The organism is Ruegeria sp. CL6, assembly GCF_056536465.1.
Genome location: NZ_JBQFPR010000009.1, coordinates 1 through 57671, shown reverse-complemented (window position 1 = coordinate 57671; position 57671 = coordinate 1). Strand labels below are relative to the sequence as shown.

Below are 57671 nucleotides of genomic sequence, written 5' to 3'. Positions count from 1 at the left end.
GAGTCGAGAAAGGCTCTTTGGAGACCGACCATAGGCTCGTGACTGTTCTCAATGAGTCAAACCCGCCCCAGATAGGGCAATTTTTCAACAAAACTATGGCGAAAAAATGTCATGCCCTCAAGCCGATGGCATGCTTCAGCCGCTGCGCAACGACCCAAGTGGCGAAATTGGAAACACTTAGTCAGAAATCACCAGATTGCACATGCGACAGAAACCGCAAGGGCGCGACAAAAGCCCTTCAGGACTGATCGCGCCAGCGATTCACAATCGGGTATCTGCGATCCAGCCAAAACGCGCGGCTGGTAAGCCGGGTTCCCGGAGCAGATTGGAAGCGTTTGTATTCACTAATGTAAATCAGATGCTCGACCCTGCGCGCGACATCGCGGTCAAACCCCGCCGCGACGCAGTCTGCAACCGAACCCTCCTGATCCACCAGAATGTCCAGAATCGCGTCCAAGACGGGATAGTCCGGCAAGCTGTCGCTATCTTTCTGATCTTCACGCAGTTCCGCGCTGGGGGGTTTGTCAATCACGGAAGGCCGGATCACCTCACCCGAAGGGCCCGACATCCAGTCACGGTGATTGACGTTACGCCATCGGCATGTCTCGAAAACGCGCGTTTTGTACAAGTCCTTGATCGGGTTATAGCCGCCGTTCATGTCACCGTAGATCGTCGCATACCCTACTGCGACCTCGGACTTGTTTCCGGTGGTCAACAGCATCTCGCCAAATTTGTTCGAGATGGCCATCAAGAGCAATCCGCGTAACCGAGACTGAATATTCTCCTCGGTCAAATCGGCATCCCGACCGGCAAACAGAGGAGCCAGCGTTTCGGTCACGGCTGACCGGCTGTCCGAGATCGGGACAAAATCATAGTGCACACCCAACGCTTTGGCGACGGCCTCGGCGTCGTCCAGCGAACCCTGACTGGTGTATTCCGAAGGCAGCATCACGCACCTGACATTCTCGGCCCCAATCGCGTCTACCGCGATGGCGGCGACCAGCGCAGAATCCACGCCGCCGGACAAACCCAGAACCGCCTTCTTGAACCCTGTTTTTCCCATGTAGTCGCGCAACGACTGGACCATTGCGCGATAGTCCTGCTCCCATTCATCCGGCTGGGGCACGACATCGGCAGACACAATCCGCCAGCCATCATCCCCACGCTCAAGATCGACATGGGTGACTGCTTCATCGAACACGGGCATGCGGAACGCCAGCTCGCCACCCGGGTTCAGACCAAACGTGCCCCCATCAAAGACCTGATCGTCCTGTCCACCCACCATGTTGAGGTAGATCAGCGGCAGACCGGTCTCGACCACCCTTGCGACCATGTGATTCAGGCGCACATCATATTTGTTGCGAAAATAGGGGGACCCGTTTGGGATCAAGAGAAACTCAGCCCCGGTTTCCTCAAGCGTTTCGGCCACGTCCGGGTGCCAGCCGTCTTCGCAGATAGGGCTTCCGATCCGGGTATTTCCCACCGAATAGGGGCCGCCCAGAGGTCCCGAGTCGTATAACCTGACTTCGTCAAAGACGGTCTCATTGGGCAAGTGATGCTTTAACGCCTTGCTGCCGATCCTACCGTTCTTGAGGATGAGATAGGCGTTGTACAGGCCGTCACCTTCGACCCACGGCCCTCCAATTGCGATCGCAGGACCATCAGCACATCGCACGGCCAGTTCCTCGACAGCAGCCATAGCAGCCTGATGAAACGCAGGCTTCATCACCAGATCCTGCGTGTTATAGCCCGTGATGAACATTTCCGGCAGGGCAACCATATCCGCCCCGGCTGCGCGCGCTTGCTCCCACGCGGCGAACGCCTTGGCTGCATTGCCGTCTATGTCCCCTACAATGGGATTCAGTTGCGCCAAAGTGATGCGGAAACGGTCGGCCATGCTGCCCTCTTGCCCTCGTCAGTCCTATTGCATTTATCAGATCGAACCGCGAGGAAAAGGCAAATGCGGCAAAAGCCGTTGCCCTGCCACCAACGGTATCTTAGTTTTGCGCAAAAGGACGATAACCGGGCAGGCTGGAACGACCATGAATTCACTTCGCACCTCTCTCGCCGTCACAGCGATTGCTTTGATGACAACGGCCGTCGCCGCGCAAGATGGGCAAGTGATTGTCGCGGATGACGAGGTCGGCGGCGTGTACGAAGGGACATTCCTCAACGGCCTGCGGCACGGAACAGGAACCTATCGCCTTCCGAACGGCTTTGAATATTCCGGCGAATGGGCCGAAGGGGAAATTCAGGGCAAGGGAATCGCTCGGTACGTCAACGGTTCGGTCTACGAAGGCATGTTCGCCAACGGCCAACCCGAAGGTCAGGGCAAAATCGTGTATCCCGATGGCGGCAGCTATGACGGGGATTGGGCCAATGGCTCGATCAACGGTAACGGCGTGGCGATCTACGCCAATGGCGTGCGTTATGAAGGAGGATTCAAGGACGCGCGCTATCACGGCAAGGGCGTACTGACTGACCCGAGCGGCTATGTCTATGACGGCGATTGGGTGGACGGTACCAAACATGGCAAGGGAAAGATCACATCGGCACAAGGCAGCGTCTACGAAGGCGACATCCAGAACGGCCAGCGGCAGGGACAGGGAACTCTGACCGTGCCGGATGGCATGACGTACACTGGCGCGTGGTCAGAGGACCGCATGACTGGCAAAGGTCGGCTGCTACAGGCAAACGGGGATCTGTACGAAGGCGATCTTGTCGATGGCAGGCGTCAGGGGGTCGGCAAGGCCACATATGCCAACGGCGCCACCTACGAAGGCAACTATGTCGACGACCGTCGCCACGGAAAAGGCCGGTTTCTTGGGACAGACGGCTTTGAATACAACGGCGACTGGGCAGATGGACAGATCGAAGGCTTTGGCGAGCTGACCTACCCGGACGGCTCGACCTACGTCGGAGATTTCAGCGCAGACCTACCGCATGGCAAGGGCATGCACACCTATTCCGACGGCATAATCTACGAAGGTGACTGGATCGCCGGTGTGTTCGAGGGCAGCGGAAAGGCAACATATCCCAATGGTGCCGTGTATTCCGGGCAATTCAAAAACGGCCTCAGCCACGGAACGGGTGTCCTGACATTTGCCAATGGCTATCGGTACGAAGGCGATTGGGCCGAGGGCGCGCGGCAAGGCAAAGGCAAGGCCAGCTTCCCGGATGGAACCGTGTACGAAGGTGATTTTGCAGACGGCAAACGCCACGGTCAGGGAACCATTACGACACCACGGGGCTTTAGCTACACCGGCGGTTGGGCCGAGGGCAAAATCAGCGGAACGGGTGTCGCCACGTATGCGACCGGTGATGTTTACCAAGGCGGATTTCTGGACAACAAGCGCCACGGTGACGGCACAATGCGATATGCCAATGGTCAGGAAGAAACCGGGGTATGGGAAAACGGGGTACTGCCCAGCGAAGGCGCCGCTGAACCTGAGACAGCCCTGCCTGAGGAAAACGTGACCGAAACACCCTCTGACGGTTGACCCGCGTCACCACGGTACCGGCTGTCCCGCCCAGTCGAAAAATCCCCCTGTATCTGCCGGTGAGAGGGCCTCGATCACCGCAAGCAAGTTCTTGGCTGCGTCATTCGGTTCCACGGCCTGGTGGCGCCCCAGATATTTCTGGGTAAAGCGCGTTTTGACGGTTCCCGGATGCAGCGCCACGCATATCGCCTGCGGATGAGTACGCGCCAATTCTATGGCCGAGGTGCGCAGAATTTGGTTCAGGGCCGCCTTGGATGCGCGATAGCTGATCCACCCGCCCAGACGGTTGTCGCCGATTGACCCCACTCGGGCAGAGAGGACCGCGAAGACGCACCGCCTGTCGCGCGGCAACAACTTGTGTGCGTGGCTAAGAACCAGCGCAGGCCCGACCGCGTTCAGTGCAAATTGATCCATCATGGCGGGGGCCGAGACTGACTTGATTGTCTTTTCCGGCTCTGCTCCGTTGATCTCCAGCGCACCAGAGGCGATCAAGATCATGTCGAACGGGCCATTCAGCGTACCCAGCCCACGACTCACGCTGTCGGGGTCCATCAGGTCAAACCCATCCACGGATCGGGACAAGGTCGTTACTGCAGCAGAATGTTGGCGCAGGTGTTGCGACAAAGCGCTGCCAATTCCGCCTGACGCACCGATGACAAGAGCTGACTTCATCATAGGCGATCTAGCTGACAGACCGCGTGGATCAACCGGGTCGAAAAAGAAAGTCTTCCAGCAGCGATACGCAAATTCGTTCTTTTCATTCCCGGCATGGGTTGTATAACCTCAATCCCATGATCAACCGCGCAGATATCCTTGTTGCCGACACCGCCACCCGCGGTGCGTCGCTGCGTGGCCTACTGATCCTAATCCGCCTCTGAGCGTGCCATCCGGCGCGCCCGCTCAGAGGAGGACGCCCGCGCGCCACAGGCTTTAGGACAGAAGAAGAAAGAGATTCCCATGACCAATGTGACCGACCAAGACCGCGTCTTGATCTTTGACACCACCTTGCGCGACGGCGAACAAAGCCCCGGCGCGACCATGACCCACAACGAAAAGCTCGAGATTGCCGAGCTGCTGGACGAGATGGGCGTCGACATCATCGAGGCAGGTTTCCCGATCGCTTCCGAGGGCGACTTCAAAGCCGTCAGCGAAATCGCCGAGCGGTCGAAAAACAGCCGCATCTGTGGTCTGGCCCGCGCCAATTTCGCAGACATCGACCGCTGCTGGGAGGCGGTGAAACACGCCGAGAAGAACCGGATTCACACCTTCATCGGCACTTCTCCCCTGCACCGCGCCATTCCGAACCTGACGATGGACGAAATGGCCGACAAGATTCACGAAACGGTCAGCCATGCGCGCAACCTGTGCGAAAACGTGCAATGGTCGCCGATGGACGCGACGCGGACGGAATGGGACTACCTCTGCCGCGTGATCGAGATTGCGATCAAGGCCGGGGCCACCACGATCAACATCCCTGATACCGTGGGCTATACCGCTCCGGTCGAAAGCGCGGACCTGATCAAACGCCTGATTGAAACGGTGCCGGGCGCGGATGAGGTGGTCTTTGCCACCCATTGCCACAATGACCTCGGCATGGCGACGGCAAACTCTCTGGCTGCTGTCGCAGGTGGGGCGCGTCAGATCGAATGCACCATCAATGGTCTGGGTGAACGCGCGGGCAATACCGCGTTGGAAGAGGTCGTGATGGCCCTGCGGACCCGCAATGACATCATGCCTTGGACGACGGGTATCGACACCACCAAGATCATGCATATCTCGCGTCGGGTGGCGACTGTGGCGGGCTTCCCGGTGCAGTTCAACAAGGCCATCGTCGGCAAAAACGCCTTTGCCCATGAAAGCGGCATCCATCAGGACGGGATGCTGAAGAACCGCGAAAACTTCGAGATCATGCGCCCCGAGGATATCGGCCTGTCCGGGACGTCCCTGCCGCTGGGCAAACACTCGGGCCGTGCCGCCCTGCGCGACAAGCTGGAAACGCTGGGATATGAGGTTGGCGACAACCAGTTGCGCGACATTTTCGTGCGCTTCAAAGACTTGGCCGACCGCAAGAAAGAGGTGTTCGACGACGACCTCATTGCCTTGATGACGCTGGATGATGCGAACGATTACCTGCAGTTGGTGTCCATGAAAGTCACTTGCGGCACCGGTGGTCAGGCGGAATCGACGGTCGAGCTGGAAATGGACGGCAAGGACATCATCGCGACGGAACACGGCGACGGCCCGGTGGACGCGACCTTCAAGGCGATCCGGTCGATCTATCCCAACAAGGCGCATTTGCAGCTTTATCAGGTGCATGCCGTGACCGAAGGCACCGATGCTCAGGCCACCGTGTCCGTGCGACTGGAAGAAGACGGCATGATCGCAACGGGTCAGTCAGCCAACACCGATACAGTCGTCGCGTCTGCCAAGGCTTATATCCACGCGCTGAATCGTTTGATCATGCGGCGCGAAAAAGCTGGTCCCGGCGCTGATGCGCGCGAGATCAGCTACAAAGACCTGACATGAGCAAAGCGGCCCGCACTTGCGGGCCGTTCTTCGTTTGGAAGGTCAGGACAATCCAGCCTTTTCCAGCCCCTGAACGAAATGGTACAGGTCGTCTTCGTTTGAATAGTGCAGCGTCGCGACAATATCCTCGATTTTGACGTTTGACTGCGCCGCTTTGATCGCATCCGCATGCTCAGCCGCCTTGGCATCATTTCCAAGCCAGGCATGACACGCTGCAACATAAGCGTTCTGCACCATGTCCAACGTTGGCAATCGAGCGAAATCGTCAAGCGCCTGTTCGTATTTTCTGGCGCAGAACCGCGCCTTACCCAGATGGCTCCAGAACCGGGCGGGATGATGCGGGTTCAGGCGCATGGCTTTCTGTATCCATTCAGCCCCCTCCTCGGGGCGGCCTGACCAGGTTAACAATTCGCCCATCTGGACAACAACCAGGTCGTAGTTCGGGTTCAGGGACAATGCTCTTTCCTGATGGTATCGCGCGCGTCCAAGGTTGTTTCGCAAAATCTCGACCGCCGCCATCAGACGGTGCACGTCGGCATCGTTGTCATCCAGAGACGCCGCCTTGAGGATGGCCTCTTCGCACTCGGCCAGCATCGCTTCGCGGTCGTCACACCAGCCATATCCCCAAGCTTGCCCACGGATACAACCGCTCCAGGCGTGAGCATGCGCATAGTCCGGGTCCAGCTTGATTGCCCGGTCGATCAGCTTTGTCGCCTCGACATTCGCTTCTCGGGTGCTGCGATGGTGCAGCACCTTGGCGGCTAGAACGCATTCATACGCTGCGAAATTGGACGGTTTCTTGCGCGTCAGACCCTCTTGCTGCGAGGCTTCGATCCGTCCCGGCAAAGTGGCCACCACAGCCGAAATCACTTCGTCCTGAATCGCGAATATATCGTCCAGATCACGGTCGTATTTCTCGGCCCAAACATGCCCGTCACTGTCGCTGTCGATGAGCTGAACAGTGACCCGTACCCGATTTCCGGCTTTTCGCACACTGCCCTCGACAATGTATTGCGCACCCAGTTTTTCGCCGACCTCTCGCACGTTCACGGCTTGGCCTTTGTAGACAAAACTGGAATTGCGGGAAATGACGAACAACTCATGCCGGCGGCTAAGCTCGGTCAGCAGGTCTTCGGTCAGACCGTCGGCAAAGAACTCCTGCTCGGTGTCGCCGCTCATGTTGGCAAAGGGTAGCACCGCGATCGAAGGCTTCACGACCTTGGTGTCTGTCTCCTCCGCCTGATCGACCTCATCGGCGGGCGCGTCCAATTCGACACGGTACGCGTGGACGGGTTGCGACAGGTTCTTGAGCTCAAGATTCCCCAGATCCTGATAGTGCAGTTCCAGACGGCTGGACACTTGGTCATGAACTGCGCCCGAAATCACCACGTCCCCGGCACGGGCCGATTGTTCCAAGCGGGCGGCAATGTTGACGCCGCTGCCAAAGATATCCCCGTCCTCGAAAATGATTTCGTCCAGATTGATGCCTATCCGAAACTGTATGCGCTGGTCCCTTGGAACATCTGCATTCCGCCGCAGCATCCGGTTCTGAACCTCGACCGCACAGGTGACCGCGTCGCTGGCACTGGAAAACTCAACCAGCATCCCGTCGCCTGTGGTCTTGATGATCGTACCCCGGTTCTTGTCGATGGCCGGGTCTATCAGTTCAATACGGTGCGTGCGCAACCGCGCCAGCGTGCCTTGTTCATCGGTCTCCATCAAACGGCTGTACCCGACCATGTCGGCAGCCAGAACCGTAGCAAGTCGGCGATCCATGGCACCCCTCCTCGCCGGAATTCTAGAGCCGAAAACCCTATTCTCATAAGGAATTCTCAAAAAACACCCAGTGCGTGTATAGGGCGGTCACCAATGCGACCAACGCATGTATTCAGGCGTCTTCAAGCCCGGCAAAGAGTGAATCCAGCCGGTGGGTTTCCTCATCGAACCCGAACGGGGCGTTTACCACAAACATTCCAGAGCCGATCATACGGTGCCCTTCACGCGCGGCAGGAAACCGGACTTCATGGCATTGGGCTTTCGGCAGGTTCTGTTTTGCAAGCGCCTCAACCATCGCTTTGTACCGCCCGTCCGACAGGATCGGATACCACAGCGCGATTACACCTACGTTCCACTTGCGATGCAGTTTGGAAATGATCCCGGGCAAGCGGTCATATTCCGACTTCACCTCATAGCTTGGGTCGATCAACAGCATCCCTCGGCGCGGTGTCGGAGGCAGCAACGACTGCGCCAGCTCGTACCCATCCTGCCTGTAAACCTTTGACCCATAGGCAGACATCGTCATCGACAGCGCCGCGTATTCCTGCGGGTGCAGCTCGGCAAAGTGCAGACTGTCCTGTTCGCGCAACAGGCTGGCGGCGATCAGGGGCGAACCGGCATAGCTGTTCTCGCCGTGGCGCGCGCGGACACTGCTCAGCGCCTTTGACAGGGGATGATCCGCGTTGAACCACCCTTCGCGCTGCGCCCGTTCGATCCCGGCTGCGGCCTCGCCCGTCCGCACGGCCTCGGACGCGTCCAACTGATACAATCCACGGCCCGAATGCGTCTCGAGATAGGTCAGCGGCTTGTCCTTGCGGGTCAGATATTCCAGCATCCATGCCAACAAAGCGTGCTTTTGCACATCAGCCAGATTTCCGGCGTGGTAAATGTGTTGATATGAGAGCATGATGCCTTCTAAAGTCCCTCTCAATAAGGCGGAAAGGTGCTGATTGACGCGGAATCAGCCCTTTTACCGGACGAGATGGCACCCTATAAGACATCCGTCCCGGAACCGTCGAGTCGCGGGCAGTAGAAATTCTGACGAACGGGATCAGTGAACACATGGGAATCTTTGGCAATCTGGGCGGCTTGTTCACAGCGGACATGGCCATTGACCTTGGGACAGCGAACACGCTGGTTTATGTCAAAGGGCGCGGTGTGATCCTGTCTGAACCTTCGGTTGTGGCCTATCACGTCAAGGACGGCGTCAAAAAGGTTCTGGCCGTGGGTGAAGACGCCAAGCTGATGCTGGGCCGGACGCCGGGTTCGATCGAAGCGATCCGTCCCATGCGCGAAGGTGTCATCGCAGATTTCGACACCGCCGAGGAGATGATCAAGCATTTCATCCGCAAGGTTCATAAACGCTCGACCTTCTCGAAGCCAAAGATCATTGTCTGCGTTCCGCATGGTGCGACACCTGTTGAAAAACGCGCAATCCGTCAGTCGGTTCTGTCCGCAGGCGCGCGCCGCGCCGGTCTGATTGCCGAACCGATTGCAGCCGCCATTGGTGCCGGAATGCCGATCACCGATCCGACCGGCAACATGGTCGTCGACATCGGCGGCGGCACCACCGAAGTTGCCGTTCTGTCGCTAGGCGACATCGTTTACGCCCGCTCGGTCCGCGTGGGTGGGGACCGCATGGATGAGGCGATCATCTCATACCTGCGCCGTCAGCAAAACCTGCTGGTCGGCGAATCCACTGCTGAACGGATCAAGACCACCATTGGCACCGCGCGGATGCCCGACGATGGCCGTGGCCAGTCGATGCATATCCGGGGCCGTGACCTGTTGAACGGTGTGCCCAAGGAAATCGAGATCAGTCAGGCGCAGGTCGCCGAAGCTCTGTCCGAGCCGGTCCAGCAGATTTGCGAGGCGGTGATGACCGCGCTGGAGACCACGCCGCCCGATCTGGCCGCGGATATCGTGGACCGGGGCGTAATGCTGACCGGCGGCGGTGCGCTGCTGGGCGATCTGGACCTTGCGCTGCGCGAGCAGACGGGTCTGGCCGTGTCGATTGCCGATGAAAGCCTGAACTGTGTGGCTTTGGGCACCGGCAAGGCGCTGGAATACGAAAAACAACTGCGCCACGCGATTGACTACGAAAGCTAAGGCGCGCACCCTTTCGGGGTGAATACTCGGGCAAGAGCAGCACGGGAAGGTAACCTGTGGCAAAGGACCGATCACAGCGCGACGAATACACGACTCCATTGCGCCGCCTGCTGTTGGGGATCGTTGTTCTGTGTCTGCTGGGCATCTTTCTGGTATGGCGCATTGACAGCCCACGGGTCGAGCGGTTCCGCGCACAGGTCGTAGACACCGTCGTACCCTCAATGGAATGGGCCATGGTTCCCGTCACGGCAATCGTGAACCTCGTGCGCGATTTTCAAAGCTATCAACGGCTGAGCGAGCAAAATCAGGAATTGCGCAGCGAATTGCGCCTGATGCGCGCGTGGAAAGAAGCGGCCCTGCAGCTTGAGCAGGAAAACGCCCGGCTTCTTGACCTCAACAATGTGCGGCTTGATCCGCGCCTGACCTATATCACGGGTGTCGTAATGGCGGATAGCGGCTCGCCCTTCCGTCAGTCTGTACTGCTGAACGTGGGCGAGCGTGACGGAATTATGGATGGCTGGGCCACGATGGACGGGATCGGCGTGGTTGGCCGCATCTCGGGCGTTGGCCCTGATACGGCGCGGGTGATCCTGATGACCGATGCCTCCAGCGCGATACCAGCAACGATTCAACCTTCGGGCCAGACCGCTCTGATCGCGGGGGATAACACACCTTCTCCGGCGGTCGAGTTTCTTGAAAACCGTGAACTGGTGCGGCCCGGTGACCGGGTTGTCACATCGGGCGATGGCGGCGTTTTCCCGGGTGGCCTGCTGATCGGACAGATCACGGCTGACCCCGGTGGGCGTCTACGGGTTCGCTTGTCGGCTGATTTTGAAAGGCTCGAGTTTCTGCGAGTGCTGCGATATCACTCTGCGCCTCCGATCGAAGAGTCTGGGGATATCGTCGGCCCAAGACGACCCGAAGCCGCCATAGAGCCTGCAGAGGTCGGCGATGGATAGGCAGGTTTCGCAGCTTTGGACCAAACGGGCGCTATACCTGTTTCTGGCCTTTCTGGTCATGTTTCTGCACCTATTGCCGCTGGACACACAGCCGGGGCGCTGGCCCTTTCCGGATCTGCTGATCGCCTTGACCTTTGCATGGGTCTTACGGCGACCTGAATATGTTCCGATCCCCTTGATCGCGGTCGTGATGCTGCTGGCGGACCTGCTGTTACAGCGTCCCCCCGGATTGCTGGCCGCGCTTGTCGTTCTGGGGGCAGCCTATTTGCGTTCGGCCGCGCCCAGTATGCGTGACGCCGGATTCTTTGCCGAATGGACAACCGCAGCCGTTGCGATCACGGCTGTTTTTGTACTGAACCGCATAATTCTTGCTATTCTAACCGTGCAACAAGCAGCATTAGGGCCGATGGTGATACAAGTGGTTCTGACAATTGCAGTTTATCCGCTGATCGTTCTGCTCAGCCAAAGCGGATTCGGCATTCGACGCGCCTCAGTGGTGGATTCCGCTACAGCGGGGCTTCGGCCATGAAACAGCGCAAGACCAAATCACAAGGGCTTGCCTATAAACGCCTGCCGCGTCGCGCGGTGATCCTTGGCGGATTGCAGGCGGCGTTCATTGGCGGACTGGCGGCCCGAATGCGGTTCATGCAGGTGGATCAGGCTGACGAATACCGCCTGCTGGCGGAAGAGAACCGCATCAATATCCGACTTATCCCCCCAACACGCGGGCGGATCTACGACCGCAACGGGCAGATTATCGGACAGAACTCGCCATCCTACCGCATCGTAATGGTTCGCGAGGACGCGGGCGATGTCGATGCCGTAATCTCCAAGCTGTCCGATCTGATCCCATTGACCGATGACGAGATCGAACGCGCCAAGACTGAAATGCGCCGGTCTGCCCCGTTCCTTCCGGTGACGCTGGCGGATCAGGTGACGTGGGAAGATATTTCAAAGGTCGCGGTCAACGCCCCTGCCCTGCCCGGTGTCACCCCCGAAGTAGGCATGACCCGCCAGTACCCAAGATACGAGGACTTTGCGCATGTCGTCGGGTATGTCGGCCCGGTCAGCGACTATGACCTCAGCCAGATCGACGACCCCGAGCCGGTTCTGCGTATTCCCCGTTTCCAAATCGGCAAGGTCGGGTTGGAAGCCAAGCAGGAAGGCACCTTGCGCGGCAAAGCGGGTGCCAAACGGGTCGAGGTCAACGCCACGGGCCGCGTGATGCGCGAATTGGACAGGCAAGAGGGCGAGGCCGGTGCCGATCTTCAACTCTCGGTGGACGCAGACCTGCAACAATACGCGCAGGCTCGATTGGCCGGGGAAAGTGCCGCCGCCGTCGTGATTGATTGCGAGACCGGGGATATCCGCGCCATCAGCTCTGCCCCCAGTTTCGATCCGAACCTGTTCGTGCGCGGTATCTCGGTCGCTGATTATCGGACCCTGACTCAGGACAACTACCGCCCGCTGGCCAACAAGACGGTGCAGGGAACTTACCCTCCCGGTTCGACATTCAAGATGATCACCGCAATGGCCGCGCTTGAGGCCGGGGTGATCGGCCCGTCCAATACCGTGTATTGTCCCGGCCACCTGAAGGTCGGCAGCCGCAGATTCCACTGCTGGAAGCGCGGCGGCCACGGAACCGTTGATCTGGAAACGTCGCTCAAACGCAGTTGCGATGTTTACTACTATGACGTGGCATTGCGCACCGGCATCGACAATATCTCGGACATGGCGCGGATATTCGGGCTGGGCGTGAAACACGACATACCGATGTCCGCCGTTGCCGCTGGGCTCGCCCCGAACCAGGAATGGAAACAGCGCGTGCACGGGCAGGACTGGCTGGTGGGCGACACAGCGAATGCCTCGATCGGTCAGGGGTTCATGCTGGCGTCGCCGCTGCAACTGGCGGTCATGACGGCGCGGATCGCTACAGGGCGCGCTGTCTCGCCGCGGCTGGTGCGGTCGGTGAACGGGGTCGAAGAACCCTCGGGCGCGGGTGAGCCTTTGGCGGTGAACCCAAACAACCTTGAGCAGGTGCGCAAGGCGATGTTCTCGGTCTCGAACGACCGGCGCGGGACGGCCTATCGCAGCCGGATTATCGCCGATGACTTCCGCATGGCCGGGAAAACCGGAACCAGCCAGGTGCGCAACATCACCAAGGCCGAGCGCGCTGCTGGCGTTATCCGCAACGAAGACTTGCCATGGGAACGCCGCGACCACGCGCTGTTCGTCAGCTTTGCGCCGTATGACAATCCGAAATACGCCGTTGCCGTCGTTGTGGAACACGGCGGCGGGGGCTCGAAGGCGGCCGCGCCGGTTGCGCGGGATATCATGCTGCAGGCGCTGTACAACGGCACTCCGCCGCTTGAGGCGTATCCGGTCGCCGACCGCGACCGCATAAAGGAACAGCAAAAACGGCTTGAGGGAGATCGCCGCCCCAAAGCGCGCCCGTCCGAAAAGGACCGCGCATGAGCTATCTAGAATACGCTGTCAAATCCACTCCGTCGGGGTTTCGCAAGTTTCTGTACATGAACTGGCCGCTGACCCTGTTGCTGATCAGCACGGCCAGTGCCGGGTTCCTGATGCTGTATTCGGTGGCCGGTGGGTCGTGGACACCCTGGGCCGAACCCCAGATGGAGCGGTTCGGCCTTGGCCTGGCCGTCATGTTCATCGTGGCGCTTGTGCCGATCTGGTTCTGGCGCAACATGTCTGTTGTGGCCTATCTGGGCTCGATCGCTTTGCTGGTATTCGTGGAACTGTTCGGCACCGTCGGGATGGGCGCACAGCGTTGGATTGATCTTGGTTTCATGCGGCTGCAACCATCCGAAGTTATGAAAGTGACATTGGTGATGCTGCTGGCGTCTTACTATGATTGGCTGCCATCGCATAAAACCTCCCGGCCGGTTTGGGTCATCATCCCCGTCATCCTGATCTTGATTCCCACATTCATGGTGCTGCGCCAGCCCGACCTTGGCACCTCGATCCTGCTGCTGGCGGCCGGGGGTGGGCTGATGTTTCTGGCGGGCGTCCACTGGGCCTATTTCGCTGCGGTGATCGCGGCCGGTGTCGGACTGATTGCCACCGTGTTCAACAGCCGCGGAACGGAATGGCAGCTTTTGAAAGACTATCAGTTCCGCCGTATCGACACCTTTCTCGACCCATCTACTGACCCGCTGGGTGCGGGGTACCACATCACGCAGTCGAAAATCGCCCTGGGGTCTGGAGGATGGAATGGGCGCGGTTTCATGCAGGGCACGCAGTCGCGGCTGAACTTCCTGCCCGAAAAACACACCGATTTCATCTTCACCACGCTGGCTGAGGAGTTCGGCTTTGTCGGCGGTATCACACTGCTGACCCTTTACGGATTAATCCTGATCTTCTGCACGGTCACGGCGCTGTCGACGAAAGACAGGTTTTCCTCGTTGGTGACACTGGGGATTGCGCTGAACTTCTTCCTGTTTTTTGCTGTGAACATGTCGATGGTCATGGGCCTCGCCCCGGTTGTGGGTGTGCCCCTGCCGATGGTCAGCTATGGCGGATCGGCCATGCTGGTTCTGATGGCGGCCTTTGGCATTGTCCAAAGCGCCCATATCCACCGCCCCCGTTGATCCGAAAGGCCACCAATGCCCGTGAACGTCCTGTTTTCCGCACGCCCCGAGCTTTGGCCGGTATATCAGCCGCTGTTGACAAAGGGTCTGACTGAGGCCGAGCAGAACTTCCGACTGGCAACCGACATTGAGCCGGATCAGGTGGACTATATCGTCTACGCCCCAAATAGCGGCCTTCTGGATTTCACGCCATACACGCGCCTGAAAGCCGTACTCAGCCTTTGGGCTGGGGTCGAAAAGATCGCGGGAAATGAAACCCTGACCGTTCCTCTGGCACGGATGGTAGATCACGGCCTGACGCAAGGCATGACGGAATGGGTGGTGGGGCATGTTCTGCGCTATCATCTTGGGATGGATCAGCACATCACTGTTCAGGATGGCGTATGGACGCCGGACGCCCCGCCACTGGCGCCCGAGCGACGGGTCTGCATTCTGGGTCTTGGGGCGTTGGGCGAGGCCGCAGCGCGTGTCCTTTCCGCGCTTGGCTTTGATGTCACGGGCTGGAGCCGCACCGCCAAGGATATTCCGGGTGTAAGGTGCCTGCATGGAGACGCGGGGCTGCGTACCGCCCTGTCACACGCCGAAATTGTTGTGCTGCTGTTGCCGGATACGCCTGCGACCGCAAACACGCTGAACGCCGAAACGCTAGCCTTGCTGCCAAAGGGCGCACGCGTCATCAATCCCGGCCGTGGGCCACTGATAGACGACGGCGCGCTGTTATCGGCCCTGAACTCCGGCCAGATCGGGCACGCGACGCTGGACGTGTTCCGAGTGGAACCCCTGCCCGCCGATCACCCCTATTGGGCGCACCCCAAAGTGACGGTCACACCTCACATCGCGTCGGAAACCCGCCCGGCCACGGCCGCGCAGGTCATTTGCGACAACATCGCCCGAGGTGAAGCCGGAGAAGCCCTGCTGCACATCGTGAACCGCGATCTGGGATACTGATCAGACAGCGATCAGGCCACGGCCTTTCAGCAACGCCTCAACCCCCGGCAACCGACCCCGGAAGGCCAGATACAGATCCTCGGCCTCGCGCGAACCGCCGGTAGACAGGATGTTCTCCTCCAGCGCTTTGGCACGCTCGGGATCAAACGCGCCTCCGGCCTCTTCAAAGGCGGCGAAGGCGTCGGCGTCCATGACCTCGGACCACATATAGCTGTAATAGCCCGAGCTATAGCCATCGCCCGCAAACACGTGTGCGAAATGCGGCGTCGCGTGGCGCATCCCGATGGCCGGGGGCATCCCCAGACCTTCCAACACCTGCGCCTGTTTTTCCATCGGGTCCCCCGGGGCCGCGCCGTCATGAAACTCCAGATCGACCAGCGCCGAGGCGACATATTCCACCGTCTGGAACCCCTGATCGAAATTCGCCGCCTTCAGTACCTTGTCCAGCATGTCCTGCGGCATCGGCGCGCCGGTATCGGCATGGGTGGCAAACTCGGCCAGAACCTCGGGCACTTCCAACCAGTGTTCATACAGTTGGCTGGGCAGTTCCACGAAATCGCGCGCCACTGACGTGCCCGAGATGCTTTCATAGGTCACATCCGACAGCATCTGGTGTAGCGCATGGCCGAATTCATGAAACAGTGTCCGCGCGTCATCATAGGACAGCAACGCCGGATCGCCCTTGGCGAAGTTGCAGACATTGATCACGACCGGAGCCTGCACCTTGGGGAATTTCGCCTGACCCCGCATCGCACTACACCACGCGCCGGATCGCTTGGACCCGCGCGCGAAGTAATCCCCGATGAACACCGCGATATGCTGACCGTTGCGCGTGACCTCCCACGCGCGACAATCGGGGTGGTACAGAGGCACGTCCAAAGGCGCGAACTCCAACCCGAACAGGCGATTGGCGCAGGCAAAGGCGGCCTCGATCATCCGGTCCAGTTGCAGGTAGGGTTTTAGCGCGGCCTCATCCAGATCATGCTCGGCCTTGCGGCGTTTCTCGGCATAGTAGCGCCAGTCCCACGCGGCCAGAGGGCCATTGACCCCATCCGCCTGCATCATCTGCGTCAGAATATCGGCATCCGCATCCGCGCGGGCCTTGGCCGGTTCCCACACCTGCATCAGCAGGTCGCGCACCTTGTCGGGCGTGCGGGCCATCTCAGTCTCCAGCTTGTAGGCGGCGAAATTGTCATAACCCAGCAGCTTGGCGCGTTCTTCGCGCAGGGTCAGGATTTCGGCGGCGATCTCGCGATTATCTGTCTCGCCACCATTGGCACCACGCGCGGTCCACGCCTTATACGCCACCTCCCGCAGATCGCGGCGGGGCGAGAATTGCAGGAACGGCACGATGATCGAGCGCGACAGGGTGACAACCGGGCCGTCTGCGCCTTTTTCCTGCCCGGCGGCGCGGGCTGCGTCTACGACGAAATCGGGCAGACCGTCCAGATCATCCTCGGACAGAAGTATGAACCACGCACGCTCATCCGCCAGCAGATTCTGGGTGAACGCAGTACCCAGCGAGGCCAGCCGTGCCTTGATCGCCTGCATCCGCGCGTCCGCGTCTCCGGTCAGCGCCGCACCCGCGCGCACGAAGCCACGAAGGGTCAGCATCAGCACCCGCGCCTGTTCGTCCGTCAGTCCCAAATCATCCTTACGTGCCCACAGATCGGCCACCCGCTGAAACAGCGCCTTGTTCGAGGAAATGCCCGCATAATGCGCCGCCAGCTTGGGTGAGAAGTCACGCTGCAACTCCTCGCGCGCCGGATTGCTGTCGGCCCCGGCCACGGTGAAGAAAACAGACAGAACCTTGTCCATCTTCTCACCTGCGGCTTCAAGAGCCTCGACCGTATTGGCAAAAGTGGGGGCATCCGGGTTGCCTGCAATCGCGTCGATCTGCGCGGTGTGGGATGTCATCGCCTCTTCCAGAGCGGGGGCAAAGTCTGCGTCTGAAATATCCGCGAAGGGCGCGATTTCAAACGGTGTGGTCCAGTCGGACAGGATCGGGTTGGTCATGAAACTCTCCTTTGAGCACAACCTAGGAACGCAAGGGGGAATGATCCAGTGCGCGGGATCACTTGCCGCAAACCGGGCAATCGGCGCGGCGCGACAGGGTGATCTTGCGGCTTTCCCCATAAAGCGCGTCATAGATCAGCATCTCACCGCGCAGGGCTTGCCCCGCACCCGTGATCACCTTGATCGCCTCAACCGCCATCATCGAGCCGACCACACCGGGCAGAGGGCCGATCACGCCAGCCTCGGCGCAAGAGGGGGCCAAACCGGGGGCCGGAGCCTCGGGGAAGATACACTGATAACAGGGCGCGTCATTAGCCGGATCAAAGACGCTGAGTTGCCCTTCCCATTGAGACAACGCGCCCGAGATCAGCGGTTTGCCCAACGCAACCGCTGTGTGATTGGCCAGATAGCGGGTGTCGAAATTGTCGGTGCCATCAAGGATCAGATCGAAATCGGCAAACAGATCGGCCGCGATCTCATCGGTCAAGCGGCGGTGATAAGGCAGCACGCTCACGTTTGGGTTCTGCGCCTGCATCGCTTGTTGCGCCGAGAACACCTTGGGCATCCCGATATCCGTATCCCGATGGATTACCTGACGTTGCAGGTTGGCGTTTTCGACCTCATCATCGTCGATCACGCCGATGGTCCCGACCCCGGCGGCGGCCAGATATTGCAGCGCAGGCGCGCCCAGCCCACCGGCACCAATCACCAGCACGCGGGCCTGTTTCATCTTTTTCTGACCCGGCCCGCCCAGTTCCCGCAGCACGATATGGCGGGCATAGCGCTCCAGTTCAGTTTCCGAGAATTGGTCGGATGGCATGGCAGGCTCCTTGGCGGCGGGCGTTGCACGGTTTCGCAACGCTTTCAGCAACCTTCCGTAAACCAGAACCAGAACGGCGAAACCACCCAGTATAAGCCACATGGCGGCGGAACCGCCTGTTGCCTCGCGCAGGGGGTGACCGTCTGGCAGCACCAACTGGGCTGTAATGACCCCCAACAGCAACACTGCGACCGAAGCCAGACGCGCTGTGCGGGACACTCCGGCCAGATAGCCGATGCCCCACAGCCCCGCGGCCAGAATGAGCACCAACAGCATCAGCCGCGCCCGGTTGACCCGAAACCGCCCGCACCGCGTGCGGTGTCACTGAGCGTTTCGACCGCCTCAAAAGTGGCCTGTACCACCGGGGCCACGATCAGTTGGGCGATGCGTTCCCCGTGCGTGATCTCGAACGCCTGTTGTCCGGCATTCAGAACGATCACTCCCAAAGGACCGCGATAGTCGCTGTCGATCGTGCCCGGCGTGTTTGGCAGCGTAATGCCATGTTTCAGCGCAAGCCCGGACCGGGGGCGCACCTGCACTTCAAATCCCCGAGGGATTTCGATCCGCAATCCCGTCGGAACCAGCGCCCTTTCGCCCGGCTGCAACGCGACCGACATACCGTCAGGCAGATTGGCCCGCACATCCGCGCCAGCCGCCCCCGCCGATTCATAAGAGGGCAAGGGCACCGAGGGGTCCGCTCCATCCTCGCGGATCACACGAATTGCAACCATCTGAGTTCCTTTTGCTTAGCGGTTCAGGGCATCTGCGATTTTTTCGGCCAGTCGCTTGGCCACGGCGTCCTTGCCCATCCGGGGCCATTCTTCCGCGCCCTGATCCGAGATCAGGATGACCGCGTTTTCAGACCCGCCCATGATCCCCGTCGCCGGGCTGACGTCGTTGGCAACGATCCAATCACACCCTTTGCGCTTGCGTTTGGCCGTCGCGTGTTCAACCACGTTGTCCGTTTCAGCGGCAAAACCAACAACCAATGGCGGGCGTCCGTCCTTCATCTGAGCAACCCTTTTCAGGATGTCCGGGTTCTCGGCAAACTCCAGTGCGGGAAGACCGTCACGGGTTTTTTTCAGCTTCCGGTCCGAGGCACTGGAAACACGCCAGTCCGCCACCGCAGCCGCAAAAACTCCGGCGTCCACGGGCAGCGCGGCGTCCACGGCATCAGACATCTGCTGGGCGGTCTCCACAGACACAACCTGCACGCCCTCCGGAGCCGGTACATCGGCAGGCCCGGTCACAAAGATCACCTCTGCACCCAGCGCGGCCAGCGCACGCGCCACGGCGGTGCCTTGCGCCCCCGAAGACCGGTTGGCGATATAGCGAACCGGATCAATCGGCTCATGCGTCGGGCCAGAGGTTACAAGAATGCGTTTCCCCATAAGCGGGCCATTGCCAAGCTGGGCTTCGATCGCGGCAACGATTTCCAATGGCTCGGACATACGGCCGGGGCCATATTCCCCACACGCCATGTCGCCTTCGTTCGGACCGACAAAGCGGATGCCATCCGCCTGCAACTGCACCAGGTTGCGCTGCGTCGCAGGGTGGTCCCACATGCGCACATTCATGGCAGGAGCGCACAAAACCGGCGTGTCGGTTGCCATCAAAAGAGTCGAGGCCAGATCATTGGCCAGCCCACTCGCCATCTTTCCCATCAAATCCGCCGTCGCTGGCGCAACAACGATCAGGTCCGCCGACCGGGACAATTGGATATGCCCCATCTCGGCCTCATCCGTCAGGTCAAACAGATCGCGATACACCTTTTCCCCGGCAAGCGCGGAAACGGACAAGGGCGTTACGAATTCTTCGGCCGCGCGCGTCAGAACGGGCGTCACCGAAGCGCCGCGTTCCTTCAACCGTCGGATCAGATCCAGCGATTTATAGGCCGCGATCCCTCCGCCGATGATCAGCAGAATGCGTTTCGATGCCAACATGTTGTGCCCTTCCCATTCCGGTCGGCCCCGACATTAGGCAAGGCCGCCGAACAGTTCCAGCGGTTAATTCTGCGTCTCGATCGCAAGGCAGGGGTCTTCCCGTTCGACCGAAGGGCTGTCGATCACCGCGTCAAATTCCCCCTCGATGCTGCCGTCCTCGGACTGTCCCAGAACGAACACCTTAAGCCCCGGACGCAGGCGCGACAAAAAGGTCGGGATACCCCAGTCCTTGCGCGCGTGACCATTGCCCGTGATCACCGCAATCGGACCACCGGTTTCATCCGTCGCGCGCAAGATAGAGCGGGTCAGAACGGCATCGCGCAGGCGCTGAATGGCAACCATCTGCGGCAGCGCGCTTTCGGGAATGGCATCACAATGCGCGGCAAGCTGGTCCGCTTCGCGTGCGTCCTGTTCGGCATCGGATAGTGGGATGGTCAGACCGAAACGGGCTGCGTCTGCGCCCAAAGTTGTCGCGGCCCCACGCTCCATCGCGGCGCGGGCCGCTGCACGCGGGACCATCGCGCCATAGACCGGAGCATCCGTTGCCTGAAAGACGGGGTAGTACATGCTCAGCGGTGGCCAGCCGGACTCGGCCCAACGCAGGATTCGCGACAGCTCCTCAGGGTTGGACGCCGCTTTCTGGGCAAGTCGCTGTGCCCCTTCCTCGGTCACCATTTCCCAAACCACAGCCGAGGGCGAGACGATCTTCAACGCCTCGGTCTGCACCATATGGTGGTGGGGATTGTCGTGTATTTCACCAAGAATAACCACGTCCGCGGACCGCATCGCGGCCGCAACGTCGTCTGGAATATGTTGATCGGCCCAGCCCTGACTGACCGTAACCATCAATGCACACAGCAGAATCGCAATCTGTCTCATGCGATGAAGTGTTGCACCTCGCGCGATTGCGCTTCAAGGTTCTTGCGCATTTTCACAAATGCCGCCGCTTCCAACTGGCGCACACGTTCCTTGGACAAGCCAAGTTCCTGACCCAGACTTTCAAGCGTCCGCGCAGGTTCGCGCAGCTTGCGCTCACGCACAATGAACCTTTCACGATCGTTCAGCGCTTTCATCGCAGTAACCAGCCACTCTCGTAATTGTCGCGTATCGTGGCTGTTTTCGACAGTCTCAGCAGCCTGTTCGCGGTCGTCTTCCAACGCGTCAATCCACTCGCGCCCGTCTTCATCGGCAGACTGCACAGCGTTCAGCGAGAAATCGGAGCCGGACAACCGTCCTTCCATCATCTCGACGTCGCGCAGCGGCACACCAATCTCGGCGGCAATCATCTGGTGCAACTGGTGACGATCCAGCCGCATTCCTTCTGTCGCGGCCTCCCTCTCCAGCCGCGCCTGAACGCGGCGCATATTGAAAAACAGCGATTTTTGAGACGAGGTCGAACCCGTCCGAACCATCGACCAGTTCCGCATCACGTAGTCTTGGATACTGGCCTTGATCCACCACACGGCATAGGTGGAAAAGCGCACGCCGCGCTCAGGGTCAAACTTGTCGGCCGCTTTCATCAGGCCAAGCCCTGCCTCCTGAATCAGGTCATTCATCGGCGCGCCGTACCGCTTGAACTTGGCCGCCATTGAAATCGCCAACCGCATATAGGCCGTGATCAACCGGTGCAGAGCTTGCTCGTCACGTTGGTCGCGCCACGCATACGCCAGTTTCAATTCGGTCTCCGCGTCCAGCAATTCCGCCTTCATTGCCTGTCGCGACATTGAAAAATCGTTTGAATTGTCCAGTGCCATGGAAATCTCCCCTTTTCACAGGCGCAGGCCGGGCTTGCCTTGCCGACTTGTGGTCGATACGCAGAACAACACCGGGTGGATCACATGAAAGGTAATAATAGTGTATCCGGATTTAACCTTTGTGATAGGGGGCGCAGCTTCGGGCAAATCGGCATTTGCCGAGCAACTTGTTGTTTCTTCAGGAAAAACCAAGGCATACATCGCGACTTCACAAGTGTTTGATGACGAGATGCGCCTAAAAGTTGACCGTCACAAAGCCCAGCGCGGCCCAGATTGGTTAACAATCGAAGCCCCTCTGGACGTGGCGCCCGCATTGGCCGAGCTGACTGCGGGCAACGTCTGCCTGATTGACTGCGCGACTATGTGGCTGACCAATAACCTGCTGGCCGAGAACGATCTGGAACAGTGCCAGAGTGCATTTTTAGACGCGCTGAAAGGCTGCGCGGCACCTGTAGTGGTTGTGTCCAATGAGGTCGGTCAAGGGATCGTTCCAGACAACGCCCTGTCCCGTCATTTTCGCGAAGCACAAGGCAGGTTGAACATTGCGCTAGCTGCACAGGCAGACCTTGTCGTTCAGGTCACTGCCGGCCTACCCTTGGTTCTGAAAGGCAAACTCCCATGACCCGCCTACACCTTGTCCGACATGGGCCGACCCATGCGAAAACCATGGTTGGCTGGTCCGATCTGCCAGCGGACCTAAGCGACCACGCCGCTATTTCCCGACTGCACGATCATCTCCCGCGAAACGCCGTTGTGATCTCGTCCGACTTGGCTCGTGCTGCGGATACAGCATCGGCCATTCAAGGAGACCGTCATCGCCTGCCCCATCACCCCGATTTGCGAGAAATCAATTTCGGCACTTGGGAACTGCGCGGCTTCAAGGATATCGAAGCGGAAGACCCTGAACTTGCCTTCGCTTACTGGGACAATCCCGGCGACGTGCGGCCGCCTGACGGCGAAAGCTGGAACGAAGTGCGTAGACGCGTGGACCCCGTGATCGACGGCCTCATCGCAGACCACACCGGTCGCGATTTGGTGATAGTCGTACATTTCGGCGTCATCCTGACTCAGGTCCAGCGCGCTTTGGGCGTTGATGCCCAAGAGGTGTTCAGCCATCGCATCGACAATCTCTCGGTGACGGAAATTACCCACCACGGCGACCGTTGGTCGGTAGGACGGATCAATCATCTTCCGTGATCACACCGCGCACAAATCACTGATTTACCGAGCGGTCTTTCCGCGCCATCCTGCGCCCATGACCTATGATCTGTATATCGGAGACCGCCTGTTTTCCAGTTGGTCCATGCGCGGTTGGCTGATGCTGGAAAAGTTCAGCCTGCCCTACCGAACCCATATGACCGGCCTTTATTCCGGCACAATGGCCGAAGACATGAAGCCCCTTTCGCCAGCGCGCCTTGTCCCCGCACTGCGCCTGCCCGATGGCACCGTCGTCGGTGAAAGCCTTGCGATGGCCGAAACGCTGGCGGAACGTCACCCCACAGCCGGGATGTGGCCGCAGGACTCGGCCGCCCGCGCAACCGCGCGGTGGCTTTGCGCCGAAATGGTGGCAGGTTTCGCGGCTTTGCGCGGACAGTGTCCGATGCAACTACAGCATTGCTGGCTAGGATTTGAACCGTCGTCGGAAACGCTGTCTGATCTGAACCGGATCGAGACACTCTGGAACCATGCGCGTGACGTATCGGGATCAACCTCCGGCCCGTTGTTCGGAGCCTATTCCTTGGCGGATGTCTTTTACACTCCGGTCGCGGCCCGCATCATTGGGTATGGATTGCCGGTTTCGGACGCCAGTCGGGAATACTGCCTTGACCTTCTGTCCGACCCGTCTGTTCGGCAATGGCGCGCAATGGGACTGACAGTACAATACAGCCCGTTTCCCTATCCACAGAATCTGGAGTCTCAACCATGGCCAATAGGCGGCGCATCCAACGCGAGCCACGCAAAAGACGGTCCGTCAATCAACGATGCCTGTCCCTATTCCGGCAAACCGGTCTCGGACTTTCTCGAGCTTGGCGGTCAGCGTTGGGGCTTTTGCAACCCGTTTTGCCGCGACAAGACCGTTGCCGACCCCGACGCATGGCCAAAATTCGTTGCGATGAGGCAAGCCGTTAACGATTCATAAACCGGCAACATGGCAACAACGACCTGTTAACCAAAAAGGTCGCCTATGGTTGCCCGAGCCCACACTGTCGCTTTCCAAGGGGTCGACGCCCGCCCTGTTGAGGTGCAATGCGCCGTCTCGCCAGGGCTTCCCGCCTTTTCCATCGTCGGGCTGCCGGACAAAGCTGTGTCCGAAGCCCGCGACCGTGTGCGCAGCGCCCTGAGTTCCATGGCCATCGCGCTGCCGTCTAAACGCATCACCATCAACCTATCGCCCGCCGACCTGCCCAAAGAAGGCAGCCATTTCGACCTGCCCATTGCGGTCGCACTTCTGACCGCCCTAGAGATCATCCCACCCGACGCCGCCGGAGGCGCGGTTTCGCTGGGTGAACTGTCCCTGGATGGCTCGCTTGTACCCGTTGTTGGTGCCCTGCCCGCAGCGATGACCGCCGCAGCGGAAGATCGTATTCTGCTCTGCCCCCGGTCCTCAAGCGCCGAAGCCGCATGGGTGGACGCGACACAGGTTATCGGAGCCGAATCCTTGGGAGACGTCGTTCGTCATTTCTCGGGCCAGGCTCCGTTACCTGCCGCCAAGCCCGGAGAAGTGACCCTAGAGCCCAACGCGCGCGACCTGCGCGATGTAAAAGGGCAGGAACGAGCCAAACGCGCACTGGAGATTGCAGCAGCCGGGCGGCACCACCTGATCATGATTGGCACGCCAGGGTCAGGCAAATCCATGATGGCTGCTCGTTTACCAAGCATCCTGCCTCCGCTCACACCGATCGAGGCGCTTGAAACGTCGATGGTCCAATCTCTGTGTGGGCTGCTTGACGAAGGCGGGATCAGCCGCACGCGCCCCTTTCGCGAACCGCACCACACAGCATCGATGGCTGCAATCGTTGGCGGCGGAAAAGGGGCTAAGCCGGGGGAAATTTCTCTTGCTCACAACGGCGTACTGTTCATGGACGAGTTCCCTGAATTTCCGCGCACCGTTCTTGAAACCTTGAGGCAGCCTATCGAAAGCGGCGAGGTCATGGTCGCACGGGCAAACGCCCATGTGAAATATCCGTGCCGATTCATGCTGGCCGCTGCCGCGAACCCTTGCAAATGCGGGTATTTGACGGATCCGGCCCGAGCCTGCTCGCGCGCGCCTGTCTGTGGCGAGGACTACCTGGGCCGCATTTCCGGCCCTTTGATGGACCGGTTCGACTTGCGGATCGAGGTGCCTCCGGTCGGTTTCACCGATCTTGATCTACCGCCCTCCGGAGACAGCTCCACCACTGTCGCCGCAAGAGTCGAGCAAGCTCGGCAAGTTCAGGCCGAGAGATATGGCAACACCCCTTCGGTGCATCAAAACGCCGACGCCGAAGGTAAACTTCTGGAAGAGATCGCAGCACCAGACGCCGAGGGCAAAGACTTGTTGCTAAAGGCGGCCGAGCGGTTTGGCCTGTCCGCACGCGCCTTTCACCGTATCTTGCGGGTGGCGCGCACGATAGCCGATCTGGAAGGCGCGCCTGATGTCCGCCGCCCTCACGTTGCCGAAGCGTTGAGTTTCCGCATCAGCGCCAAGGCCGCGTCTTAGACCTTGGCCTCAATCGCCTGCCAGATTTTTTCAGCGATGTTGACGCCGTCAAACCGCTCCAACTCCTGAATGCCGGTGGGTGAGGTCACGTTGATCTCGGTCAGGTAGTCGCCGATCACGTCGATCCCGACAAAAATCTGGCCTTTTTCCTTCAGCAACGGGCCAATCGCGGCGCAAATCTCAAGATCGCGTTCGGACAGGCCGATCTTTTCAGGCCGACCGCCGACATGCATGTTTGACCGTGTCTCGCCTGCCGCCGGAACACGGTTGATCGCGCCAACTGGCTCTCCATCCACCAAAATGACGCGCTTGTCACCGTTGCTGACGTCAGGCAGGAACTTCTGCACGATCAGCGGCTCACGCGAAAACCCTGTGAACAGCTCATGCAGCGAGGTCAGGTTGCGGTCATTCGCATCCAGCCGGAACACGCCCGCGCCGCCGTTTCCGTAAAGCGGCTTGAGGATGATATCGCCGTGCTTTTCCTTGAACGCCTTGATGGTCTGCAAGTCGCGCGCGATGGTCGTGGGCGGGGTCAGGTCCGGGAAATCCAGTACCAGCAGCTTTTCGGGATAGTTCCGCACCCAGAACGGATCATTGACCACCAATGTCTGCCCTTTGAGGCGATCCAGCAAATGCGTCGACGTGATATAGTGCATGTCGAACGGTGGGTCCTGTCGCAGCCAGACAACGTCAAACTCGGCCAGATCAACCTCACGCTCGGGCCCAAGCTCGGCCGGGTTGCCGGCAATGCGCTGCACCGTCATGCCATGACCACGCGCCGTTATGCGACCTTCCTGATAGGCCAGTTGGTCAGGCCCGTAGAAAAACAGGGAATGGCCGCGCTTCTGCGCCTCTTCCGCAAGGCGGAAGGAACTGTCGGCATTGATATCCACGGCCCCGATCGGGTCCATCTGAAAGGCGATTTTCATGGCATGTCCCTAAGCTTCACGCCAGATACATGGCCCAGCGCGGCCAAGGGTGCAATGGGCATCACGCCTGATCAAATGCGTTTTCGATGATTTGAACCGCGCCCAAAGCGTCCACCAGCGCCGCGCCGAACCGAACGTTGGTGAGTTGCCCACCCGGTTCATTTTCAAGATATTGCGCGGCCGACGCGCATATGCGGTTCATTTGACGGCGGTTGATCCGTGCTGCGGCCATATCGAAGGTTTGGCTTTTCTTGACCTCGACAAAAACCAGCCCTTCGGCATCTCTGGCGATCAAGTCGATCTCACCACCTGCACCTCTCCACCTGCGATGCAGGATGGTAAATCCGCGGCGCTCATAATCTGAGGCCACCCGTAGCTCCGCAGCCTGCCCCGCATGAAAAGACACAGAGCTTTGCATGGATCGCCTGGACATTTCATCCCTTTCCCAGCTTCAATGCCTTCTGGTAGATCGGTCGGCGCGGCAGCTTGTACATTTCAGATACAAGGTCGGCAGCATCGCGCACCGAATGTGTCTCCAAGGCACGTTTCAATGCCTCTTCTACGTCAGATTCGTTAACAGTTTCCGAATGGCTGCGATCCACCAGCAGAACGATTTCGCCTTTGACGGTTTGCCCGGCGATCTCGGCCGAAAGCGCACCCAGCGTGCCGCGTCGAACCTCCTCGAACTTCTTGGTTAGCTCGCGGCACATTGCGGCCTGCCTGTCCCCCCCTAGAACATCGGCCAGATCCGCCAGACACGCGGCCACGCGTTTAGGCGATTCGTAGAATACAAGCGTTCCGGGCACATCCCTCAACGCTTCGATCCGAGTCCGACGCGCCCCCGACGCATTCGGCAGAAATCCCGCAAAAAAGAACGCATCTGTTGGCAAGCCTGCAAGGGTCAGGGCCATCAACGCAGCCGATGGCCCCGGAGCGCAGGTCACCATGTGGCCTGCCTCGGCCGCCTGTTTTCCCAGGTCATAGCCCGGATCGGCGATCAGCGGCATCCCGGCCTCGGACGCGTAAACCACCGACTGACCATCCTGCAACGCATCCAGTATCTTGCCACGGGCACCTGCGCCGCTGTGATCGTGATAGGCCAGGATGCGCCGCCCGTCCAAGGGAACTCCGTGGATTTCCATCAGGCGCCGCAGACTGCGGGTATCCTCGGCCGCGATCATGTCAGCCGAGGCCAGCAGGTCCAACGCCCTGAGCGTAATATCGCGCGCCGTTCCGATCGGAGTGGCAACAAAATACAGGCCCGCGCCCAATCTGACTTTTTGATGATTCAAAGCTGGACCCTCACAGCGTGACGTTTATTATCGCGACCCAACAGACTTGCGGTACCCCAAGCCGCCGGGACAGGGAGTTTTCATTTAGATGTTTATCGTTTGCAAGCCCGTTCGCAAACTGGCGAAATCAGCCGTCGTATTGGCAACCGCAGCGTTTGTGGCCGCCTGTGAACCAGGCAACCTGGGCGGTGGTCCATCAATCAATACATCCGCGCCCGTTCCCGTCGCCCTTCTGGTGCCCGCAGGTTCGCCTCAGTCTGGTGATGCAGCCTTGGCGCGCAGCCTTGAAAACGCCGCACGCCTTGCAATGGCCGACCTGCAAAACGTGACCATTGATCTGCGGGTCTATGACACGCAAGGCAGCTCCAACACCGCCGCCGAGGTCGCCCAGCGCGCCGTTGCAGACGGGGCGAAAATCATCCTTGGCCCCGTTTACGCGCAGGCGGCAAATTCCGCCGGTCTTGCCGTGTTGAGCAACAACGTCAACGTGCTGTCATTCTCGAACAACACCAGCATCGCGGGTGGGAATGTATTTGTGCTTGGGCCGACTTTTGACAACACGGCCAACAGGCTGGTCAATTTTGCCGGGTCTCAGGGCAAAACCAGCACCGTGATTGTTCACAGCACGGATGCTGCCGGGCAGCTTGGGCAATCCGCGATCGCAAACGCGCTGAGCAGCAGCCGCGTGAACAACGCCGGTACGGTCGCCTATGACCGCTCGCAGCAGGGTGTCATCAACTCGGTGCCCACGATCAAGGCTACTGTGGATGCAGCAGGCGCTGATTCGATCTTTCTGACCGCGACCACTGCGGGGGCACTGCCGCTGTACTCGCAATTGCTGCCCGAGGCAGGCATTTCACCTGCAACCACGCAGTTCATTGGCCTGACACGCTGGGATATCCCGTCCCAAACGCTGGAATTGCCGGGCGTGCAAGGAGGCTGGTTCGCCCTGCCCGACCCGTCCAAGGCGCAAGCCTATCGCCAGCGCTACAACAACACCTATGGTGAAGCCCCCCATCCGATCAGCGGCCTTGCCTATGACGGTATCGCGGCCATTGCCGCTTTGGTCAGCCAAGGCAAATCGGATGCGTTGACGGCGTCAGCGCTTACACAGAATGCCGGATTCCAGGGCGTCGGCGGGATCTTCCGCCTGCGCTCGAACGGTACGAATGAACGAGGTCTGGCTGTCGCCACGATCCAGAATAAACAGGTAGTAGTGATTGACCCTGCCCCACAAAGCTTCTCTGGCGCCGGTTTCTGACCGACCGGCCCTGACCCTCGTCCCGCGTGGCGAGCTGATTTGCCCGGCTGAAGAAATTTTCGACAGCGCCAATGTCATGGCGCAGCTGTCGGAAGCCTTTGACAAGACCTCGGACAATACCGCACGGCGCAGCGAAACCGTGCGAATTCTTCGTGATGCCCAGAAATCAGGGCGTCAGGCCATAGCCGATGCCTTTGCGCGGCGCCCCTTCGATGCCAGACCGTTGACGCGATCATATACATATCTGACCGACGGCCTGGTCTGCACCGCGATGCAGGTCGCCAGCCAGGATCTGCATCCACTTGCCACGCCAACCAAGAGCGAAAAGATCTCGGTTCTTGCGGTCGGCGGGTACGGTCGTGGAGAAATGGCACCTGCGTCCGATGTCGACCTGTTGTTCCTGACGCCCTACAAAATCACCGCATGGGCCGAGAGCGTGATTGAGTCCATGCTCTACATCCTGTGGGATTTGCGGCTGAAGGTCGGACATTCCTCGCGCACGATCAAGGACTGCCTGCGGCTGGGCGCCGAGGATTTCACCATTCGCACAGCCATGTTGGAGCAACGGTATCTGGCCGGTGACTCTGCCTTGGGCGAAGAACTGAAAAAGCGCCTGCGCGAAGACTTGTTCAAGGGCAGCGAGCGTCAGTTCATCGAAGCCAAGCTGCAGGAACGCGACGAGCGGCACAAAAAGCAAGGCCAGCGCTATATGGTCGAGCCCAACGTCAAAGAAGGCAAAGGCGGCTTGCGCGACCTGCAGTCGCTCTATTGGATCGCGAAGTATGTGTATGACGTGCAGGATTTCGACCACTTTGCGCCGTTGGGATTGATCACTGACGAAGAATTCAAAACCTTCGCGCAGGCGGAAGAATTCCTTTGGGCCGTTCGGTCCCACCTGCATTTGGTGACAGGCCGGGCAACCGAACAGCTAACTTTCGACCTGCAGGTCGAGGTCGCCGAGCGCATGGGCTATGAGGACCGCGCCGGTCGCCGTGCGGTTGAAGTATTCATGCAGCGCTATTTCCGCGAAGCCACGCGCGTGGGTGAGTTGACTCGCATTTTCCTGACCAAGCTGGAAGCCTCGCACATGAAAGGCGCTGCCCTGCTCGAGCGCATCTTTCGCAGGCGCCCCCGCGTCAAACCCGGCTACAGGGTCGTTCACGGCAGGCTGGATGTTGCTGACGCCAACACGTTTTTGTCGGACAAGCTGAACCTGTTGCGCCTGTATGAAGAAGGGTTGCGCACCGGAATGCTGATCCACCCTGACGCGATGCGACTGGTCAGCGCCAACCTGCATCTGATCGATGAGGACATGCGCGAGAACAAGGAAGCACAGCGCATTTTCCTCGACCTGATGCTGAAACATGGCAACCCGGAACGGGCCTTGCGACGCATGAACGAATTGGGCGTCCTGTCCGCCTTCCTGCCCGAGTTCGAGCACATCGTGGCAATGATGCAGTTCAATATGTATCACAGCTATACGGTGGACGAGCATACCATCCAGTGCATCGTCAATCTGGCACAGATCGAACGCGGTGAATTGGTGGAATCGCTGCCTTTGGCCTCGTCGATCCTGAAGGGCGGAGTGAACCGCAAGGTGCTGTACGTCGCACTGCTGTTGCACGACATCGCCAAGGGCCGGCCAGAGGATCACTCGATTCTGGGGGCGCAGATCGCTCGTAAGGTTGCACCGCGATTGGGACTGAACAAAAAGGACTCGGAAACGGTCGAATGGCTTGTCCGGTATCACCTTTTGATGTCGGACATGGCCCAGAAACGCGATATTTCTGACCCGCGCACGGTCCGCGATTTCGCCAAGGCCGTGAAGACGGTCAAGCGGCTGGACCTGCTTACGGTTTTGACCGTTTGCGATATTCGCGGCGTTGGCCCGCACACGTGGAACAACTGGAAAGCCACCCTGCTGCGCGCCCTTCATGCCGAAACAAAGCGCGCACTTGAGACCGGGATGGAAGACCTCAACCGTGCCAATCGCGGGGCCGGGGCCAAAAAAGCGTTGCGCACGGAATTGGCCGATTGGTCCAAGACCGATCTGAAAACGGAAACCGCCCGCCACTATGACCCCTATTGGCAAGGTCTGAACCTGTCGACCCATGTCGAGTTTGCAGAGATGTTGCTCGAGCTGGACCGCAGCGGCGATCCGGGAGGAATGGAAATCCGTCTACACCCGGACGAGGACCGTGACGCGACCCGCGCGTGCTTTGCCATGGGCGACCACCCCGGCATCTTTGCGCGCATCGCTGGGGCACTGGCTCTGGTCGGGGCCAACGTGGTGGATGCCCGCAGCTATACCACCAAGGACGGGTACGTCACTGATGCATTCTGGATTCAGGATTCTGATGGCCGCCCGTTCGAGGCCAGCCGATTGCCGCGCCTGACGCAGATGATCCACAAAACGCTCAAGGGTGAAGTGGTCGCAAGGGATGCCCTGAAAACCCGCGACAAGATCAAAAAGCGTGAACGCGCGTTCAACGTGCCCACTCATATCATCTTCGACAATGACGGGTCCGAGATTTACACCATCATCGAAGTTGATACCCGCGACCGCCCCGGCCTGCTGTATGATCTGGCCCGCACACTGGCCGCCGCCAATGTTTATGTGGCAAATGCCGTGATCGCGACCTATGGCGAGCAGGTGGTCGATACCTTCTATGTCAAAGACATGTTCGGGCTGAAATACCACTCGGAAGGCAAGCAGCGCACGCTAGAGGCCAAGCTGCGCAAAGCCATTACCGAGGGCGCCGAGCGCGCTGCCTCATGAAGCAGATCCGGCTGTTTTCGGGCCTGTTCACGGTCGGGTTCTGGACTCTGGCCAGCCGGATACTGGGGTTCCTGCGTGAAATTCTGCTCACGGCCTATATCGGGCCGGGGCCGGTGATGGACGCGTTTGTCGCCGCCTTTCGCCTGCCAAACATGTTCCGCCGCTTTTTCGCCGAGGGTGCGTTCAACGCAGCTTTTGTGCCGATGTTCTCGAAACGGCTGGAAGGCGACGAGGACGCGCAGGGCTTTGCGCAGGACGCCTTCAACCTGCTGGCTGTTGCGGTGCTGGCACTGGTCGGGCTTGCCATGGTTTTCATGCCTGCTCTGGTCTGGGTCACGGCCGAGGGGTTCTATGGGGATGAGCGGTTCGATCTGGCAGTCGACTACGGCTATGTCGTGTTCCCGTACATCCTGTTCATGTCGCTGGCCGCGTTGTTTTCGGGCGTTCTGAACGCCACCGGCCGGTTTGCGGCTGCGGCGGCCGCGCCGGTTCTTCTAAATGTCTTTGCCTGTACCGCTCTGATCGCGGGGGCCATATCCGGCGGGGAAGTGATCCGATGGCTGATCTCCGTAATCCCGCTGGCCGGTATCGCGCAACTCGCGTTGGTCTGGGTCGCGACCGAGCGTGCCGGGATCCGCATTCGCCCCGGCCTGCCCAAGCTCAGTCCCGAGATGCGGCGCATGGTGCGCATCGCGGTTCCCGCAGCGCTCGCTATGGGGGTGACGCAGGTCAATCTTGTGGTGGGCCAGCTTGTGGCGTCCAAGACAGAAAAGGCCGTTAGCTGGCTGTTTGCAGCCGATCGCCTGTACCAACTGCCCCTGGGTGTTGTCGGCATCGCTGTTGGCATTGTCCTGCTGCCTGACCTGTCGCGACGCCTGCGCGCCGACGACAAGGACGGCGCGCGTAACGCGTTTTCGCGCGCAGGAGAGTTTACGCTGCTGCTGACGATCCCTTCGACCGTGGCCTTTGTGATCATTCCGAACCCGTTGGTCTCGGTCCTGTTTGAACGGGGGCAGTTCAGCGCCGAGGACACGGCAGCAACGGCGCTTGCTGTCGCGATTTACGGAATTGGATTGCCCGCCTTCATGCTGCAAAAGCTGCTGCAACCCTTGTTCTTTGCGCGCGAGGATACCCGGTCACCCTTCCACTATGCGGTGGTCGCCATGATCATCAACGCTGGGCTGGCCTTTGGGCTGTATCCGGTGGTGGGATGGATTGCGCCTGCGATCGCGGCCTCGGCCGCAGGCTGGGCCATGGTCGGGCTGCTGATCATCGGGGCACGGCGCATGGGGGAAGAAGCCCGGTTTGACGACCGCTTCAAACATCGCGCGTGGCGCATCATGGCGGCGTCTGCCGGGATGGGCGTTGTTCTTATCGCCGCCATTCACCTGTTCGGCTGGGCGTTCCACGTACCCGGTTGGCGGTATCTTGCGTTGATGCTGCTGATCTTGGTTGCCGCCGTCACATATTTCCTTCTTGGCCACCTGATGGGCGCCTTCAAGGTGTCAGAGTTCAAGACGGCTTTGCGCCGGTCGTGATCAATCCCGGCGGATACGGCCCACAATCCGCGCCCAGCCGCCCGGAGCCAGAAAGAACGACAGGCCAAAACCGGTGGCAAACCCACCCAGATCAGCGACCCAATCCAGCGTCCCGCCAAACAGAAGGCCAAACAGCAACTGGATGCCCATCAAGACCGCAATCAGGCTGAAGGCGCGCGACTGGTTCTCTCCGACCAGCGACAGCCGTCGCCACAAAATCCACGTGAACGCTCCGATCAGGCCGTAGACCGGAGGGAAACCTCCGACCAGCGGGTATTGCGGATCAAGTGGCAATGCATAGATCAACGCGCCGCCGATGCCGGACAGCACAAAGATCACCAGCATCTGCAGGCCGCCAAACACTTCGGCCACCATCTTGCCCATGGCCAGCACAAAGACACAAACAAACACGGCCCGCGTGAAATAGTCCGACACGAACGGATAAGTCACAAAACGGATAAGGTGTTCAAATGGCCACCGGCCATTCTCAACCATCCAATCAAAGATGTCCGGCGAAAACGAATACTGCTGTAGCGCGTCCAGCCGCCAACCGACTGCAGTTGGCCCTCCGACCAGCCCGCGTGCGCCCAACGTGAAGATCAGCTCGATCCCGAAGATGAACAGAACCAACGCCACCACAACGGGCGGCAGAGGGTTCACGGCAGGTGTATAATGCTCACTGCTCATTGGGCTGGCCTTTCGCGGCTGTTGACGTCCCTTGGCCTCATGGGTAAGCGACGGGGGCTGATTTTTCCAGACGGGAGTTCCCTTCGATGACCGAAACCCAATTCACGCCGCGCGTGTTTTCCGGCATCCAGCCTTCGGGAAACCTGCACCTTGGTAATTACCTGGGTGCGCTCAAGCGTTTTGTGGATATGCAGGGCGAGGATTACGAGACCATCTATTGCATGGTCGACCTGCATGCGATCACCGTCTGGCAAGACCCCGCCCGTCTGCGTGAAAAAACCCGCGAGGTTTGCGCAGGCTTTATCGCCGCCGGGCTGGACCCCGAGAAATCCATCCTGTTCAACCAAAGCCAGGTGCCCGAGCACACGCAACTGGCGTGGATTTTCAACTGTATCGCCCGAATTGGCTGGATGCAGCGGATGACGCAGTTCAAGGACAAGGCGGGCAAGAATGCACAAAACGCCTCGCTTGGCTTGTTCGCATACCCAGCGCTGATGGCGGCGGATATTTTGACCTATCACGCGACGCATGTGCCTGTGGGCGAGGATCAGAAACAGCATCTGGAACTGACCCGCGACATCGCGATCAAGTTCAATCACGATTACGGCGTTGAATTCTTTCCGGTAACCGAGCCTGTCATCGGCGGCCCAGCGCCGCGCGTGATGAACCTGCGGGACGGGTCGCGCAAGATGTCGTCGTCGGACCCGTCGGACATGACCCGGATCAACATGACCGATGACGCCGACGCCATTGCCAAGAAAATCCGCAAGGCCAAGACGGACCCGGATGCCCTGCCCTCGGAAGTTGACGGACTGTCGGAACGTCCCGAGGCGCGCAATCTGGTGAATATCTACGCCGCGCTCAGCGACCAGACGGCCGAGCAAGTGCTGGCCGAAGTGGGTGGCAAACAGTTTGGCGAGTTCAAACCGATGCTGGCGGAGTTGGCCGTATCGAAGCTGGCCCCGATCTCGTCCGAGATGGCGCGTCTGATGGGTGAAGAGGCCGAGATTGATCGGATACTGGCCAATGGTGCCGAAAAAGCACGCGCGATTGCGGCCCCGATCCTGCAACAGACCTACGACATCGTGGGCATGGTCGGCGCAAAACAGGGCTGATTGCGCTGGACGTTGCCGCTACGTCTTCCTAGGTTTGCGCAAAACTTAGGAGGGCGTCATGGCAGTCGGCAAAAACATCCGCACCTATTTTGAAGGTCAATGGCATGACGGGGATGCGCCGATCATGCGCGCGGCTGATCATGGTGCGTGGCTGGGGTCGTCTGTCTTTGACGGGGCGCGGTACTTCGATGGGCTGGCACCCGACCTAAAGGCGCATTGCGCCCGCGTGAACCGCTCGGCCGAGGCGTTGATGTTGACGCCGACGGTGACCACAGACCAGATGGTCGAAATCGTGCGCGAGGGTCTTGAAAGCTATGCGCCCGACTCTGCCGTCTATATCCGCCCGATGTATTGGGGCATCGACGGGGACGCGACCGCGATTGTGCCGCAGGAAAACAGCACCGGCTTTGCCATCTGCCTGGAAGAAATTCCGATGGCGCCCGAGACGGCCTCGGCCACGCTGGGATATACGCGCTTTCGCCGTCCGGTACTGGAATCGGCAGTGGTGAACGCCAAGGCGGGCTGTCTTTACCCCAACAATGCGCGGATGCTGCAAGAGGTCCGGTCAAAGGGCTTTGCAAATGCTCTGGTGGCTGATGCGCTTGGGCATGTGGCTGAAACCGCCACTGCCAATATCTTCATGGTCCGTGATGGCGAGGTCTTTACCCCCACCCCCAACGGCACCTTCCTTGCCGGGATCACGCGTGCGCGCCACATCGAAAACCTACGCGCCGACGGCGTGACCGTGCACGAATCCGTCCTGACCTTTGATGATTTCCATAAGGCCGATGAGGTCTTTATGACCGGCAACATGAGCAAGATTACTCCGGTCACGGCGCTGGAGGACACGCAATATCAGGTCGGGCCCATCGCCCGGCGCGCGCGCGAGCTGTATTGGGATTGGGCGGCCAGCACGCGTTAGGCTTCGGTTGCCAGCACGCATCTGGTCGGGCATGATCGCTCAAATAAGTGAGGACACCCATGCGTAAGTTCCTGGTCGTACTGGATGATAGCCGCGAATGCCTGAACGCCATGCGTTTTGCGGCGATGCGTGCTGCCCATACCGGCGGCGGCGTGACGATCCTGTCGGTGATCCCGCCCGATGAGTTTAACCACTGGATCGGCGTGGCCGAGGTGATGCGCGAAGAAGCGCGGGAACGCATTCACGCCCATTACGAGGTTTTCGCCAAGTGGATGCGCGACAAACAGGGCGTCGACCCGGAACTGGCCATTCGCGAAGGCGAACCGGTGGCGCAGATCATAGAACACGTACAGTCCGACCCTGAGATCGGCGTGCTGGTGCTGGGTGCTGGGGTCGAAAAGAAAGGTCCCGGGCCGTTGGTGACTCAGCTCACCAAGAATTCGGGCAGCCTGCCCATTCCGATCACGATTGTTCCCGGTGATCTGAGCAAGGAAAAGCTGGAAGAAATCACCTGAGGAACGGCCATGCCGCGCAGTGTCCAGTTCTGGTTCGAGTTCGCCTCGACCTATTCTTATCTCAGCGCGATGCGCATTGAAGAAATTGCGAGCCGACACGGGGTTTCCGTCGAATGGCAGCCCTTTTTGCTTGGGCCGATTTTCGTGGCCCAGGGATGGAACGACTCTCCGTTTAATGTCTATCCGGCCAAAGGTCGTTACATGTGGCGTGACATGGAACGATTGACTGCGCAGCGGAACTTGCCCTTCCAAAGACCCGATCCGTTTCCACAGAACGGCCTGAAAGCGGCTCGGCTGGCGTTGGCTATTGACGATTACGCACAAAGGGCCGCATTCAGCCGCGCGGTTTATTCAGCAGAGTTCGCAAACGGGCAAAACATCGCGGACGACACTGTTTTGCAAGCATGCCTTTCTGAAACAGGATTGCCGCAGGATTTACTTGCCAAGACGCAGGACCCTTTGGTCAAGGCCGCGCTTAAGACACAGACCAAAGCGGCGCAGGACAATGGGCTATTTGGCGCTCCTAGCTTTTTGGTGGGCGATGAGCTGTTCTGGGGGGACGACCGGCTTGAAGATGCGATCAAACTGGCGTCGGCAATTTAGAACCGTTCCAAATCTTGACTTCCCGGTCGCAGACCCGCATATCAGAGACAACTGAAACGGAGCTGCGCCATGTTCATCCAGACCGAATCCACGCCGAACCCTGCAACGCTGAAGTTCCTGCCCGGCCAAACCGTGCTGGAAATGGGAACTGCGGACTTTCCAACTGCGGAAGCGGCAGAAAAATCGCCTCTGGCGAGCCGGATATTCGGTGTAAACGGCGTAACCGGTGTATTTTTCGGCAACGATTTCGTGACGGTGACCAAATCGGACGATATCCAGTGGGATCACATCAAACCCGCAATTCTGGGCGCCGTGATGGAGCACTACCAGTCCGGGCAGCCGGTTATGGGCGCGGATGCCAAGACAGAATCTGGCCATGCCGAGCATACAGGTGAAGACGCAGAAGTCGTAAATCAGATCAAGGACTTGCTGGACAGCCGCGTGCGTCCGGCGGTTGCGCAGGATGGTGGCGACATCACATTTCACGGCTTTGACCGGGGCGTTGTCTATCTGCACATGCAGGGCGCGTGCGCAGGCTGCCCGTCATCAACCCTGACGCTCAAGATGGGAATCGAGAACTTGTTGCGCCACTACATCCCGGAAGTGACCGAGGTTCGACCCGTTGCCGTCTGAACCGGTCATTTTGGCATTTGACACATCGGCCGCGCATTGCGCGGCCGCTTTGTTGCAGGGCGATCAGATCATCGCTTCGCGTGTCGAAACCATGTCACGCGGTCAGGCCGAACGGCTGATGCCCATGCTTGAAGAAGTTCTGACCGAGGCAGGGCACACCTGGCGCGACCTGTCGGCTATTGGGGTCGGGATCGGCCCTGGAAACTTCACCGGCATCCGCATCTCTGTTTCTGCCGCGCGGGGACTGGCGCTTGGTCTTGGTGTTCCCGCTGTTGGTGTGTCAGGCCTTGAGGCGTTGGCAACATCTCACGAGGGCGCCTTGCCCGCGATCCGCGCGCCTCGGGGACAGGTCTATATTTCGCTGCTCGGAGCAGACCCTGAACTGGTTGCAATGGAATATGCAGAATCACTCGGCCCGCTCGTGTTCAATGACAACCCAGATGCGCAGGCCCGCGCCATTGCCAGCATCGCGGCGCAACGGTGGCAGAGTGTGACCGAGCCTCCCGCTCCGCTCTATGTACGGCCCGCTGACGCCGCGCCATCCAAGGACCGGCCGCCAATACTGCTGGACGAATGACCCCGGACGAGCTGGCAGAAACGCACGCTGCTTCCTTTACGCAGTCGCGCCCCTGGACCGCTGCGGAATTTGCCGACCTGCTGTCCAACCGATTTACGCATGCCATTGGCACCTCTCAATCTTTCGCCCTGTTTCAAGTCATCGCAGATGAGACCGAGCTGCTTACGATAGCGACCCATCCTTCGGCGCAAAGACAGGGTCTGGCAAAAAAACGAATGGCTGAGTGGCACGCAGAAGCCAAAAAATTGGGCGCAACCCGCGCGTTTTTGGAAGTTGCCGTGAACAACTATCCCGCCATCGCGTTGTACCAACAGATTGGCTACTGCAATTGTGGACTGCGCAAAGGGTACTATCAGCAGGAAAACAACAGAAAAATTGACGCCGCAGTTATGGAATTCGACCTGACTTGAGGCCGTGCCGCAATTTTCTTCGACCAGCTGGTCAAAAATCTGTTGACCCCGGCCATTGCAAACGGCCTTAATTCCTTCCATCACAAGAGTTATGCTCGCTCTGTAGTGGGTAAACGGGGCTGCAATGGCTCCGACCGACAATAACCAACGGGAGTATGAAATGAGCCTGATGAAATCCTTGATGGGTGCCGCCGCTGCTGTCGCGCTGACTGCGGGTGCTGCATTGGCTGAACCGGCCTTGATCTTCGATCTGGGTGGCAAGTTCGACAAGTCGTTCAACGAAGCCGCGCATAACGGTGCGCAGCGTTGGGCAGACAAAACCGGCGGCACGTACCGCGAGATTGAGCTTCAGTCCGAAGCGCAGCGTGAACAAGCATTGCGCCGCTTTGCCGAAGCAGGCGCGAACCCGATCATCACAATGGGCTTTGCGATGGCCGACCCGCTTGCCGCTGTTGCTGGTGACTATCCCGACACCAAATTCGTCGCTGTTGACGTAAACTGGCTGGATGCACCTAATATTCGTCAGGTCAGCTTTGCTGAGCACGAGGGCTCGTATCTGGTTGGCATGATGGCGGCTATGGCGTCTCAGTCCGGCACCGTTGGGTTCATTGGCGGTATGGACATCCCGCTGATCCGTCACTTTGGCTGTGGGTATGCCCAGGGCGCCAAGGCCGTGAACCCTGATATCGAAGTTGTCGCCAACATGACCGGCACCACCCCTGCCGCATGGAACGACCCCGTAAAAGGTTCCGAGCTGACCAAGGCGCAGATCAGCCAGGGCGCTGACGTGATCTATGCGGCCGCAGGCGGCACCGGCGTTGGTGTTCTGCAGACCGCCGCCGACGAAGGCATCCTGTCGATCGGCGTGGACAGCAACCAGAACCACCTGCACCCAGGCAAGGTTCTGACTTCGATGCTGAAACGAGTGGACGTTGCGGTCTATGACGCGATGACCGCTGGCGAAGATGTTGAAACTGGCGTGTTCACCATGGGTCTGGCCGAAGATGGTGTCGGCGTTGCGATGGACGACAACAACAAGGAACTGGTTTCGCCCCAGATGGCCGACGCGGTTGAAGACGCGCGCAAAGGCATCATCGACGGAGACATCTCTGTCGTAAGCTACTACGAGAACGATAGCTGCCCGGCACTTCAGTTCTGATATCGCGTGGGGCGGGGGTTGCCTCCGCCTCACACCCACTCTGCCGCGATGTGTATGCGGCCCTTCGGCAACTGAGGACAAGACATGACCGTCCCCGCCATTGAGCTCAAAGGGATTTCCAAAGCCTTTGGGCCGGTTCAGGCCAATAAAGACATTTCCATTAGCGTTGCCCCCGGTACGATCCACGGAATCATCGGTGAAAACGGTGCGGGCAAGTCCACGCTAATGAGCATCCTCTACGGCTTTTACAAAGCCGATAAGGGCGAGATATGGATCAACGGCACCAAGACCGACATCCCAGATAGTCAGGCGGCAATCGCAGCCGGCATCGGGATGGTGTTCCAGCATTTCAAACTGGTCGAAAACTTCACTGTTCTGGAAAACATTGTTCTGGGGGCCGAAGATGGCGGGTTGTTGGCCCCGTCTCTATCAAAGGCGCGCAAGGAACTGAAAGCGCTGGAAGAGGAATATGAGCTGTTCGTGGACCCTGACAAACGCATCGACGAGATCGGTGTGGGGATGCAGCAGCGTGTTGAAATCCTAAAGGCGCTGTACCGCCGGGCCGAGATTCTGATCCTTGATGAGCCGACCGGCGTGCTGACACCTGCCGAAGCTGATCAGTTGTTCCGAATCCTTGATCGCCTGCGTGCAGAAGGCAAAACGATCATCCTCATCACCCACAAGCTGCGCGAGATCATGGAGGCCACCGACACCGTGTCGGTGATGCGGCGCGGCCAGATGACAGCCACGGTAAAGACGGCCGACACCAACCCGCAGGAACTGGCCGAGCTGATGGTGGGCCGCAAGGTTCTGCTGCAGGTCGACAAGGTGCCAGCTCAGCCGGGCAAACCCATCCTTGAGATTGAAAACCTGCAAGTCATTGATGAAGCAGGTGTCGAGCGTGTCAAAGGCATAAACCTGACTGTCCGCGCGGGCGAGATCGTGGGAATTGCCGGAGTTGCCGGAAACGGGCAATCCGAATTGTTGGAAGTTCTGGGCGGAATGCGCTCTGGCCAAGGCTCGATCAAATTGAACGGCACGCCGCTTGCGCTCAGCGGTGCAGGGTCGGATGGGCAGGCGCGGCGCGCGCAACACATCGCTCACGTGCCCGAAGACCGCCAGCGCGAAGGTCTGATTATGGATTTCCACGCCTGGGAGAACGTGGCCTTCGGCTATCACCGGGACCCGGCCTATAAACGCGGGATCTTCATGGACAACGCTGCTCTGCGTGCTGATACCGAACGTAAGATCGAAAAATTCGACGTCCGCCCGCCTGATGGCTGGCTGGCGGCCAAGAACTTCTCGGGCGGGAACCAGCAAAAGATCGTCGTCGCGCGCGAGATCGAGCGAAACCCCGATCTGCTTCTGGTCGGGCAACCTACACGCGGCGTCGACATCGGCGCGATCGAGTTCATTCACAAACAGATCGTCGCTCTGCGCGATCAGGGCAAGGCGATCCTGCTGGTTTCAGTCGAGCTTGAGGAAATCTTTTCGCTATCCGACCGGATCGCCGTGATGTTCGATGGACATATCATGGGTGAGCGTCTGCCCCATGAAACAGATGAAAAAGAATTGGGCCTGTTGATGGCCGGTGTTGCGGGAGAGGCCGCGTAAGATGGATAAAATGCCCAAATGGGCCGACGTCGTTCTGATCCCGCTGATCAGCCTGATGCTGGCCGCAATCCTGTCGGCGCTGGTTATTCTCGCCATCGGAGAAAACCCGGTCGAAGCGGTAAAGTTGATGGTGTCGGGTGCGCTTGGGTCTACTTACGGCTGGGGCTATACCCTCTACTACGCTACCAACTTCATGTTTACCGGCCTCGCCGTTGCCGTCGCCTTTCATGCGCGGATGTTCAACATCGGGGGCGAGGGGCAGGCCATGCTGGGCGGGCTGGGGGTTGCTCTGGTCTGCCTATATGTCCCGTGGCCGCATTGGAGCATCGCGTTGCTGGCGGCCTGTGCTGCCTCGATGCTGTTCGGCGCGGCGTGGGCGGCGATTCCGGCTTATCTGCAAGCCAAGCGTGGCAGCCATATCGTGATCACCACGATCATGTTCAACTTTATCGCTGCGGCCCTTCTGAACTACATGCTTGTCAATGTGATGCGCCCCGAAGGGTCAATGGATCCAGCGACGGCGCGGTTTTCGGAAACGGTCCACCTACCCACATTGCATGAGCTGCTGGCCCCGATCGGTATCAACTTTTCAAAAGCTGCACCGGCAAACATTTCCCTACTGGTTGCGATCTTTGCCTGCGTCGTGGTCTGGGCACTGATCTGGAGAACCCGTCTGGGATATGAAATCCGCGCCTATGGCCACTCGGAAACTGGTGCGGTCTATGCCGGTATTTCACCGGTGCGCATTACCATCGTCGCCATGCTGATATCCGGTGCCTTGGCCGGGCTTATGGCGATCAACAACGTTATGGGCGAGGCCGAACGGCTGGTTCTCAACTCGACCGAGGGCGCCGGATTTATCGGTATCGCGGTGGCGCTGATGGGCAGGTCTCACCCGTTCGGCGTGTTCCTGGCCGCGATCCTGTTTGGATTTCTTTATCAGGGCGGGGCGGAATTGGCGCTTTGGACGTCCATCCCGCGCGAACTGATTGTCGTTATTCAGGCGCTTGTGATCCTGTTCACCGGAGCACTGGACAATATGGTGAGGATGCCGCTTGAAAAAGTGTTCCTGAACCTGCGGAAAGGAGCAGAGTGATGGAGTTCTTCGTGACGCTCGTCCAAATCCTGGACTCGACGATCCGCCTGGCGACACCGCTGTTGCTGGCCTGCCTTGCGGGGCTGTATTCCGAACGCGCTGGCATTTTCGATATCGGGCTTGAGGGCAAGATGCTGATGGCCGCGTTCTTCTCGGCAGCTCTGGCCGCCGTGACCGGTTCGGTCTGGCTGGGTCTGCTTGCTGGAATTGGCTCATCTCTGATCCTCTCCGGCCTTCATGGGCTGGCCTCGATCACGTTCCGGGGCAACCAATTGATCTCGGGGGTTGCCATCAACTTCCTTGCGGCGGGCATGACTGTACTGGTCGCGCAGAGTTGGTTCCAGCAAGGCGGCCGCACGCCATCCCTATTTGGCGGAGGTCGGTTCACCCCGATCAACTTCCCCTTTTCCGAGCAGCTTGCCGAGGTTCCCGTGATCGGACCGATCTATTCCGAACTGCTTTCAGGTCATTCAATCCTTGTCTATGTCGCCTTTCTCATGGTGCCTGCGACATGGTGGATATTGTACCGCACCCGTTTCGGCTTGCGTCTGCGCGCCGTGGGTGAAAATCCCGCCGCCGTGGACACAGCCGGAGTTTCCGTCGTTGGCCTGCGTTATGCTGCCGTTGCGATCTGCGGCGTTCTGTGCGGCATTGCCGGTGCGTATCTGGCCACAGCCCTGCAAGCGGGGTTTGTCAAGGACATGACGGCCGGGCGCGGCTTCATCGCGCTGGCCGCGTTGATCTTTGCGAAATGGCGGCCGTGGCATGCAATGTGGGCTTGCCTGTTGTTTGGTCTTTTGCAAGCGGTCGCGCTGCGGTTCCAGAACATTGACCTGGGGGGTGTCGTTATCCCGGTTCAGGTCATGGACGCCCTGCCCTACATTCTGACGGTCGTTATTCTGGCCGGGTTCGTGGGCAAAGCTATCCCACCGCGCGCGGGCGGCGAGCCCTACGTGAAAGAGCGTTGATAAGTCCAGTTTCGGACACAGTTCAGTCCTGTTCGCTGCATAGCGGCATGCAGAGTTGATTTTGCATGCCGCAAAGGTTCTAAAGAGGTATGCGTGTGTTTCCTGTGATAGCCGACCTCGAAGCAAGACTCACCGGGGTGCCGGGCGCACTGGTACTTGTTTGGGTCAAGGCAGCAGCGCAAATTCAAGCGCATCTCTCGGGCGCACCAACTGGACACTCCACTTTTAGCCTGTGGGTCCGTGCAACCGCCCCTGCTTGCATTGACGCGCGACCACATCCTACTTCGCCGGACCGTATCGCGCTGCGCGATGCATCCAGCCTCAACCGTTAAAGTACCATGCAGATTTACCTTCCCATCGCCGAAGTCTCTGTAAACGCCTTTCTGCTGCTGGGGCTGGGCGGGATGGTTGGTATTCTTTCCGGTATGTTCGGGGTCGGTGGCGGGTTCCTCATGACACCGCTGCTTTTCTTCATCGGCATCCCTCCGGCTGTGGCTGTGGCGACCGAGGCCAACCAGATCGTGGCGTCGTCCTTTTCTGGCGTACTGGCGCATTTTCGACGAAAGACCGTCGACCTCAAGATGGGAACCGTTCTTCTGACGGGGGGATTGATAGGCGCGGCCCTTGGCGTGGTGGTATTCAACTACCTAAAAAGCCTTGGCCAGGTCGATTTGCTGGTCACACTTTGCTATGTCGTCTTCCTTGGGGTTGTCGGCAGCCTGATGTTCATCGAAAGCCTCAACGCGCTGCGCAAGTCCAAGAAAGGGGGCAGCGCCCCTGCCCCACGGCGTCAGCGCGGTTGGGTTCACGCGATGCCGTTCAAAATGCGGTTCCGTACTTCGGGCCTGTATATCTCGGTTATCCCGCCCATGCTGGTCGGCTTGTGCGTCGGTGTTCTGTCCGCGATCATGGGTGTTGGCGGCGGCTTCATCATGGTCCCCGCGATGATCTATCTGTTGGGGATGCCAACAAAGGTCGTTGTTGGAACTTCGCTGTTCCAGATCATCTTTGTGACAGGCTTTACCACCATGCTGCATGCGACCACCAACTATACGGTGGACATCGTACTGGCTGTCCTGCTTCTGGTCGGCGGGGTTGTCGGCGCGCAGATCGGAACGGTGATCGGAGCGCGAATGCCTGCGGAACAGCTGCGCGTGCTTCTGGCGGCGCTGGTTCTGGTCGTTTGCGGCAAACTGGCTCTGGACTTGCTGATCGAACCCTCCGAGCTCTACTCGCTGGGCACTGAGGGGGGGCACTGATCATGCTGAAACGCCTGATCCTGCTTTTTGCGTTATGCGTCACCCCTGCGCTTGCCGAGGATGAGCAGGTCGTGCTTGGTCTTAGCCATGATCGCGTGGCCATTACGGCGACATTTGATGGCTCGGAAATCCTGATCTTCGGCGCGGTCAAACGTGAGACACCTATCCCGTCAGGCCCACCGCTGGAGGTGGTCGTGGCCGTCGCCGGCCCTTCAAGCCCCGTCATGGTCAGACGCAAGGAACGCAAGCTGGGGATTTGGGTAAACACCGACAGCGTCTTGGTTGATCTTGCGCCCAGTTTCTATGCCGTCGCAACCAGTGCCCCTTTGGACGACATCCTGTCCGACACCGAGGACCTGCGGTACAGAATTTCGATCGAGCGGGCTATCCGTTCGGTCGGCGCGGCAATGCATATACGCGGCGCGCAGGACTTTGCAGATGCCGTGGTCCGCATCCGCGAGGATGAGGGGCTCTACTCGATCCGTGAGGACACCGTCGCTGTGGATGAGCAGACCCTGTTTAGAACCTCAATCGCCATGCCTGCCGATCTGACCGAAGGTGACTATACCGCGCGTATCTTCCTAACCCGCGGCGGAGCGGTCGTTTCGAGCTTTGAAACAACCATTGACGTCCGCAAGGTTGGACTAGAGCGTTTTCTCTATAACCTGTCCCGTCAACAACCCGTCTGGTACGGGCTGATGTCTTTGGTGATCGCCATTGCTGCGGGCTGGGGTGCGTCTACCGCTTTCCGTTTGCTGCGTGAGAACTAACGGCTACCCGCGACCGATATAGGGCATGGTTGTCGCCATCACGGTCATGAACTGCACATTGGCCTCAGCGGGCAGGGACGCCATGTGAAACACGGACCGGGCCGCGTCCTCAACCGCCATGGTTGGATCGGGTTGCTCACCCGCCGCAATCGCATTGTCGACCAATCCCTGCACCATCTGCGTCCGCGCGTTGCCGATATCAATCTGACCGCAGGCAATACCAAAGTCGCGCCCATCCAAAGACAGGCTGCGGGTCAGACCGGTGATTGCATGTTTCGTCGCCGAATAGTGGACCGAGTTCGGGCGCGGCACGTGCGCTGCAATCGAACCGTTATTGATGATACGTCCACCCTGCGGCGATTGGTGCCGCATGATCCGGAACGCTTCGCGTGCTGACAGGAACATCCCATTCAAGTTGACGTTGACGCTTTGGTACCAATCCGCCAGCGCGATTTCGTCAATCGTTCCGCCGGGCGCAAATATTCCCGCGTTGTTGAACAGCACATCCAATCGTCCGGCTTTGTCGAGAAAGCGGTTGAACGCGCCCGAAACCGCCTCGGGCTCGGTCACATCCGCAGGTAAGGGAACAGCATTGGGTCGACCACTGGCCATCGCTGCCAAAGTGTCCCCGCTGCGAGCCAAAAGCCCTACTGTCCACCCCTCGTCCAGAAAAAGTTCGGCCGTCGCGCGCCCGATGCCCGCGCTGGCCCCTGTGACTATGATCGTCTTCATGTTTCTTCCGCCTCCAATGTCAGCGAGGCCGCCGGAACCGCACGCAGATCATCCACTCGCAGTGGGTAGGTGGGTTTGGCCAAGCGGTTGCGCACCACCCAGATCAACCTTTCCTGCGCGCGCGTGATGGCCACGTATGCCAGCCGCTTCCACAACGGCTGCCCGGCCTCTGTCCGCCCCATCCGGGCCGCTGCATAGATGTCGGGCGCAAAAACCTGAACCGTGTCCCACTGCGACCCCTGCGCCTTGTGGATCGTCACTGCCGCGCCATGCAGAAAGGTTGCGCCCATTCGCGCGGCATATGGGATAAAGGGTTCTTCCTCATCCGGCATTTCGATTTTGACAATCGACGCGGCGCTGACCTGCGGGTCTTCGGCCCCTATGACGTGCAACCGAGAAAACCCCGGCTTACGTCCCGGCCCCAGATAGATGACCTGCGCGCCCTTGATCAGCCCGCGCGCCTCAAGATCCAGACGCTTTTTGCGATGCTTCAAAGGCAGCTCGATCCCATCGCAGATCAGCGGCTCACCCTCCAGCAACTCGGTATCAGGTGCGCCGTGGACGTGCCTGAACGCTTGAATCAGACGGATACGGGTCGCATTGCGCCAGACCAGAACGGGGCTGCGGGCCATCAGATCGACCTCGACCCTTTGCCCCCAGACAACGCGCTCGTCCCGTTGTGCGGTCTGTTCGACCAGCCGTTCAAAATCCTCGAAACCCATCTGAGGGTCGGCCAACGCATGGGCCAGGTCCAGAATGGGATTGTCCGCAGTCTGTCTGTGTACCCGGTGCAAAATCTGCTTTCGCGGCTCAGGCAGCGCGTCGAACACCATGCTGCCGGATTGATTGACCGGGGCCAACTGTGCGGGATCACCGAATAACAGCAGAGTGGGGAAAATCTCTTGCAGGTCCTCAAACTGGCGGTCATCCAGCATCGAGGCTTCGTCCACGAACCCGATATCAAGAGGCTCGTCCCGGCGTTTCCAGCCCGTTATGAAATCCGAGCCGCGCAACCCCGCGGCCGCCAAAGCGCCGGGGATGGATTTGTTGTTCTGGTAGAACGCAGCCGCGCGGTCCAGCGCTTCGTCGGTCAGCCCTTCGATCTCGGGCCGTTCATCATTGCCCGCCAGCCATTCGGCAATGCGTTCGTATTCGGGGTCATAGACCGGCGTATAAAGGATACGATGGATCGTCGTCGCAGGCACCCCGCGTAGACGCAACACGCTTGCTGCCTTGTTGGTTGGCGCGAGGATGGCCAAGCTGCGCTTTTCGCGCGCTTTGCGACTTTCAAAATCGCCCGAGACGATCTGAACACCCGTTTCAGCAAGAGCCTTGTAAAGCTCTGCAAGCAAAAGGGTTTTCCCGGACCCCGCCTTACCGATGACCGCCATGACACCGGATTTTCCACTGCCGGGCAGCTTCAACAGGGCGTCGTCATCCAGATCAACTCCGGCGGATTTCAGCATCTCGGCGATGCTGTCATAGGCGGCGGCCTGATCGTCAGAGAAGGTCACGGGAGGCAAAGACATGGCGCGACCCTACAGGGCCACGCCAGCTATCACCAGATACGGAATTGCGTTTTCGCGCGCCTTAGGCGGACAAGGCAAACCGGTGTTGCCGCCCGGTCCCGAACGCGGTCTTGAACCACAAGCGGGACAACTCACGTGGGATGCCCGCGCGTTCTGCCACACGATAGCAGTCTTCGGAGGAATAGGGCCATAGCCCGACCGAAATCTGGTCGCGACCCTTACCTTCGGACCCCAGCACGATCGGCGACGATCCGATGAGGCGATAGATCCGAATCATCCGCGCGTCGAAGACGCCCGCGATATGGGTCAGGCCGAACCCTTCCATGATTTCACCCCCGCTCAGCATGATTGCCCCAGCGGTATGCGGGCTGGCCGTGCGGGACAGGCAAAAGCGGGTTACCTCCCAGATCAGGGGGCTGTTGACCGGCTCACCGCCTGTCAGGTGCCCGAAAACCTCATTCACCATGACGCGGCCCGTTGTTGGCAGGACACGCATGGACCCGCCGTGGCTGCCGTCCTCCTCCTCCCAAATGACGTAGAGCGGGTTCAGATCATCGTATTGATCCCGCTCCTCTCCGTTTTCATTGACGTGAACGTCCCAGCCCAGCCGGGTTTTGAACTGATCCGCGCGGTCGCGGAACATCCCATCGGCCAGCTTCGGAAATTTATGCAATTCATCCGCAAACAAATAGCGCAACATGACTTTTTCCCCTTGTCGTCCTGTGCAGGAACGAAGGGGGTACAAAGCCGTAGTTAATTTCCCGTTCGAGGAGAGCCCGGCCGTTAAACCACTATTAAGTACGGTATTCGCCTAAGCCCCAGCGACATTTACGGAAATATCTCTTTTAAAAAGGGCTTAGAGGGTGCGTCGCCTCCAATAACTTCCATTGAACCACAGTGGCCAACGGCTATAATGTCCGTATCGTGTCCGCTTTTTTAGTCAATTGGGGAGGAATGCTATGTCGATAACGAAAGCGACCGTTGCGGCTGTGATCCGCAAACGGCAGCAGGACCCGAGCCGGTTCAAGACCACGGTATTGCGGGACGCCCAAGTGAAAGGGCTTTCGCTTGCGGTGCATAAACAGGGCGAGACATGGCGCTACCAATACAAACCCAGGGGCACGCGCCCCGACGGTCGGCGCTGGCCCACCCGCACCCTGACAATTGGGGATCATCAGGCGTTCTCGATCACCGAGGCGCGTGAGGCTGCGCTGATCGCAAAGCAGGCGGTTGCGTCGGGACGCGACCCGGTAGGAGAACAACAGGCGGATCGCGCCCAGCGCGTCGCGGAAAGAAAGCTGTGTATCGACGGCCTGAGCGGCCAGACCAAGTGCCGTGAGATGATCCCCGCGTTCCTGGAAAACTTTGCCCAGCGCCCCAGTAAGAGCGGCGGGACCGTGGGCGCAGACTACGTTAAGTCGGTCGGTTACAGCGTTGGCTATGTGCTCGACGCGATGGGGGCCATGGACGTGCCCCCCGCGTCGATACCATTGCGCGACATTCGGGTTGCTTTCGAGCACAAGCGCGGGGCTGTCTGGCTGTTGCGGTTCACAGCTTTGAACGCGTTTCTGGACTACGCGGTCACCCGAGAGCTGGTCGACCTGAACCTTGCGCGGCAGGTGAAGGGGCCAAAACGGTCTGCGGGGCGAGACCGTGTCCTGACGCCTAACGAGCTGCGCTACATCTGGAACGCCGCCGACAAGCTGGCCCAAACACGCCGAGACCTGCTGAGGTTCTTGATCTGTGTGCCTTGCCGTTCGGGTGAGGCGTTTCAAATGGTGTGGAGGGACCTGTCCGATGATCTTTCGGTTTGGCGGCAACCCGGCAAGATGACCAAGAACAGCGAACCGCACGAGTTTGCAATGCACCCGCTGGCGCGTAAGATACTGCAAGGTCGTCCCCGTCAAAGCGACTACGTTTTTCCGTTTAACGCTGCGGGTGGACCGATTGTGAATCGCAGTCACCTAATTACCCAGTTCCGCAAGATCACGCCCGACATTCCGCACTGGACGCCGCACGACATGCGCAGGACGTTCGCAACGCTGATGGCAGAGAGCGGGCTGGGGTTTGCCGACAGCGTTATTGACCGCGTGCTGAACCACGCTGCATCGGCGACGACATCGGGCGTGATGGGTGTTTACAACCGTGCGTCGCGGAAGGGCGATCAGGCCGAGGCGATGGCTGCATGGGGGCGCATCCTGTCCGACATCGTCGACCGGCCAACAGGCAATGTGGTGGCGATCCGATGAAAGTTCCCTTTCACGAACGAGTAAAAGCTGAGCAGCGTAAGCTGGACCGCAAGGGTGTGGACCTAATCGGTATGCTGGAAGCTTCCGCCCGAAACCCTAACGACCGTAAGGGCGCGATTCACGCCCTTTACGCTGTCATCGGCTCCCTGGATGACGCCGGCGCGCAGCCACACCTCACCGTAAAGCTCCGCAGGTTACGCAGCGCTCTGGAAGACCTCGACAATGGAAGGGTCGCACCGATGCTTAGGAAGGCGGAGATCGAGAACAGACCCCACGCCAGCGACGCGGAAACGAGGATCAAAACCTTTGCCGCCATCATGGTCGACACTGGCAAGGCGCAGGGCTTATTCGGAACGCTGGGCGACGGATATACCGCCGTGGCGCGGATTGCCTCAAATGCGGGGCTCGACGTTAGACCCGATACGATCAGGGGCTGGCACGCGAGTGTTAGGCGCTGGGCAAAGGAAGTTCTGACGGATGAAGGGCCTCTAGGTCTGAACGTCGAAGCCGAAAGCGGATCGACGTACCAAGGTGAGAAGGACGACGGTTTCAAGACGCCCTTCGACGACTTGCAGGCGTCTCTGATCCGTATGATTAAGAGCACCGACGGTTCATAAAACTTGGTTTTGCGTGATTACCCCCAGGCTTAGTACGCAAAAATAATTGGCACGTTGATTCCATCGAAATTTTTGATGGAGCCGACGAATGTCACGACTTTTCACACTCAAATTACCTGACCCGTGCCCCCTGCGTATGCCGCGCAAGGAGCTTGCCGAGGCGCTAACGCTCGCGGGTTACCAGACCACCCCCACCACGGTCGCCAACTGGCCGCTGGATTGGATATTAATCAACGGTCGCCAAACCGCTTCGACCGAAGAAGCTTTCGAATATGCCCAACTGAAAATCGATGAAGAGCATGAACGCCTGCTGAATAAGCGGGGCCGTCGTTACACGTTCAATCGCATCCGCGCGGAGGGCGCTGGTAATGCCGCATGAGAACCCGAAAAACGACGTCGCCCGTCGGATCAAGGCAGCGCACAACCTCGACTGCGGCCTGATCGTGAACACGGCAGACGCCAAGCCTGGCAGAAGAGCGGGACCTGATCAGGGCGGACAAAGCGCTGTGCGAGTTTCTTGCGCTCCTGCAGCATAGGGGGCGCTGATGACCGAACATAACAGCAGGTTAAGTGCGGTTTGCACCGAACACTCAACAAAACATGGATGAAACAAACCGATCAGGTCCGCTTCATCAAGGTCTTGCGGACGCCAGACGGTCGGATAACTCGAAAAGGACAGTAACAATGGACTTCTCATCTGGAGCGTTTGGGGCTCGCTTATGCCCAGCAGGCACCCATAATGCGGTGATCTCAGACTTCGCTGCTAGTGACACTGGAACCGAGGTTTATCTCAAGATCAACTACGCGGTCACACCAAAAGAAGTTGACGAAGAATATTCGCTCGAAGAATTCCTGTTGATCGAGGTTGGTAGGAATTCGATCCGATCCGAGGAACAGGCGCGAGATGGTTTCCAGCGCGTGCAGTCACTGGCGGAGGCCATGGGCTGGGACCCCGCCACCGCGTTTGAGTCATACGAGGACATGACGGCGAAGCTGATCGGTCAAAAAGTGCGGTTGGTTGTTGCCCACGGCACGAAGCGCGGTCTGAAGGCGACGAAGATCAAAGCGGTGAAAGCGCCTGAGTGATGTTCGCCGACTTTGCACCGCAACTTAGGGAGCAGGGCTGGACCAGCCCTCTCCCGTTGATACCAGGTAAGAAGGCCCCAGCGATCAGCGGCTGGCAGGTTTTTAACCGCCGCCCGATGACGGATGCCGAGTTTGAGAACCTATTGAATAGAGCAGGGCCGATGACGGGTATCGGGCATCCTGCGGGGCGCGAGGTGGTTTACCTCGACGTTGACGTGATGGACCCCGAGAAGGCCGCAGAAATCGAGCGCCTGCGCCTGCAAATGTTGCCGGAGAACCCGTTCAAGCGGGTCGGGCTACCGCCCAAAGTGCTGACGGTTTGGCGTCCCGATCTGACTGACCCGCCGATTGGCAGGGTGTTCGGCGATGCCGAGGTTTATGCGTCCAAGCAGGCCGTGGTGATGGGCCACCACCCCGCGACGGGCAAGCCCTACACTTGGCCATTGGCAAATCCGTTCGATGAGCCCTTGACCGAAATACCGATGGTCACAAACGCAGCCCTGTCGACGTTTCTTCAAACAGCCATCGCCAGAGGTCTAATCGAACCCGCCCGCGTTCAAGTGAACGGCGGCGGCGGCGGCCATTCGGGCATGGCAACGCCGTTTTTGGTGGCGATGTCGGAAAACCCCGACGTTGATCCCGTTGACGTATGCGGATCGCTACTGGCTCAAGCGACGGTAGGCGAGCGCCATTACAGCGTCACAGGCGCTGTATCGGCTCTCGTACGCAAAGGTTTTGATGACGGTCGCATCTGGGAGCTGGAGCCGATTCTGCAGCGTCTGGTCGGTGGAGAGCGGGATGCGACCGTTGAAATCGCTGGAGTCATCAATTGGGCGCGCAACGCAATCGGCGAGGATTACCACACGCTGAACGCCCGCATGGGCGGCGCACGCTGGAAGGTTCTCGACTGATGGCGTGGGTGGTGGGATTTGATACGGAATATGTGAGCGGTGGCGGGGAAGGTCCGCAAGTCCGCGATCACAAGCAGAACAGACTGCTGTCGTATCAATTCCACTGCCTGAACACAGCGACGGATGCCGAGGGTGGCGGTGTCGAGATCATCGACGGTAGGGACGCCAGATCGCGGCGCTACCTGTCGACCATTCTTTCAAGAGTGATCGATGCAGCGATTGCCGAAGGTATCTTCGATCTGGAGACAGCCCCGCGCACGAGCAGGGGTGCAGTGATCATCGATCTTTGCGCACACTTCACGCGTGCTGATCTGCCCGCGTTTGCGGATTGGTCACGCGGTTCAATCATGGCTGTCGACCGAAAGACTGGCGCGCGCCAGGTTAAACCGAAAGGGTTGAAGGCGTCCTTTGACGCGGTGCGGGGGACGTTCACCACCTCGACCCGGCCGATGGTCATGCAGCTAAATCTTACGCGTGGTCCGTTGGAAGTGTCGGTACGGTTGCACGATACGATGCTTCTGGCACCCGCAACACATCAAACTTTGGCGGGTTTGGGCGAGCTGGTTGGCGTTCCGAAGATTGTGTTGCCCGAGGTGGTCGATCCTAAAACGGGTGAAGTGTTTCCCGCTATCCAGCGCATGGACCTGCTGCTTAACCAACACCCCGAACTATTCAAAAAATATGCACTGACGGATGCCGTGATCGCGGCGCGTTATCTGGCCCAGATCATGGACTTCTGCCAGAACGTTTTGCGCATCGACAAGATGCCAACGACGCTGGGATCAGCAGGAGTTCAGGTGTTCAAAAACCTCGACGCGCGATACGCGGAACATCTAGGATATGAAACAAAACTGAACGGTCGGCGGGGCGATATCAAATCTCTTTACGCCGCACACTTCGCGCATATTGCCAATTGTTACTTCGGCGGTCGAAACGAGGCGTACACCATCGGCCCCAGTTCGGGCAGGTGCCCTGCCATCGATATCGATCTGTGCGGCGCGTACACGACTGGTATGGCGGCTGTGTTGGCCCCTGATTGGGACGCGATGTACGCCACTACCGATCTCGCCGAGGTCGTTGTTCTGCGTGATCGGATGTCGTTTGCACATGTACGGTTCAAGTTTCCTACCAGCACCCGATTTCCGGGCTTGCCCGTTCGGGCGGGTGATGCGGGGCTGCTCTTTCCGTTCACTGGCGAAAGCTGGTGTACAGGTCCCGAGCTGGTCGTCGCGCTGAATGCAGGGGCTGAGATCGAGGTTATCCACGCCGTGGTGATCCCAACCCCATTGGACGGTGAGCGCGTCTTTGAGAAGTTCACGCATCGGGTGAACGAATTGCGCGCGTCGGCTGAGAAGAAATCTCTGTTCGAACGTTTGGCGAAAGAGGTCGGGAATTCGCTTTACGGCAAAACCGCGCAGGCCGTCGACCAGATGAAGTCTGCACCCGCTGCTGGTGCGAAACAGAACTCGGGTAAGACGATCTTCGACAGCCGCACGGGGACGATGGGAAAGCTGCCCCCGTCGGGCATCACGTCTCCCGCCGTCGCGGCGTTTACGACTGGGTTGTTGCGGGCCGCACTGGCCGAGCTTTTGAACGGCGTTCCACCATCTCAGGTCGTCCATACGGCAACGACAGATGGCATTCTGTTTGAATATCCCGACGCCAAAAGTTTTGAACCTGATCAGAAGGTCATGCCTGAGGACTTGGGGCTTGAGACGGGTCCGATCATGGAATGGATGTCAGACCTACGGCGTGTGGTGGATGCGAACGAGGACCCCCGACCGCTGGAGGTTAAAACCACGGTAAGGCGGGTTGTGACCGTCAAGACGCGGGGCACGTACACGCTGGAGCCGACACCCGACAGGCCCGTAGTTTTGGCACGTGCTGGATACAAACTGCCGAACAAAATCGAAGATCCGCTGGAACAAAGCCTCGCGTGGTGTTTTGTCTATGCGGGGCGTGCGCCGCGCCTGCAGATGAAGTTTGAGCGCGTCATCGATCTGCGTACGCAGTGGGTGGCCGACGCTGACCTAGTACCCACAATCGCGGTCATCACGCCAAACCTCGAACCCGACTTCAAACGCAGCCCCGTTGCGCTAACTGAGCGTCTGGGGCTGATCGCAACCGATCAGACGAAACCGTGGCACAGCCTTGAAGAGTTCCGCACAAACCGAGGGCTCTTCGACCGTTGGCGCAAGGATCGGCTACGAGTGCTGAAGAAACTCGCCGATTGGGCAGACTTCACAGAGTTTGCGGCCACTGCGCCAGATCGAAAGGCGTTGAGATCGTCAGGTAGGTCAGGCCGAACGCCATTTGCTGAAAATGCCCTGCGTGCTTTGGTGGCTGGGAAGTATGGCGCACCTGCCAAACGGGTCAGGGGCAAGAACTCCCGTATCATCGCGGCATTTGCCGAGGCAGGGGTAAAAATCACTAAGAAAACCCTGGCAAATATAGGAACGAGAAACCTTCGATCAGTCTCTCCGGTACCGCTGCGCAGGAGCGACAAGAAACTGGCAAAAGTCCTGCACGAAACCTTCCCAGAATTCGATGTTTCAAGGGTCGGAATAATTGCGGACGAGGAGTCCAAAGCAACGCGTAGGAGCAACCTATGAAACACTTTTGAACAGGACACAAATGTGTCCATACAGGCGAGTGTTTCAGCACCACCGCTGAGCATCTGCGCACATTTCCCTTATGGATTGGTTTTCAACTGTGTGGGGTTCGGCAATCAGATTGCCATCGATGAAAGTCACAGTCATAGGCACCTCAGAACTTGGGCATGTGCAGTGCAATGTCTGCTTTCAATTCCTAGGCGGTTATCTGACTAAAATGCTCAGATGACCGCATCGAGCCCAATTTACTTGTCTTTTGCGTCGCGGCGAATGTCGGCTTTGACGAAGGGAAGAACCCCGCGTAGTTGGAAGAGGAAAGCCAAGAACACACTTTCTCAGAGATCTACTGGCGACTGCCGGTTTATGTCATGAAGGTGAGCTAGAGTTTCGCAAAGGCACAACTTCGTGGAATTTGCCGCTTGCGGTGAATTCGGGAGGTCTTTTGCTTGCTCGAACTGTGACGTCATCTAGGCCGTTGTCGCGAAATACTTTCTTCACCGACCCGATGACGTCCTCTAGAACAAGCCCCGCCGCCGCACCCGTTGCCAGTTGCACGCGCAGCTCGAAATCGAATTCGCCAGTCTGGATCAACTGGATGCGCTGGGCTTGGTCGTGCTCAAAATCGAAAATCAGTGGCGACAGGGTCACCTCGCCTACGCGAACCAACGTCGCCTGGCGTCCCTCGACCTGCAAACTACGAAACGGCGATCCACAGGGGCAAGCATGCTGGTCAAACCGAATACAGTCACCCAAATCATAGCGGATGAAGGGCTGAACGTCGTTAGCGAGCACGGTCAGCAGAGCGGTCGCAGACAACGTTCCGTCGGGAACGGGTTGCATTGCTTCGTCGACCGCTTCGAGGATAACCCAATCTTCATTCACGTGTTTCCTCCCGTGGCTACACTCGAACGAAAGCGCCAAGCACTCGGTGCACCCATAGGGATCGGCAATGCCGTATTTCAGCGACGGAAAGGCTCGCCCGACTCGTTCGCGGAGATCGTCGGTGAGTGTCTCGCCTCCTGTGGTAATGAACGCCGGTTCGATCCGCAGCCGCCTGGCCTCTTTTTCCTGGACTAGAATGGCCAGCATGCTGGGGTACGTCACGATCCAAGCGATGTTCCCAATCGCATTCAGTCTTTTGACAAGCTGACCAATTGGCTGTTCAGCCTCGACAAAGGTGACACCAAAGCCCTTGGCAAGCCGGGGGTTCAAACGTTGCACTAGTTTGTTGAAACCGTTTCCGGCAAAATGGCCGTTCCCGCCTGTAATCGTCACCCTGTCGCCAAGTTTTCGGACGTCTCGCACAAGCTTCCGATGATATCGTTCGAAGCGTGCCAGCATGATGCCATAGGCATATTCCACGAACGATTCAGACAAGACGATGACGGCAGGTTCGCCCGAAGTCCCGGAGGTCTGAAAAACGGCGACATCGTCGATAGGCACACCAACCTTGCGCAGGTCCCGCAGATGTTCGCGGGCCTTGTCGAGTGGAAGAGAGCGGATTGTCAGCCAGTCGTCGAACTCTGCCATGAGTTCGGGCTTATGGGTCACCGGTAAGTCGTAAAGTTCGATCTCGGCAGTTGGTGGCAGCGCTGCGTATAGTCGGCGAAACAGAGGTGAGTCACCACGCGCCTTATCCACGAGGCGCCGCAGGTTGCGGAGTTGCTTGGCTTCTATTCGCGTACGTCCGCCCCAACCTGTCCAGAGTCCACCAATCAAATACCCTAATGCTTTATGAAGACTAAGATGCATGTTCTCCGGCATTTCTCGTTTTGTATCCCGCGTCGGAAAAGTCGCTAATTCTTAACTATAGCAAAGAGCTGCGCTGCATTGACCAATGTCAAATCTGACAGTCGCGCAGGATCATAGTCACCTGAGATACCGCGAAAGCGGACATGAGGTCACCAACACCAAACGGCAGCTCCGTGCGCATGGCAGTCGTTCGGGCCATGATCGCTTTGCGGCTGCTTTTGCCCAAATCGGTCGATGCTGCTGCAAAAACTACAAAGCACCGACCAAGTGTGTTGTTGCCACCTATTGAAGTGCCGCGAGGCTTCTTGCTCTGTTTGGAGAAAGATCCAGCGTCGCCTGATAAGCGACCGCAGCTTCATTGGGTTTTCCAAGCTCCATCAGCATGTCCCCGAGA

General features: G+C 59.2%; 53 protein-coding genes. 35 read left to right on the top strand and 18 right to left on the bottom strand.

Going from position 1 to position 57671, the window contains the following annotated elements; all coding sequences use genetic code 11:
- Positions 1-238: 238 nt before the first annotated feature.
- Positions 239-1897, bottom strand: coding sequence for an NAD+ synthase (locus ACR0LH_RS19365; RefSeq protein ID WP_480722146.1), 1659 nt, complete (start codon positions 1895-1897; stop codon positions 239-241).
- A 145-nt stretch (positions 1898-2042) separates the two neighbouring features.
- Here ACR0LH_RS19365 and ACR0LH_RS19360 point away from each other — a divergent pair, with 145 nt between their 5' ends.
- On the top strand, positions 2043-3500 hold the full coding sequence (locus ACR0LH_RS19360) for an MORN repeat-containing protein (RefSeq protein ID WP_480722145.1): 1458 nt from the start codon (positions 2043-2045) through the stop codon (positions 3498-3500).
- Positions 3501-3506: 6 nt separating this feature from the next.
- Here the strand turns inward: ACR0LH_RS19360 and ACR0LH_RS19355 are convergent, their stop codons facing one another.
- Positions 3507-4172: an SDR family NAD(P)-dependent oxidoreductase gene (locus ACR0LH_RS19355; RefSeq protein WP_480722144.1), complete on the bottom strand. Its 666-nt coding sequence runs from the start codon at positions 4170-4172 to the stop codon at positions 3507-3509.
- Positions 4173-4457: 285 nt separating this feature from the next.
- On the opposite strand from ACR0LH_RS19355, the gene ACR0LH_RS19350 reads away from it, so the two are divergent.
- Positions 4458-6026, top strand: a complete 1569-nt coding sequence (locus tag ACR0LH_RS19350; protein ID WP_170563489.1) for a 2-isopropylmalate synthase — start codon at positions 4458-4460, stop codon at positions 6024-6026.
- A gap of 42 nt (positions 6027-6068) precedes the next feature.
- Here the strand turns inward: ACR0LH_RS19350 and ACR0LH_RS19345 are convergent, their stop codons facing one another.
- A complete protein-coding gene (locus ACR0LH_RS19345; protein ID WP_170484981.1) occupies positions 6069-7802 on the bottom strand; it encodes an adenylate/guanylate cyclase domain-containing protein in 1734 nt (577 codons plus the stop codon).
- Between the two features lie 112 nt (positions 7803-7914).
- Positions 7915-8709 (bottom strand): 23S rRNA (adenine(2030)-N(6))-methyltransferase RlmJ, encoded by a 795-nt coding sequence (locus ACR0LH_RS19340; RefSeq protein WP_480722143.1) that lies wholly within the window; start codon positions 8707-8709, stop codon positions 7915-7917.
- Positions 8710-8864: 155 nt separating this feature from the next.
- Here ACR0LH_RS19340 and ACR0LH_RS19335 point away from each other — a divergent pair, with 155 nt between their 5' ends.
- From ACR0LH_RS19335 to ACR0LH_RS19310, 6 genes are read left to right on the top strand one after another with little or no spacing between them, the layout of a single operon-like run.
- Entirely contained in the window at positions 8865-9911 is a 1047-nt protein-coding gene (locus ACR0LH_RS19335) for a rod shape-determining protein (RefSeq protein WP_039523195.1), read from the top strand.
- Between the two features lie 56 nt (positions 9912-9967).
- Entirely contained in the window at positions 9968-10870 is a 903-nt protein-coding gene (gene mreC / locus ACR0LH_RS19330; RefSeq protein ID WP_480722141.1) for a rod shape-determining protein MreC, read from the top strand.
- Positions 10863-11399, top strand: coding sequence for a rod shape-determining protein MreD (locus ACR0LH_RS19325; protein WP_480722139.1), 537 nt, complete (start codon positions 10863-10865; stop codon positions 11397-11399). The genes mreC and ACR0LH_RS19325 overlap by 8 nt, the downstream gene beginning before the upstream one ends.
- Positions 11396-13345, top strand: a complete 1950-nt coding sequence (gene mrdA / locus ACR0LH_RS19320) for a penicillin-binding protein 2 (RefSeq protein ID WP_170550268.1) — start codon at positions 11396-11398, stop codon at positions 13343-13345. The genes ACR0LH_RS19325 and mrdA overlap by 4 nt, the downstream gene beginning before the upstream one ends.
- On the top strand, positions 13342-14481 hold the full coding sequence (gene rodA / locus ACR0LH_RS19315) for a rod shape-determining protein RodA (protein ID WP_170388927.1): 1140 nt from the start codon (positions 13342-13344) through the stop codon (positions 14479-14481). The genes mrdA and rodA overlap by 4 nt, the downstream gene beginning before the upstream one ends.
- Before the next feature lie 15 nt (positions 14482-14496).
- A complete protein-coding gene (locus ACR0LH_RS19310; RefSeq protein ID WP_480722138.1) occupies positions 14497-15429 on the top strand; it encodes a 2-hydroxyacid dehydrogenase in 933 nt (310 codons plus the stop codon).
- Here the strand turns inward: ACR0LH_RS19310 and ACR0LH_RS19305 are convergent, their stop codons facing one another.
- The 6 genes from ACR0LH_RS19305 to ACR0LH_RS19280 all read right to left on the bottom strand — a co-directional run bounded on the left by ACR0LH_RS19305 (position 15430) and on the right by ACR0LH_RS19280 (position 21962).
- Complete coding sequence (locus tag ACR0LH_RS19305) at positions 15430-17445, bottom strand: M3 family metallopeptidase (RefSeq protein ID WP_480722137.1); 2016 nt, start codon at positions 17443-17445, stop codon at positions 15430-15432.
- Between the two features lie 58 nt (positions 17446-17503).
- Positions 17504-18541: a HesA/MoeB/ThiF family protein gene (locus tag ACR0LH_RS19300; RefSeq protein ID WP_480722136.1), complete on the bottom strand. Its 1038-nt coding sequence runs from the start codon at positions 18539-18541 to the stop codon at positions 17504-17506.
- The gene (dut, locus tag ACR0LH_RS19295; RefSeq protein WP_480722135.1) at positions 18541-18996 is read right to left on the bottom strand and encodes a dUTP diphosphatase; all 456 of its coding nucleotides are present in this window, start codon (positions 18994-18996) and stop codon (positions 18541-18543) included. Before dut ends, ACR0LH_RS19300 begins: the two co-directional genes overlap by 1 nt.
- Positions 18997-19011: 15 nt before the next feature.
- Positions 19012-20208: a bifunctional phosphopantothenoylcysteine decarboxylase/phosphopantothenate--cysteine ligase CoaBC gene (coaBC, locus tag ACR0LH_RS19290; RefSeq protein WP_480722134.1), complete on the bottom strand. Its 1197-nt coding sequence runs from the start codon at positions 20206-20208 to the stop codon at positions 19012-19014.
- Positions 20209-20271: 63 nt separating this feature from the next.
- Positions 20272-21087 carry a ChaN family lipoprotein gene (locus tag ACR0LH_RS19285; RefSeq protein WP_480722133.1) on the bottom strand — a complete coding sequence of 272 codons (816 nt, stop codon included), beginning with the start codon at positions 21085-21087 and terminating at the stop codon, positions 20272-20274.
- Positions 21084-21962, bottom strand: coding sequence for an RNA polymerase factor sigma-32 (locus tag ACR0LH_RS19280; protein WP_480722132.1), 879 nt, complete (start codon positions 21960-21962; stop codon positions 21084-21086). The genes ACR0LH_RS19285 and ACR0LH_RS19280 overlap by 4 nt, the downstream gene beginning before the upstream one ends.
- A gap of 100 nt (positions 21963-22062) precedes the next feature.
- On the opposite strand from ACR0LH_RS19280, the gene cobU reads away from it, so the two are divergent.
- The 4 genes from cobU to ACR0LH_RS19260 are packed head-to-tail and all read left to right on the top strand — an operon-like array spanning position 22063 to position 25662.
- Positions 22063-22584 (top strand): bifunctional adenosylcobinamide kinase/adenosylcobinamide-phosphate guanylyltransferase, encoded by a 522-nt coding sequence (cobU, locus tag ACR0LH_RS19275; RefSeq protein WP_480722131.1) that lies wholly within the window; start codon positions 22063-22065, stop codon positions 22582-22584.
- The gene (locus tag ACR0LH_RS19270; protein WP_480722130.1) at positions 22581-23159 is read left to right on the top strand and encodes a histidine phosphatase family protein; all 579 of its coding nucleotides are present in this window, start codon (positions 22581-22583) and stop codon (positions 23157-23159) included. The genes cobU and ACR0LH_RS19270 overlap by 4 nt, the downstream gene beginning before the upstream one ends.
- Positions 23160-23217: 58 nt before the next feature.
- Complete coding sequence (locus tag ACR0LH_RS19265) at positions 23218-24102, top strand: glutathione S-transferase (RefSeq protein WP_480722129.1); 885 nt, start codon at positions 23218-23220, stop codon at positions 24100-24102.
- 45 nt (positions 24103-24147) lie between these two features.
- Positions 24148-25662, top strand: coding sequence for a YifB family Mg chelatase-like AAA ATPase (locus ACR0LH_RS19260; RefSeq protein ID WP_480722127.1), 1515 nt, complete (start codon positions 24148-24150; stop codon positions 25660-25662).
- Here the strand turns inward: ACR0LH_RS19260 and gshB are convergent.
- From gshB to rsmI, 3 genes are all read right to left on the bottom strand, one after another.
- The gene (gshB, locus tag ACR0LH_RS19255) at positions 25659-26591 is read right to left on the bottom strand and encodes a glutathione synthase (RefSeq protein WP_480722126.1); all 933 of its coding nucleotides are present in this window, start codon (positions 26589-26591) and stop codon (positions 25659-25661) included. The two genes, ACR0LH_RS19260 and gshB, sit on opposite strands and share 4 nt — an antisense overlap.
- 61 nt (positions 26592-26652) lie before the next feature.
- Positions 26653-27024: a YraN family protein gene (locus ACR0LH_RS19250; protein WP_480722124.1), complete on the bottom strand. Its 372-nt coding sequence runs from the start codon at positions 27022-27024 to the stop codon at positions 26653-26655.
- Between the two features lies 1 nt (position 27025).
- A complete protein-coding gene (gene rsmI, locus ACR0LH_RS19245; RefSeq protein WP_480722122.1) occupies positions 27026-27883 on the bottom strand; it encodes a 16S rRNA (cytidine(1402)-2'-O)-methyltransferase in 858 nt (285 codons plus the stop codon).
- Positions 27884-27971: 88 nt separating this feature from the next.
- On the opposite strand from rsmI, the gene ACR0LH_RS19240 reads away from it, so the two are divergent.
- The 3 genes from ACR0LH_RS19240 to murJ are packed head-to-tail and all read left to right on the top strand — an operon-like array spanning position 27972 to position 33461.
- Complete coding sequence (locus ACR0LH_RS19240; protein ID WP_480722120.1) at positions 27972-29144, top strand: penicillin-binding protein activator; 1173 nt, start codon at positions 27972-27974, stop codon at positions 29142-29144.
- Positions 29104-31923: a [protein-PII] uridylyltransferase gene (locus ACR0LH_RS19235; RefSeq protein ID WP_480722119.1), complete on the top strand. Its 2820-nt coding sequence runs from the start codon at positions 29104-29106 to the stop codon at positions 31921-31923. Before ACR0LH_RS19240 ends, ACR0LH_RS19235 begins: the two co-directional genes overlap by 41 nt.
- Positions 31920-33461, top strand: a complete 1542-nt coding sequence (gene murJ / locus ACR0LH_RS19230) for a murein biosynthesis integral membrane protein MurJ (RefSeq protein WP_480722118.1) — start codon at positions 31920-31922, stop codon at positions 33459-33461. Before ACR0LH_RS19235 ends, murJ begins: the two co-directional genes overlap by 4 nt.
- On the opposite strand, the gene ACR0LH_RS19225 is transcribed toward murJ, so the two are convergent.
- Positions 33462-34148 carry a rhomboid family intramembrane serine protease gene (locus ACR0LH_RS19225; protein WP_480722117.1) on the bottom strand — a complete coding sequence of 229 codons (687 nt, stop codon included), beginning with the start codon at positions 34146-34148 and terminating at the stop codon, positions 33462-33464. It lies immediately after the preceding gene.
- Between the two features lie 86 nt (positions 34149-34234).
- Here ACR0LH_RS19225 and trpS point away from each other — a divergent pair, with 86 nt between their 5' ends.
- From trpS to ACR0LH_RS19160, 13 genes are all read left to right on the top strand, one after another.
- A complete protein-coding gene (trpS, locus tag ACR0LH_RS19220) occupies positions 34235-35263 on the top strand; it encodes a tryptophan--tRNA ligase (RefSeq protein ID WP_170387566.1) in 1029 nt (342 codons plus the stop codon).
- Positions 35264-35321: 58 nt separating this feature from the next.
- Positions 35322-36185: a branched-chain amino acid aminotransferase gene (locus ACR0LH_RS19215; RefSeq protein ID WP_170387564.1), complete on the top strand. Its 864-nt coding sequence runs from the start codon at positions 35322-35324 to the stop codon at positions 36183-36185.
- A 59-nt stretch (positions 36186-36244) separates the two neighbouring features.
- The gene (locus tag ACR0LH_RS19210) at positions 36245-36700 is read left to right on the top strand and encodes a universal stress protein (protein ID WP_170387562.1); all 456 of its coding nucleotides are present in this window, start codon (positions 36245-36247) and stop codon (positions 36698-36700) included.
- A 9-nt stretch (positions 36701-36709) separates the two neighbouring features.
- On the top strand, positions 36710-37303 hold the full coding sequence (locus ACR0LH_RS19205) for a DsbA family protein (RefSeq protein WP_480722116.1): 594 nt from the start codon (positions 36710-36712) through the stop codon (positions 37301-37303).
- Between the two features lie 69 nt (positions 37304-37372).
- Entirely contained in the window at positions 37373-37936 is a 564-nt protein-coding gene (locus tag ACR0LH_RS19200; protein WP_170387558.1) for a NifU family protein, read from the top strand.
- Positions 37926-38513, top strand: coding sequence for a tRNA (adenosine(37)-N6)-threonylcarbamoyltransferase complex dimerization subunit type 1 TsaB (tsaB, locus tag ACR0LH_RS19195; RefSeq protein ID WP_480722115.1), 588 nt, complete (start codon positions 37926-37928; stop codon positions 38511-38513). Before ACR0LH_RS19200 ends, tsaB begins: the two co-directional genes overlap by 11 nt.
- A complete protein-coding gene (locus ACR0LH_RS19190) occupies positions 38510-38923 on the top strand; it encodes a GNAT family N-acetyltransferase (RefSeq protein ID WP_480722114.1) in 414 nt (137 codons plus the stop codon). Before tsaB ends, ACR0LH_RS19190 begins: the two co-directional genes overlap by 4 nt.
- Positions 38924-39083: 160 nt before the next feature.
- On the top strand, positions 39084-40082 hold the full coding sequence (locus tag ACR0LH_RS19185; RefSeq protein ID WP_170414874.1) for a BMP family ABC transporter substrate-binding protein: 999 nt from the start codon (positions 39084-39086) through the stop codon (positions 40080-40082).
- Positions 40083-40166: 84 nt separating this feature from the next.
- Complete coding sequence (locus ACR0LH_RS19180) at positions 40167-41696, top strand: ABC transporter ATP-binding protein (RefSeq protein ID WP_170621034.1); 1530 nt, start codon at positions 40167-40169, stop codon at positions 41694-41696.
- A gap of 1 nt (position 41697) precedes the next feature.
- Positions 41698-42792 (top strand): ABC transporter permease, encoded by a 1095-nt coding sequence (locus ACR0LH_RS19175; RefSeq protein WP_480722113.1) that lies wholly within the window; start codon positions 41698-41700, stop codon positions 42790-42792.
- Complete coding sequence (locus tag ACR0LH_RS19170; protein ID WP_480722112.1) at positions 42792-43760, top strand: ABC transporter permease; 969 nt, start codon at positions 42792-42794, stop codon at positions 43758-43760. The genes ACR0LH_RS19175 and ACR0LH_RS19170 overlap by 1 nt, the downstream gene beginning before the upstream one ends.
- Positions 43761-44098: 338 nt before the next feature.
- Positions 44099-45019 carry a sulfite exporter TauE/SafE family protein gene (locus ACR0LH_RS19165; protein WP_170387544.1) on the top strand — a complete coding sequence of 307 codons (921 nt, stop codon included), beginning with the start codon at positions 44099-44101 and terminating at the stop codon, positions 45017-45019.
- A 2-nt stretch (positions 45020-45021) separates the two neighbouring features.
- The gene (locus ACR0LH_RS19160) at positions 45022-45789 is read left to right on the top strand and encodes a TIGR02186 family protein (protein ID WP_170550332.1); all 768 of its coding nucleotides are present in this window, start codon (positions 45022-45024) and stop codon (positions 45787-45789) included.
- 3 nt (positions 45790-45792) lie between these two features.
- Here the strand turns inward: ACR0LH_RS19160 and ACR0LH_RS19155 are convergent, their stop codons facing one another.
- The 3 genes from ACR0LH_RS19155 to ACR0LH_RS19145 all read right to left on the bottom strand — a co-directional run bounded on the left by ACR0LH_RS19155 (position 45793) and on the right by ACR0LH_RS19145 (position 48750).
- Positions 45793-46521, bottom strand: a complete 729-nt coding sequence (locus tag ACR0LH_RS19155) for an SDR family oxidoreductase (protein ID WP_170563555.1) — start codon at positions 46519-46521, stop codon at positions 45793-45795.
- Positions 46518-48050: an ATP-dependent DNA helicase gene (locus ACR0LH_RS19150; RefSeq protein ID WP_480722110.1), complete on the bottom strand. Its 1533-nt coding sequence runs from the start codon at positions 48048-48050 to the stop codon at positions 46518-46520. The genes ACR0LH_RS19155 and ACR0LH_RS19150 overlap by 4 nt, the downstream gene beginning before the upstream one ends.
- 61 nt (positions 48051-48111) lie before the next feature.
- Complete coding sequence (locus ACR0LH_RS19145) at positions 48112-48750, bottom strand: acyl-homoserine-lactone synthase (protein WP_170485042.1); 639 nt, start codon at positions 48748-48750, stop codon at positions 48112-48114.
- Positions 48751-49009: 259 nt separating this feature from the next.
- On the opposite strand from ACR0LH_RS19145, the gene ACR0LH_RS19140 reads away from it, so the two are divergent.
- The 6 genes from ACR0LH_RS19140 (at position 49010) to ACR0LH_RS19115 (ending at position 55525) form a co-directional block, all read left to right on the top strand.
- Positions 49010-50299: a tyrosine-type recombinase/integrase gene (locus ACR0LH_RS19140; RefSeq protein WP_170414897.1), complete on the top strand. Its 1290-nt coding sequence runs from the start codon at positions 49010-49012 to the stop codon at positions 50297-50299.
- Entirely contained in the window at positions 50296-50916 is a 621-nt protein-coding gene (locus ACR0LH_RS19135; RefSeq protein WP_170414899.1) for a hypothetical protein, read from the top strand. Before ACR0LH_RS19140 ends, ACR0LH_RS19135 begins: the two co-directional genes overlap by 4 nt.
- Before the next feature lie 88 nt (positions 50917-51004).
- The gene (locus tag ACR0LH_RS19130) at positions 51005-51295 is read left to right on the top strand and encodes a hypothetical protein (protein ID WP_171727887.1); all 291 of its coding nucleotides are present in this window, start codon (positions 51005-51007) and stop codon (positions 51293-51295) included.
- Between the two features lie 305 nt (positions 51296-51600).
- The gene (locus ACR0LH_RS19125; protein WP_170414905.1) at positions 51601-52002 is read left to right on the top strand and encodes a DUF669 domain-containing protein; all 402 of its coding nucleotides are present in this window, start codon (positions 51601-51603) and stop codon (positions 52000-52002) included.
- Complete coding sequence (locus ACR0LH_RS19120) at positions 52002-52913, top strand: bifunctional DNA primase/polymerase (RefSeq protein ID WP_170414908.1); 912 nt, start codon at positions 52002-52004, stop codon at positions 52911-52913. The genes ACR0LH_RS19125 and ACR0LH_RS19120 overlap by 1 nt, the downstream gene beginning before the upstream one ends.
- Complete coding sequence (locus ACR0LH_RS19115; protein WP_480722109.1) at positions 52913-55525, top strand: DNA polymerase; 2613 nt, start codon at positions 52913-52915, stop codon at positions 55523-55525. Before ACR0LH_RS19120 ends, ACR0LH_RS19115 begins: the two co-directional genes overlap by 1 nt.
- Before the next feature lie 366 nt (positions 55526-55891).
- Here ACR0LH_RS19115 and ACR0LH_RS19110 read toward each other — a convergent pair whose 3' ends face one another.
- Positions 55892-57166 (bottom strand): phenylacetate--CoA ligase family protein, encoded by a 1275-nt coding sequence (locus ACR0LH_RS19110; protein ID WP_480722108.1) that lies wholly within the window; start codon positions 57164-57166, stop codon positions 55892-55894.
- 196 nt (positions 57167-57362) lie between these two features.
- On the opposite strand from ACR0LH_RS19110, the gene ACR0LH_RS19105 reads away from it, so the two are divergent.
- A complete protein-coding gene (locus ACR0LH_RS19105; RefSeq protein WP_480722107.1) occupies positions 57363-57566 on the top strand; it encodes a hypothetical protein in 204 nt (67 codons plus the stop codon).
- Positions 57567-57671: the final 105 nt, after the last annotated feature.

Excerpts from the sequence above, each read along its gene's own strand:
- ACR0LH_RS19180 (WP_170621034.1), top strand. The coding sequence starts at position 40,167 with ATGACCGTCCCCGCCATTGAGCTCAAAGGGATTTCCAAAGCCTTTGGG.
- ACR0LH_RS19135 (WP_170414899.1), top strand. The coding sequence starts at position 50,296 with ATGAAAGTTCCCTTTCACGAACGAGTAAAAGCTGAGCAGCGTAAGCTG.
- ACR0LH_RS19175 (WP_480722113.1), top strand. The coding sequence starts at position 41,698 with ATGGATAAAATGCCCAAATGGGCCGACGTCGTTCTGATCCCGCTGATC.
- ACR0LH_RS19205 (WP_480722116.1), top strand. The coding sequence starts at position 36,710 with ATGCCGCGCAGTGTCCAGTTCTGGTTCGAGTTCGCCTCGACCTATTCT.
- ACR0LH_RS19285 (WP_480722133.1), bottom strand. The coding sequence starts at position 21,087 with ATGAGACAGATTGCGATTCTGCTGTGTGCATTGATGGTTACGGTCAGT.
- ACR0LH_RS19130 (WP_171727887.1), top strand. The coding sequence starts at position 51,005 with ATGTCACGACTTTTCACACTCAAATTACCTGACCCGTGCCCCCTGCGT.
- ACR0LH_RS19355 (WP_480722144.1), bottom strand. The coding sequence starts at position 4,172 with ATGAAGTCAGCTCTTGTCATCGGTGCGTCAGGCGGAATTGGCAGCGCT.
- ACR0LH_RS19240 (WP_480722120.1), top strand. The coding sequence starts at position 27,972 with ATGTTTATCGTTTGCAAGCCCGTTCGCAAACTGGCGAAATCAGCCGTC.
- dut (WP_480722135.1), bottom strand. The coding sequence starts at position 18,996 with ATGGTTGCAATTCGTGTGATCCGCGAGGATGGAGCGGACCCCTCGGTG.
- ACR0LH_RS19345 (WP_170484981.1), bottom strand. The coding sequence starts at position 7,802 with ATGGATCGCCGACTTGCTACGGTTCTGGCTGCCGACATGGTCGGGTAC.
- ACR0LH_RS19145 (WP_170485042.1), bottom strand. The coding sequence starts at position 48,750 with ATGTTGCGCTATTTGTTTGCGGATGAATTGCATAAATTTCCGAAGCTG.
- ACR0LH_RS19365 (WP_480722146.1), bottom strand. The coding sequence starts at position 1,897 with ATGGCCGACCGTTTCCGCATCACTTTGGCGCAACTGAATCCCATTGTA.
- ACR0LH_RS19170 (WP_480722112.1), top strand. The coding sequence starts at position 42,792 with ATGGAGTTCTTCGTGACGCTCGTCCAAATCCTGGACTCGACGATCCGC.
- ACR0LH_RS19225 (WP_480722117.1), bottom strand. The coding sequence starts at position 34,148 with ATGAGCAGTGAGCATTATACACCTGCCGTGAACCCTCTGCCGCCCGTT.
- ACR0LH_RS19150 (WP_480722110.1), bottom strand. The coding sequence starts at position 48,050 with ATGTCTTTGCCTCCCGTGACCTTCTCTGACGATCAGGCCGCCGCCTAT.
- ACR0LH_RS19190 (WP_480722114.1), top strand. The coding sequence starts at position 38,510 with ATGACCCCGGACGAGCTGGCAGAAACGCACGCTGCTTCCTTTACGCAG.
- ACR0LH_RS19350 (WP_170563489.1), top strand. The coding sequence starts at position 4,458 with ATGACCAATGTGACCGACCAAGACCGCGTCTTGATCTTTGACACCACC.
- trpS (WP_170387566.1), top strand. The coding sequence starts at position 34,235 with ATGACCGAAACCCAATTCACGCCGCGCGTGTTTTCCGGCATCCAGCCT.
- mrdA (WP_170550268.1), top strand. The coding sequence starts at position 11,396 with ATGAAACAGCGCAAGACCAAATCACAAGGGCTTGCCTATAAACGCCTG.
- ACR0LH_RS19300 (WP_480722136.1), bottom strand. The coding sequence starts at position 18,541 with ATGCTGTTGGTGCTCATTCTGGCCGCGGGGCTGTGGGGCATCGGCTAT.
- ACR0LH_RS19265 (WP_480722129.1), top strand. The coding sequence starts at position 23,218 with ATGACCTATGATCTGTATATCGGAGACCGCCTGTTTTCCAGTTGGTCC.
- ACR0LH_RS19250 (WP_480722124.1), bottom strand. The coding sequence starts at position 27,024 with ATGTCCAGGCGATCCATGCAAAGCTCTGTGTCTTTTCATGCGGGGCAG.
- ACR0LH_RS19140 (WP_170414897.1), top strand. The coding sequence starts at position 49,010 with ATGTCGATAACGAAAGCGACCGTTGCGGCTGTGATCCGCAAACGGCAG.
- ACR0LH_RS19185 (WP_170414874.1), top strand. The coding sequence starts at position 39,084 with ATGAGCCTGATGAAATCCTTGATGGGTGCCGCCGCTGCTGTCGCGCTG.
- ACR0LH_RS19280 (WP_480722132.1), bottom strand. The coding sequence starts at position 21,962 with ATGGCACTGGACAATTCAAACGATTTTTCAATGTCGCGACAGGCAATG.
- ACR0LH_RS19260 (WP_480722127.1), top strand. The coding sequence starts at position 24,148 with ATGGTTGCCCGAGCCCACACTGTCGCTTTCCAAGGGGTCGACGCCCGC.
- murJ (WP_480722118.1), top strand. The coding sequence starts at position 31,920 with ATGAAGCAGATCCGGCTGTTTTCGGGCCTGTTCACGGTCGGGTTCTGG.
- ACR0LH_RS19270 (WP_480722130.1), top strand. The coding sequence starts at position 22,581 with ATGACCCGCCTACACCTTGTCCGACATGGGCCGACCCATGCGAAAACC.
- ACR0LH_RS19155 (WP_170563555.1), bottom strand. The coding sequence starts at position 46,521 with ATGAAGACGATCATAGTCACAGGGGCCAGCGCGGGCATCGGGCGCGCG.
- ACR0LH_RS19115 (WP_480722109.1), top strand. The coding sequence starts at position 52,913 with ATGGCGTGGGTGGTGGGATTTGATACGGAATATGTGAGCGGTGGCGGG.
- ACR0LH_RS19165 (WP_170387544.1), top strand. The coding sequence starts at position 44,099 with ATGCAGATTTACCTTCCCATCGCCGAAGTCTCTGTAAACGCCTTTCTG.
- ACR0LH_RS19105 (WP_480722107.1), top strand. The coding sequence starts at position 57,363 with ATGTCAAATCTGACAGTCGCGCAGGATCATAGTCACCTGAGATACCGC.
- ACR0LH_RS19125 (WP_170414905.1), top strand. The coding sequence starts at position 51,601 with ATGGACTTCTCATCTGGAGCGTTTGGGGCTCGCTTATGCCCAGCAGGC.
- ACR0LH_RS19160 (WP_170550332.1), top strand. The coding sequence starts at position 45,022 with ATGCTGAAACGCCTGATCCTGCTTTTTGCGTTATGCGTCACCCCTGCG.
- gshB (WP_480722126.1), bottom strand. The coding sequence starts at position 26,591 with ATGAAAATCGCCTTTCAGATGGACCCGATCGGGGCCGTGGATATCAAT.
- ACR0LH_RS19120 (WP_170414908.1), top strand. The coding sequence starts at position 52,002 with ATGTTCGCCGACTTTGCACCGCAACTTAGGGAGCAGGGCTGGACCAGC.
- ACR0LH_RS19335 (WP_039523195.1), top strand. The coding sequence starts at position 8,865 with ATGGGAATCTTTGGCAATCTGGGCGGCTTGTTCACAGCGGACATGGCC.
- ACR0LH_RS19200 (WP_170387558.1), top strand. The coding sequence starts at position 37,373 with ATGTTCATCCAGACCGAATCCACGCCGAACCCTGCAACGCTGAAGTTC.
- ACR0LH_RS19340 (WP_480722143.1), bottom strand. The coding sequence starts at position 8,709 with ATGCTCTCATATCAACACATTTACCACGCCGGAAATCTGGCTGATGTG.
- ACR0LH_RS19210 (WP_170387562.1), top strand. The coding sequence starts at position 36,245 with ATGCGTAAGTTCCTGGTCGTACTGGATGATAGCCGCGAATGCCTGAAC.
- ACR0LH_RS19305 (WP_480722137.1), bottom strand. The coding sequence starts at position 17,445 with ATGACCAACCCGATCCTGTCCGACTGGACCACACCGTTTGAAATCGCG.
- ACR0LH_RS19360 (WP_480722145.1), top strand. The coding sequence starts at position 2,043 with ATGAATTCACTTCGCACCTCTCTCGCCGTCACAGCGATTGCTTTGATG.
- coaBC (WP_480722134.1), bottom strand. The coding sequence starts at position 20,208 with ATGTTGGCATCGAAACGCATTCTGCTGATCATCGGCGGAGGGATCGCG.
- rodA (WP_170388927.1), top strand. The coding sequence starts at position 13,342 with ATGAGCTATCTAGAATACGCTGTCAAATCCACTCCGTCGGGGTTTCGC.
- ACR0LH_RS19215 (WP_170387564.1), top strand. The coding sequence starts at position 35,322 with ATGGCAGTCGGCAAAAACATCCGCACCTATTTTGAAGGTCAATGGCAT.
- ACR0LH_RS19310 (WP_480722138.1), top strand. The coding sequence starts at position 14,497 with ATGCCCGTGAACGTCCTGTTTTCCGCACGCCCCGAGCTTTGGCCGGTA.
- ACR0LH_RS19325 (WP_480722139.1), top strand. The coding sequence starts at position 10,863 with ATGGATAGGCAGGTTTCGCAGCTTTGGACCAAACGGGCGCTATACCTG.